General features: G+C 70.9%; 59 protein-coding genes (2 of these 59 only partly in view). 32 read left to right on the top strand and 27 right to left on the bottom strand.

Annotated elements, in window-relative coordinates:
• The 12 genes from ACPXCB_RS10245 to ACPXCB_RS10300 form a co-directional block, all read left to right on the top strand.
• Positions 1–393 carry the 3' portion of a hypothetical protein gene (locus tag ACPXCB_RS10245; protein WP_425874296.1) on the top strand. Its footprint begins 201 nt before the window's first position, so 393 of the gene's 594 nt are visible here — the last part of the coding sequence; the start codon falls outside the window, past its left edge; the stop codon is at positions 391–393.
• On the top strand, positions 393–806 hold the full coding sequence (locus tag ACPXCB_RS10250; protein ID WP_425874298.1) for a hypothetical protein: 414 nt from the start codon (positions 393–395) through the stop codon (positions 804–806). Before ACPXCB_RS10245 ends, ACPXCB_RS10250 begins: the two co-directional genes overlap by 1 nt.
• A 2-nt stretch (positions 807–808) precedes the next feature.
• Positions 809–979 (top strand): hypothetical protein, encoded by a 171-nt coding sequence (locus ACPXCB_RS10255; protein ID WP_425874300.1) that lies wholly within the window; start codon positions 809–811, stop codon positions 977–979.
• Positions 963–1670, top strand: coding sequence for a hypothetical protein (locus ACPXCB_RS10260; protein WP_425874302.1), 708 nt, complete (start codon positions 963–965; stop codon positions 1668–1670). Before ACPXCB_RS10255 ends, ACPXCB_RS10260 begins: the two co-directional genes overlap by 17 nt.
• A 66-nt stretch (positions 1671–1736) precedes the next feature.
• The gene (locus tag ACPXCB_RS10265; RefSeq protein ID WP_425874304.1) at positions 1737–2165 is read left to right on the top strand and encodes a hypothetical protein; all 429 of its coding nucleotides are present in this window, start codon (positions 1737–1739) and stop codon (positions 2163–2165) included.
• A 3-nt stretch (positions 2166–2168) separates the two neighbouring features.
• The gene (locus tag ACPXCB_RS10270) at positions 2169–2636 is read left to right on the top strand and encodes a hypothetical protein (protein WP_425874306.1); all 468 of its coding nucleotides are present in this window, start codon (positions 2169–2171) and stop codon (positions 2634–2636) included.
• Between the two features lie 2 nt (positions 2637–2638).
• Positions 2639–2971 carry a hypothetical protein gene (locus ACPXCB_RS10275; RefSeq protein ID WP_425874308.1) on the top strand — a complete coding sequence of 111 codons (333 nt, stop codon included), beginning with the start codon at positions 2639–2641 and terminating at the stop codon, positions 2969–2971.
• Positions 2972–3095: 124 nt separating this feature from the next.
• The gene (locus ACPXCB_RS10280; protein ID WP_425874310.1) at positions 3096–4970 is read left to right on the top strand and encodes a hypothetical protein; all 1875 of its coding nucleotides are present in this window, start codon (positions 3096–3098) and stop codon (positions 4968–4970) included.
• Between the two features lie 251 nt (positions 4971–5221).
• On the top strand, positions 5222–7684 hold the full coding sequence (locus ACPXCB_RS10285; protein WP_425874312.1) for a hypothetical protein: 2463 nt from the start codon (positions 5222–5224) through the stop codon (positions 7682–7684).
• Positions 7685–7784: 100 nt separating this feature from the next.
• Positions 7785–8132: a hypothetical protein gene (locus tag ACPXCB_RS10290; protein WP_425874314.1), complete on the top strand. Its 348-nt coding sequence runs from the start codon at positions 7785–7787 to the stop codon at positions 8130–8132.
• 4 nt (positions 8133–8136) lie between these two features.
• Complete coding sequence (locus ACPXCB_RS10295; protein ID WP_425874316.1) at positions 8137–8478, top strand: hypothetical protein; 342 nt, start codon at positions 8137–8139, stop codon at positions 8476–8478.
• Positions 8479–8659: 181 nt separating this feature from the next.
• Complete coding sequence (locus ACPXCB_RS10300; RefSeq protein ID WP_425874318.1) at positions 8660–9298, top strand: hypothetical protein; 639 nt, start codon at positions 8660–8662, stop codon at positions 9296–9298.
• Positions 9299–9339: 41 nt separating this feature from the next.
• On the opposite strand, the gene ACPXCB_RS10305 is transcribed toward ACPXCB_RS10300, so the two are convergent.
• On the bottom strand, positions 9340–9600 hold the full coding sequence (locus ACPXCB_RS10305; RefSeq protein WP_425874320.1) for a hypothetical protein: 261 nt from the start codon (positions 9598–9600) through the stop codon (positions 9340–9342).
• Positions 9601–10012: 412 nt separating this feature from the next.
• Here ACPXCB_RS10305 and ACPXCB_RS10310 point away from each other — a divergent pair, with 412 nt between their 5' ends.
• Positions 10013–10222 (top strand): hypothetical protein, encoded by a 210-nt coding sequence (locus ACPXCB_RS10310; RefSeq protein WP_425874322.1) that lies wholly within the window; start codon positions 10013–10015, stop codon positions 10220–10222.
• 145 nt (positions 10223–10367) lie between these two features.
• Here the strand turns inward: ACPXCB_RS10310 and ACPXCB_RS10315 are convergent, their stop codons facing one another.
• The 3 genes from ACPXCB_RS10315 to ACPXCB_RS10325 all read right to left on the bottom strand — a co-directional run bounded on the left by ACPXCB_RS10315 (position 10368) and on the right by ACPXCB_RS10325 (position 11545).
• The gene (locus tag ACPXCB_RS10315) at positions 10368–10541 is read right to left on the bottom strand and encodes a hypothetical protein (RefSeq protein ID WP_425874324.1); all 174 of its coding nucleotides are present in this window, start codon (positions 10539–10541) and stop codon (positions 10368–10370) included.
• A gap of 199 nt (positions 10542–10740) precedes the next feature.
• A complete protein-coding gene (locus tag ACPXCB_RS10320) occupies positions 10741–11127 on the bottom strand; it encodes a hypothetical protein (protein WP_425874326.1) in 387 nt (128 codons plus the stop codon).
• Positions 11128–11311: 184 nt separating this feature from the next.
• Complete coding sequence (locus ACPXCB_RS10325) at positions 11312–11545, bottom strand: hypothetical protein (protein WP_425874328.1); 234 nt, start codon at positions 11543–11545, stop codon at positions 11312–11314.
• Positions 11546–11569: 24 nt separating this feature from the next.
• Between ACPXCB_RS10325 and ACPXCB_RS10330 the strand changes: the two genes are divergently transcribed.
• Complete coding sequence (locus tag ACPXCB_RS10330; RefSeq protein WP_425874330.1) at positions 11570–12895, top strand: helix-turn-helix domain-containing protein; 1326 nt, start codon at positions 11570–11572, stop codon at positions 12893–12895.
• Positions 12896–12904: 9 nt separating this feature from the next.
• On the top strand, positions 12905–13987 hold the full coding sequence (locus ACPXCB_RS10335; protein ID WP_425874332.1) for a polyprenyl synthetase family protein: 1083 nt from the start codon (positions 12905–12907) through the stop codon (positions 13985–13987).
• A 75-nt stretch (positions 13988–14062) separates the two neighbouring features.
• On the opposite strand, the gene ACPXCB_RS10340 is transcribed toward ACPXCB_RS10335, so the two are convergent.
• Positions 14063–14455, bottom strand: coding sequence for an Rv2175c family DNA-binding protein (locus ACPXCB_RS10340; RefSeq protein ID WP_425874334.1), 393 nt, complete (start codon positions 14453–14455; stop codon positions 14063–14065).
• Between the two features lie 164 nt (positions 14456–14619).
• On the opposite strand from ACPXCB_RS10340, the gene pknB reads away from it, so the two are divergent.
• Both pknB and ACPXCB_RS10350 read left to right on the top strand, forming a co-directional pair.
• Positions 14620–16605 carry a Stk1 family PASTA domain-containing Ser/Thr kinase gene (pknB, locus tag ACPXCB_RS10345; RefSeq protein ID WP_425874335.1) on the top strand — a complete coding sequence of 662 codons (1986 nt, stop codon included), beginning with the start codon at positions 14620–14622 and terminating at the stop codon, positions 16603–16605.
• 2 nt (positions 16606–16607) lie between these two features.
• Positions 16608–17471 carry a deoxyribonuclease IV gene (locus ACPXCB_RS10350; protein ID WP_425874337.1) on the top strand — a complete coding sequence of 288 codons (864 nt, stop codon included), beginning with the start codon at positions 16608–16610 and terminating at the stop codon, positions 17469–17471.
• Positions 17472–17490: 19 nt separating this feature from the next.
• On the opposite strand, the gene ACPXCB_RS10355 is transcribed toward ACPXCB_RS10350, so the two are convergent.
• The 4 genes from ACPXCB_RS10355 to ACPXCB_RS10370 all read right to left on the bottom strand — a co-directional run bounded on the left by ACPXCB_RS10355 (position 17491) and on the right by ACPXCB_RS10370 (position 22472).
• Positions 17491–18528, bottom strand: coding sequence for a threonine aldolase family protein (locus ACPXCB_RS10355; protein WP_425874339.1), 1038 nt, complete (start codon positions 18526–18528; stop codon positions 17491–17493).
• 102 nt (positions 18529–18630) lie between these two features.
• Entirely contained in the window at positions 18631–20037 is a 1407-nt protein-coding gene (locus ACPXCB_RS10360) for a class II 3-deoxy-7-phosphoheptulonate synthase (protein ID WP_151456989.1), read from the bottom strand.
• An 88-nt stretch (positions 20038–20125) separates the two neighbouring features.
• Positions 20126–20608, bottom strand: coding sequence for a hypothetical protein (locus ACPXCB_RS10365; protein ID WP_327029149.1), 483 nt, complete (start codon positions 20606–20608; stop codon positions 20126–20128).
• 238 nt (positions 20609–20846) lie between these two features.
• A complete protein-coding gene (locus ACPXCB_RS10370; RefSeq protein ID WP_425874341.1) occupies positions 20847–22472 on the bottom strand; it encodes a glycosyl hydrolase family 18 protein in 1626 nt (541 codons plus the stop codon).
• Positions 22473–22641: 169 nt separating this feature from the next.
• Here ACPXCB_RS10370 and ACPXCB_RS10375 point away from each other — a divergent pair, with 169 nt between their 5' ends.
• Together ACPXCB_RS10375 and ACPXCB_RS10380 are read left to right on the top strand one after the other, a co-directional pair.
• Positions 22642–23136, top strand: a complete 495-nt coding sequence (locus ACPXCB_RS10375) for a glutathione peroxidase (RefSeq protein WP_425874343.1) — start codon at positions 22642–22644, stop codon at positions 23134–23136.
• Positions 23137–23214: 78 nt separating this feature from the next.
• Positions 23215–23646, top strand: a complete 432-nt coding sequence (locus tag ACPXCB_RS10380) for a hypothetical protein (protein ID WP_425874345.1) — start codon at positions 23215–23217, stop codon at positions 23644–23646.
• Positions 23647–23656: 10 nt separating this feature from the next.
• Here ACPXCB_RS10380 and ACPXCB_RS10385 read toward each other — a convergent pair whose 3' ends face one another.
• A complete protein-coding gene (locus ACPXCB_RS10385; protein WP_425874347.1) occupies positions 23657–24097 on the bottom strand; it encodes a DUF4259 domain-containing protein in 441 nt (146 codons plus the stop codon).
• A gap of 95 nt (positions 24098–24192) precedes the next feature.
• Between ACPXCB_RS10385 and ACPXCB_RS10390 the strand changes: the two genes are divergently transcribed.
• A complete protein-coding gene (locus tag ACPXCB_RS10390; protein ID WP_425874504.1) occupies positions 24193–24996 on the top strand; it encodes an NAD(P)-binding domain-containing protein in 804 nt (267 codons plus the stop codon).
• 74 nt (positions 24997–25070) lie between these two features.
• Here the strand turns inward: ACPXCB_RS10390 and ACPXCB_RS10395 are convergent, their stop codons facing one another.
• On the bottom strand, positions 25071–25421 hold the full coding sequence (locus ACPXCB_RS10395) for a DUF2203 domain-containing protein (RefSeq protein ID WP_151454549.1): 351 nt from the start codon (positions 25419–25421) through the stop codon (positions 25071–25073).
• Between the two features lie 171 nt (positions 25422–25592).
• Between ACPXCB_RS10395 and ACPXCB_RS10400 the strand changes: the two genes are divergently transcribed.
• Entirely contained in the window at positions 25593–26885 is a 1293-nt protein-coding gene (locus tag ACPXCB_RS10400) for an exo-beta-N-acetylmuramidase NamZ family protein (protein ID WP_425874349.1), read from the top strand.
• A gap of 91 nt (positions 26886–26976) precedes the next feature.
• On the opposite strand, the gene ACPXCB_RS10405 is transcribed toward ACPXCB_RS10400, so the two are convergent.
• The 6 genes from ACPXCB_RS10405 to ACPXCB_RS10430 form a co-directional block, all read right to left on the bottom strand.
• Entirely contained in the window at positions 26977–27876 is a 900-nt protein-coding gene (locus ACPXCB_RS10405; protein WP_425874351.1) for a nucleotidyl transferase AbiEii/AbiGii toxin family protein, read from the bottom strand.
• Entirely contained in the window at positions 27873–28481 is a 609-nt protein-coding gene (locus ACPXCB_RS10410) for a type IV toxin-antitoxin system AbiEi family antitoxin domain-containing protein (protein WP_425874353.1), read from the bottom strand. The genes ACPXCB_RS10405 and ACPXCB_RS10410 overlap by 4 nt, the downstream gene beginning before the upstream one ends.
• A gap of 179 nt (positions 28482–28660) precedes the next feature.
• Entirely contained in the window at positions 28661–29479 is an 819-nt protein-coding gene (gene proC / locus ACPXCB_RS10415; RefSeq protein ID WP_151454544.1) for a pyrroline-5-carboxylate reductase, read from the bottom strand.
• 72 nt (positions 29480–29551) lie between these two features.
• Entirely contained in the window at positions 29552–30580 is a 1029-nt protein-coding gene (locus ACPXCB_RS10420) for a 6-phosphofructokinase (protein WP_425874355.1), read from the bottom strand.
• Between the two features lie 178 nt (positions 30581–30758).
• Positions 30759–31262, bottom strand: a complete 504-nt coding sequence (locus ACPXCB_RS10425; RefSeq protein ID WP_425874357.1) for a pyridoxamine 5'-phosphate oxidase family protein — start codon at positions 31260–31262, stop codon at positions 30759–30761.
• A gap of 61 nt (positions 31263–31323) precedes the next feature.
• The gene (locus ACPXCB_RS10430; protein WP_089003323.1) at positions 31324–31821 is read right to left on the bottom strand and encodes a polyadenylate-specific 3'-exoribonuclease AS; all 498 of its coding nucleotides are present in this window, start codon (positions 31819–31821) and stop codon (positions 31324–31326) included.
• Positions 31822–32071: 250 nt separating this feature from the next.
• Here ACPXCB_RS10430 and ACPXCB_RS10435 point away from each other — a divergent pair, with 250 nt between their 5' ends.
• Positions 32072–32764 (top strand): Crp/Fnr family transcriptional regulator, encoded by a 693-nt coding sequence (locus ACPXCB_RS10435; RefSeq protein ID WP_121400498.1) that lies wholly within the window; start codon positions 32072–32074, stop codon positions 32762–32764.
• A 53-nt stretch (positions 32765–32817) separates the two neighbouring features.
• On the opposite strand, the gene ACPXCB_RS10440 is transcribed toward ACPXCB_RS10435, so the two are convergent.
• Positions 32818–33027: a hypothetical protein gene (locus tag ACPXCB_RS10440; RefSeq protein ID WP_091629607.1), complete on the bottom strand. Its 210-nt coding sequence runs from the start codon at positions 33025–33027 to the stop codon at positions 32818–32820.
• Between the two features lie 163 nt (positions 33028–33190).
• On the opposite strand from ACPXCB_RS10440, the gene ACPXCB_RS10445 reads away from it, so the two are divergent.
• Positions 33191–36754 (top strand): ATP-binding protein, encoded by a 3564-nt coding sequence (locus ACPXCB_RS10445; protein WP_425874359.1) that lies wholly within the window; start codon positions 33191–33193, stop codon positions 36752–36754.
• 24 nt (positions 36755–36778) lie between these two features.
• On the opposite strand, the gene ACPXCB_RS10450 is transcribed toward ACPXCB_RS10445, so the two are convergent.
• On the bottom strand, positions 36779–37486 hold the full coding sequence (locus ACPXCB_RS10450) for a lysophospholipid acyltransferase family protein (protein WP_357579103.1): 708 nt from the start codon (positions 37484–37486) through the stop codon (positions 36779–36781).
• 265 nt (positions 37487–37751) lie between these two features.
• Here ACPXCB_RS10450 and ACPXCB_RS10455 point away from each other — a divergent pair, with 265 nt between their 5' ends.
• The 4 genes from ACPXCB_RS10455 to ACPXCB_RS10470 all read left to right on the top strand — a co-directional run bounded on the left by ACPXCB_RS10455 (position 37752) and on the right by ACPXCB_RS10470 (position 42311).
• On the top strand, positions 37752–38936 hold the full coding sequence (locus tag ACPXCB_RS10455) for a sensor histidine kinase (protein WP_425874361.1): 1185 nt from the start codon (positions 37752–37754) through the stop codon (positions 38934–38936).
• A complete protein-coding gene (locus tag ACPXCB_RS10460) occupies positions 38933–39604 on the top strand; it encodes a response regulator transcription factor (RefSeq protein WP_311411569.1) in 672 nt (223 codons plus the stop codon). Before ACPXCB_RS10455 ends, ACPXCB_RS10460 begins: the two co-directional genes overlap by 4 nt.
• Positions 39605–39859: 255 nt before the next feature.
• Positions 39860–40711, top strand: a complete 852-nt coding sequence (locus ACPXCB_RS10465) for a DUF308 domain-containing protein (RefSeq protein ID WP_425874364.1) — start codon at positions 39860–39862, stop codon at positions 40709–40711.
• A gap of 181 nt (positions 40712–40892) precedes the next feature.
• Positions 40893–42311 carry an alpha,alpha-trehalose-phosphate synthase (UDP-forming) gene (locus ACPXCB_RS10470; RefSeq protein WP_425874366.1) on the top strand — a complete coding sequence of 473 codons (1419 nt, stop codon included), beginning with the start codon at positions 40893–40895 and terminating at the stop codon, positions 42309–42311.
• Between the two features lie 55 nt (positions 42312–42366).
• Here ACPXCB_RS10470 and ACPXCB_RS10475 read toward each other — a convergent pair whose 3' ends face one another.
• The 6 genes from ACPXCB_RS10475 to ACPXCB_RS10500 form a co-directional block, all read right to left on the bottom strand.
• Entirely contained in the window at positions 42367–43170 is an 804-nt protein-coding gene (locus ACPXCB_RS10475) for an alpha/beta hydrolase (protein ID WP_393165319.1), read from the bottom strand.
• A 14-nt stretch (positions 43171–43184) separates the two neighbouring features.
• Complete coding sequence (locus ACPXCB_RS10480; RefSeq protein WP_151454536.1) at positions 43185–44591, bottom strand: flavin-containing monooxygenase; 1407 nt, start codon at positions 44589–44591, stop codon at positions 43185–43187.
• A 91-nt stretch (positions 44592–44682) separates the two neighbouring features.
• Positions 44683–45390 carry an endonuclease/exonuclease/phosphatase family protein gene (locus ACPXCB_RS10485; protein ID WP_425874368.1) on the bottom strand — a complete coding sequence of 236 codons (708 nt, stop codon included), beginning with the start codon at positions 45388–45390 and terminating at the stop codon, positions 44683–44685.
• 10 nt (positions 45391–45400) lie between these two features.
• Positions 45401–46348, bottom strand: coding sequence for an ROK family glucokinase (locus ACPXCB_RS10490; RefSeq protein ID WP_425874370.1), 948 nt, complete (start codon positions 46346–46348; stop codon positions 45401–45403).
• Positions 46349–46424: 76 nt separating this feature from the next.
• Positions 46425–47069, bottom strand: a complete 645-nt coding sequence (locus ACPXCB_RS10495) for a hypothetical protein (RefSeq protein WP_425874372.1) — start codon at positions 47067–47069, stop codon at positions 46425–46427.
• Between the two features lie 31 nt (positions 47070–47100).
• Entirely contained in the window at positions 47101–47556 is a 456-nt protein-coding gene (locus ACPXCB_RS10500) for an SRPBCC family protein (RefSeq protein ID WP_425874374.1), read from the bottom strand.
• 192 nt (positions 47557–47748) lie between these two features.
• Between ACPXCB_RS10500 and ACPXCB_RS10505 the strand changes: the two genes are divergently transcribed.
• The 5 genes from ACPXCB_RS10505 (at position 47749) to ACPXCB_RS10525 (ending at position 54708) form a co-directional block, all read left to right on the top strand.
• The gene (locus ACPXCB_RS10505; protein ID WP_425874376.1) at positions 47749–49551 is read left to right on the top strand and encodes an AMP-dependent synthetase/ligase; all 1803 of its coding nucleotides are present in this window, start codon (positions 47749–47751) and stop codon (positions 49549–49551) included.
• A gap of 14 nt (positions 49552–49565) precedes the next feature.
• The gene (locus ACPXCB_RS10510) at positions 49566–51257 is read left to right on the top strand and encodes a GAF domain-containing sensor histidine kinase (RefSeq protein WP_425874378.1); all 1692 of its coding nucleotides are present in this window, start codon (positions 49566–49568) and stop codon (positions 51255–51257) included.
• Positions 51258–51264: 7 nt separating this feature from the next.
• The gene (locus ACPXCB_RS10515; protein WP_007072219.1) at positions 51265–51933 is read left to right on the top strand and encodes a response regulator transcription factor; all 669 of its coding nucleotides are present in this window, start codon (positions 51265–51267) and stop codon (positions 51931–51933) included.
• 194 nt (positions 51934–52127) lie between these two features.
• The gene (locus ACPXCB_RS10520; protein ID WP_425874379.1) at positions 52128–52937 is read left to right on the top strand and encodes an SAM-dependent methyltransferase; all 810 of its coding nucleotides are present in this window, start codon (positions 52128–52130) and stop codon (positions 52935–52937) included.
• A gap of 115 nt (positions 52938–53052) precedes the next feature.
• Positions 53053–54708 (top strand): putative bifunctional diguanylate cyclase/phosphodiesterase, encoded by a 1656-nt coding sequence (locus tag ACPXCB_RS10525; RefSeq protein WP_425874506.1) that lies wholly within the window; start codon positions 53053–53055, stop codon positions 54706–54708.
• Between the two features lie 103 nt (positions 54709–54811).
• Here the strand turns inward: ACPXCB_RS10525 and ACPXCB_RS10530 are convergent, their stop codons facing one another.
• Together ACPXCB_RS10530 and ACPXCB_RS10535 are read right to left on the bottom strand one after the other, a co-directional pair.
• Positions 54812–55936, bottom strand: coding sequence for a glycosyltransferase family 4 protein (locus ACPXCB_RS10530; protein WP_132236171.1), 1125 nt, complete (start codon positions 55934–55936; stop codon positions 54812–54814).
• Positions 55933–55961, bottom strand: the 3' end of a protein-coding gene (locus tag ACPXCB_RS10535) for a M48 family metallopeptidase (RefSeq protein ID WP_425874380.1). 1231 nt of this gene lie beyond the right edge of the window; the window shows 29 of its 1260 coding nt (coding positions 1232–1260); its start codon lies beyond the right edge, outside the window; it ends in the stop codon at positions 55933–55935. Before ACPXCB_RS10535 ends, ACPXCB_RS10530 begins: the two co-directional genes overlap by 4 nt.

The raw sequence follows: 55961 nt of genomic DNA on the forward strand, positions 1-55961 counted from the left end.
GTGGATGACTTCCACACGCTAGAAGGTCTGGTCATCAAGACCGATGACAACCAGACGTTGACCACATCCGACTATCGGCTAGAGCCCCTTAACGGTGTGGTCGATGGTCAGCCAGGCTGGCCGTATTACAGGATCTCGGCCAGTCAGGGCTACAGGTTCCCTCGCTACGGCTCTACCACCGTTGAAGTTACCGCTCAGTGGGGTTGGGCGACCGTCCCGGTTGCGGTCAAGCAGGCGTGTATCGCTCTCGCGAACGAAAATCTGAAGGTCATCCGGGAAGCGCCCTTCGGCGTAGCCGGCACTGACGCCTTCGGCTTAGTTCGTGTGCGAGATAACCAGCGCATCCGGACGATGCTTCAGCCGTACCGCCGATACGACAAGGCGGTGGCGTAATGGCAACCATCGAGCAGATCATGGATGGCATCGAGGCCAGGCTAGCGACTATCCCGGGGCTGAATGTCAACGACGTTACTCCGGGACAGATCACCGTTCCTGCGGCAGTGGTCGGTCTACCAACCGAAGTCGACTACCTCAGGACGTTCACTGACGACAACGTTGACTTGTCCTTCAACGTCATGGTGCTGGTTTCAACGGCCATCGAATTTGCCGGCCAAAAGGCTCTTGCGGGCTACCTGGACAAGGCTGGCCCTAGCTCCATCCTGGCTGCGTTGAGTGCAGACAAGACCCTTGGTGACCTAGTCGATTACTGCCAGCTTGTGAGCTGTTCTCCGCAGTGGATCGAGTTCAACGGCAACGCCTACTACGGCGCTGTCTTCATAGTGGACGTCTGTTCGTCAGGAGGCTGAGTGTGGCAGTCAAGAAGTACCGAGTCCTTGTCGGGCTCAACTACCCGACGAAGGGCAACAAAGAGAAGCGTGCCGAGCCTGGGCAGTCGGTGAGTGATCTTCCCGAGAAGTCCATTCCTGAGCTGATCGACCTCGGTTACATCGAGGAGGTAGGCAATGGCAATTCACAGTAAGCAGTCTCGGGTACTGGTCAACGACGGACACGTCTCCGGTCGGGTGACCGGCTGGGGAACTTCTCAGTCACGCAGCTACGGCAGCGTCACCAGCCTCCTGGACGACGGAGAGAGGTTCGTGCCCGGTCTGCTCTCTGGCTCCATGACCGTGAACGGGACCTTCGACGCCGACCCAGGCACTCTGTACGACAAGCTTGCGGCTGCTGCCGACATCGACAACGGGGCTCTGATCACGGTTCTCCCCGAGGGGTTCACCGTAGGGAAGCCGGCCCTGATGGCTGCTGCCGACCTCTCTGGCTTCGAGGCTCCTGCCTCGGTGACGGAGACCGTGAGCCTCAGCGTCATCGCTACTGCGGACGAAGCCGTAGACCTCGGGGCCGTGCTTCACGGCCTGGTGGCTGAGACTGCCGGTGGCAACGTCGCGTCTGTCGACGGTCTCACCAGTACCGCCAACGGTGGTGTTGGCAGTCTGCATGTCACGGCGTACTCCGGTCTGACGAACCTCTCAGTGAAGGTCCAGCACTCCACGAACAACTCCGTGTGGGCAGACCTCCTGACCTTCGATCTGGTGACCGGGAAGACCTCGGGGCGCACGGCCGCCACCGGCACGGTCAACAGGTACGTCCGCTGCCTATGGACGGTCACCGGCACTGGTTCGGCAACCTTCGTGGTCGCGTTCGCACGCCACTAATCCCCTAGCCCAATCCGCTGGCCCGCCTATGTGCGGGCTTTTTGCTGTGCTCTTCAAGGAGTCAATATGGCTGCAAGCCACGGTAAGGATGCTGTCTTCCAGCTCGATAACGCCTCGGGTTCCACCCCGGGCTCTCTTCAGAACCTCACCCCGTATGTCGATAGCGTCTCGGGTCTTCCTGGCTCTCGGAACCTCTCCGAGGTGACTGCCTTCGGGGATCAGGGCACCAAGAGCATTCCGGGTCTGTTCAATGCCACGTTCACTATCTCGGGGTCCCTTGACCCCACGGTGGTTACGGTCATCGGTGGTGCCCATCGAGCCTCGGTTACCGCCACCTTCGAATACGGCCCCCAGGGTTCCGGCACGGGCAAGGTCAAGTACTCCGGCGAGGCGTGGATTACTGACTTCACTGTTGATGCCTCGGTGAGCGACAAGGTTTCCTACAGCGCTTCCCTTCAGGTCGATGGTGTCGTCACTGTCGGGGTTTACGCCTAAGTCATGGGCTTCTCCGTACAGGTGTCTGGTGGAGCCGAGCTGTACCGCCTGAGAGGGCAACTGAAGCAGCTTGGCGACACCGGACTAGGCAAGCACATGGACAGGGCTTTCAAGGCCGCTGTGAAGCCCCTGGGGCCTGCTATCCGGGAAGAGGCAGGACAAGCTTTGCCTTCGGGCTATGCGCCTGTTCTAAGTAAGTCTTTGAGGTTCCGCTTGGCGAGCAAGACCAAGCGTCAGTCCACGGAAGTCAGCTATCGCGTCTTCGGTGATGGCAAGCGGGAACGCCGAGACGTTCCCTCTCTCAACCGGGGCAAGCTACGCCACCCCGTATATGGCAAACGCCGGAAGGCATGGGTTGAGCAGAAGGTTCGCCCTGGGTTCGTAGACCGACCGGCAGACCGGTTAATGCCTGACATCTCCCGGGAGATGAGATCCGTAATCAAGTACGTCTCCAACGAACTTAAGGGGTGAGGATGGCAGCCATCCGAATTCAGTTCACGCCAGAGGACGCCGAGCGTTTCGACGTTCCTGAGGTCACCTTTGATCCAAGGGCACTCCGCTTCCCGGAGATCCGCCTGCTGAAGAACGAAGCCGGTATGAGCCTCGTGGAGTTCGGCGAACTGTGCACCGATCAGGATAACTACATCTACCTGGTTGGTGTGCTCGCCTGGCTGGGGCTCTATCGGGCAGGCAAGTACGTCCGCTTCGAGGAATTCGACGTGGACGCTCGTGGGATCGAACTCCTCGGGGATGAGGCTGACGAAGACCCAAACTCTTCAGCCCCGGATGGGGCGAACGAGAGCTAGCGGAGATTAAACCCCTGTTCACCTATCACTTCGGGCTCAAGCCTGACGAGGTAGAGCAGATGGACATTCCGACCTTCAACAACTACATGGCGTTCCTTGATGGGCTGCTGAAGAGGGGTGAATGATGCGAGATAAGCGTGAACTTCTCTTCAGCTTCCTGGGAAAGGAAACCATCTCGCCTGCTGCTAACAAGGCAGGCGGCAGTGTCAAGAAGCTTGGTGACAACCTCCAAGACACCGAGGATGCTGCCAAGAAGCTTGACCGGGAAATGGATCTGGTCAAGGGCAGCCTTGCTGATCTGGCGGTGCAGTTCGCTCGCACTGATGACGCGGCACAGCGAGTAGACCTCGTCAAGGGGATGCGCGACCAGCAGCGAGAGTTGTCCAAGCTGGTCAAGGCTAAGAAGTTCCTTCCGGACCTGTCGGATGCCGGTGACTCTGCCGCTAAGGGCTTCGCTGCCTCGTTCGTAGGTCGGCTAGGCCCTCTGGTTGCCAGTGCCCCTCTGGGGCCTGCTGGTGCTGCTGCTGGTGGGGTGCTCGCCGCTAGCGCTGCTCCTGTCATCGGTGGAGCTGTAGCGGCTGCCCTGGTTGGTGGAGCTGCTACCGGTGGTGTCATCGGGGGCTTGACGCTCGCTGCCAAGGACCCTCGGGTGAAGGCCGCTGGGTCGAGTCTTGGTCAAGCCGTCATGGACGACCTTGAGGACTTCTCAGAGGTCTTCGTCTCCCCGGCCGTTGAAGGCATCGGCATCATCCGCCAGGAGTGGAAGGCAGCCTCCGGAGACGTCAAGGGCATCCTCGATGCCTCAGCCCGGTACGTCGTCCCCCTGACCCGTGGCCTGACTGGACTTGCTCGGGAAGCTCTCCCGGGAATCCGTGAGGCTGTCGTCAAGGCCGCTCCGGTTATCCGAGAGATCAGCACTGGCCTCCCTCGCCTCGGTCGTGCCATCGGAGATGTCTTCTCGGACTCTGCCGATAACGCCGATGATGCGGCGGCTGCCATTCATGGCGTCTTCCTGGCACTTGAGCAAGTCGTCCGTATCGGTGGAACTGCCGTCAACACTCTGACGAGCATGGTTGAGCCGGTCGCCAAGGTGGGACAAGCGACGTCCCGTGTCCAGGACTTCCTTCTTGGCTGGATTCCTGGCCTCGGCGAGGTCACGAATTCCTGGGTCGAAAACTGGGATTCGATGGCTAACGCCCACAACGAGGCGACTGCCGAAATGGCAAGGCAGCAAGATTTCCTCAGGAAGAACCTCGGCGCGTCTGCGGACGCTGCCAGAGGCCAGGCTTCAGCCCTGGACGAACTAGCCGATGAGCTTCGTGCTCAGACCGATCCTGCGTTCGCTCTCATCGAGGCTCAGAACGACCTCAAGGAAGCCCAGCAGGGCTACAACGAAGCCGTCAGTGAGCATGGCCGGAAGTCCCCTGAGGCTCAAGAAGCCCTCCGGAAGATGGCTCTTGCCGCTATCGCTGTGCAGTCTGCTACTGGTGCCGCTGCTGGCACGATGAACGGAAGTTTGTCTCCTGCCCTTCTGGCGACCCTTCGATCCGCTGGGTTCACCGAGGCCGAACTTCGGGACCTTGAGAAGCAGTTCAAGACGGCTAAGGCTGCCGGTGAGAAGTTCGCTAAGAACTACCAGGCGACAGTCACGACGGTTTACCGCGAGGTCGGCCGCGCCGTTCCGATCACCAACGAATACCAGTCTGGGATTGGTGGACGAGCCAAGGGTGGACCGGTTAAGGCCGGGACGCCGTACATCGTCGGTGAAGAAGGACCTGAGCTAATTACTCCGAGCCGTGATGGCTACGTGCACACTGCCAAGGAAACCGCTCGGATGATGGCCGGTAGCCGTAGTGCTGGCTCCCCTATGGCGTTCACTGGCGGACATCCCTCTGAACAGACCGTACGCCTGATCATCGAAGGTACCGGCGTTCTTGATGGGCTGCGTAAGGAAATCAAAATTCAGGGCGGCGACGTCCAAACGGTACTGGGGGTGTGACTATGGCTTTCCCTCTCATAGGTGAGCTGTACGCAGGCTCCCTAGGCTGGGTGGATATCACCTCCGATATTCGTCAGGGTTCTGCTAGCTCCGGTGGAGCAATCACGATCACCCGTGGTCGATCCTCCGAGGGCCAGCAGACCGCCCCTGGTCGATGCTCGTTCGTCCTCAACAACCGTCATGGCCGTTACAGCCCACGTAATCCACGAAGTGACTACTACGGGCTCATCGGCCGGAATACTCCTGTCCGCTTGAGTCTCAAGCTCTATGAGGACACCTTCACCCGGACCGTCACGGGTGGTCTTGGAACCGCTGACAGCGGTCAACTCTGGACGGTAGGAGTTCCCTCCGGATGGAACGTCACCACCGGTGAGGCTTCATACACGTTCCCTGGTGACAACACCGTTGAGAACATCATTCTGAATAACACCATCTGCGTTGACTCTGATCAGGTTATCGACGTCACTCCGTCTGCGCTGATGGCCGGTTCTTCCTGCGTCATCGGATTCCTTGCCCGTACTGACTTGACGGCAGCGAACGGCTATTGGCTACGCGCGGAGTTCGACCCAGACGGGTTCATGACCGCGAAGATTGCCAAGCGGGAAGCGATGTTCAGCACGACGCTTGTAGCTTCGAGTGTGGGTGTGCCGTACACCGGAGGAACGACAGTTCGTGTCAGGGCCTCTGTGGTGGGATCTCGGCTTGCCATCAAGATATGGCCTGCTTCCGATCCCGAACCTCGGGAATGGAACTTGACCACCACTGACCGGAGCTTTACTGGGGCGGGGTTGGTCGGAATGAGGTTTTGGCTCGTTGGTGGAAACACCACTAGCCCTCTTCCTACGGTCTCCTTCGATAACTACCAAGCCGTTGAGCCTCGGTTCCATGGGGAGATTTCGTCTTGGCCTGCACGATGGGACGTCACTGGAAATGACGTCTGGGTGCCCGTCGAGGCGTCAGGGCTTCTACGTCGGCTGAACCAGGGGCAGAAGCCGTTGAGTTCGCCGATCTTCCGCAACCTCAGCCAGCATAGACCCACTGGATATCTGCCCCTGGAAGATGGATTCGATAGCACCGCCCCGGCTAGTGGCATTTCGGCTGGCCACCCCGGGCAAGCGATCGATGTGAGTTTCGCTGCCGACGACTCCCTACCTGGAGCAGTTACAGCAGCGAAGTTGACTTCAGGCACGTCCAGCATCGTCCTGACGAACAAGCCAACGATCAGCAATGACGCTTGGTCTGTGCTGTTTTATTTCAAGATGGATCCTCTACCGGCTTCACCTCAGGTGCTAGCGAGAATCAAATCAACGGGCACTGTGACTGAATGGGTATTGACAGTAGGCAGCACAAACTTCCGGTGGGTTGGTACTGACGCATCAGGTAGTACTCGATTCGATGAGTCAACCACCTTTGGTACAGGCGCTGAGCCTACCGACTGGGTTGCTATGCAACTGAACGTCAGCCGCACAGGCGGAAACATCGACGCTTACGCTTTTTGGTACGGCCTTGGGATGACGTCATTCTACACCGCCGGTCACGGCGTCACCGACTACTCTGGAATTCTCGGAAAAGTGGCGTCGGTAACCATCGGGTCTGCCGGCCTGCCGGCCACCTCAGTTGCTCATGTCGCTGCCTTCGATAAGATCATTCCCTTCATTGACTGGGAATTCATCAACTCGACCAACGGCTACATCGGTGAGACTGCGGGGCGCAGAATCCTTCGGCTGAGCGCCGAGAACGGAACTCCTGTTGACGTCGTGGGAGACCCCGACGACACGGAGCCTATGGGGCGACAGAAGGTCGGCACCTTCAAGGATCTCATCAACACCTGCGTTGCCGTTGATGGCGGAATCCTGACCGAGGTCAGGAACGACTTGGCGCTGTCCTACCGAACGAGATCCAGCATGTACAACCAATCGTCGGTAGGGCTGTCTTACGCGGCTGGTCACATCTCTGAGCCCTTCGAACCTGTCGAGGATGACGACTTCCTGAGGAACGACGTCACAGTCAGTCGTGACGGTGGATCGTCTGCCAGGGTGGCCCTTGAGTCAGGGCCGTTGTCGATCCTTCCGGCCCCTGACGGTGTAGGCGTCTACGACGAAGCCCTGAGTCTCAACCTTGCCTACGACGACCAAGCGGAGCAGCATGCCGCCTGGCGGATGCACCTCGGGACTGTCGATGAGGCTCGCTACCCGAGGGCGAGGGTCAACCTCGCCTCTGAGGCGTTCACCACCGATCCTGTGCTCACCAGGCAGGCAGCAGCGCTGGACTGTGGCGACCTTCTGTCGATCGATGACCTCCCGGACTGGCTGCCACCTGGCCCTGTGCCGTTGATGATCCAGGGCTACACAGAACGCCTGGATGCGTTCTCTCGGGACATCACCTGGAACGCCACTCCCGGGTCAGTGTGGTCGGTGGCGACCGTTGAGGGTGAGCAGAGGGTTGATTCTGATTCCTCTGTCCTGGCTGCTGGCATTGGCAGCAGCGACACGAGCTTCGCTGTTTCGTCTGATTCTGACGAACTCTGGACCACTGACCCTGCCCAGTTCCCGCTAGACATCCTGGTTGGCGGTGAACAAATGACTGTCTCCGCTATCAGCAGCACATCGAGCCCCCAGACCTTCGCGGTTACTCGTGCGGTCAATGGTGTCGTCAAGGCACACAGTGCGGGTGCGTCGGTCCATGTAGCTAATCCAGCAATCTTAGGTTTGTGAGGCAGATATGCCATTTCTAGCGGGAGAAAGACTATCAGCGGCGCGGCTCAACAGGGTTCAGCCGGCAGTTCACGAGGCAAGCGCTACAGGCATGCTGGGTGTGACCAGCACGGTAACTGACGTCCCGGGTGCCAGTATCACGCTAAGCACCACAACTGCTGGTGCGAGATACATCGTTGACGGCTCGTTCGATATCAGTCAGCTTGCCACCACGAACAACGACATCACTGGGTGGCTTGACGTTGACGGCGCTTTGGCCGGTCGGGCTGTGTCGATTGGTGGTCAGGTGTTCGGTGACCGAGCGACAGGCGCTCAGACATGGGTAGGGACGCTGCCTGCGGCTGGAAGCCATACCTTCAAGCTGCGTGCGTCAACCACCACGGCAGGCCAGTACCAGGTCAACCAGACAAACACTTCACTGGTCATCATGATTTTCGAAGTGGTGTGATCGGTTGGACGCAAACACTGTCGCCATAGTCGTCGGGGTTCTTGGATTCCTCGGGGGCGGCTGGGGCTATTTAGCCCAGCGTAAGACCGCCAAAGAAAACCGAGAGCTACAGAAGCAACAGGTTGAGGCCCAGTCGTACGAGCGAGCCAGGAAGCACTACGACGAGATCATTGATGATCTGACCGCTCATATCACCTGGCTCAAGCAGGAGCTTGCTGAGCGAACCACTGAGAACGAAAAGCTCAAGGCTCGCATCGAGGCTCTTGAGAAGACTATTGAGGCGCTGAGGAATGCCAGCGTCATTGTGATCGAGCCCCCGGAGGGCTCGGATGGGATTAAGCGATGAAGATTAGCCCGTACGCTAAGGCGTGGGTAACTGCCGTCAGTTCGGTTGTCACTGCAACCTCTGCCGCTTTCGCGGATGATGTCCTGGGCAACAACGAGGTTGCCGGGCTTGCATCAACCCTGGTCCTGGCTGCCTTGGGCGTGTACGCCGTCTACAAAGTTCCGAACACGCCGGAGGCGTAATGGCTTGGTACCTCAACCGGGCCTTGAGCAATTTCCGGAATGAGGTCAACAGCCGGTGGCCCAACCGGGATAAGACCTCTGACGGGACCATCGGTGACAAGGCTCACCAGAACACCAACTCGGATCACAACCCTGACTCAGACGGCTCTGTGGACGCCTGGGATATGGATGTCGACGGAGTTGACGTCTGGGCTTGCATTAGTGCGGCTATCGCCCATGAGGCGACGCAGTACATCATCTATAACCGCCGGATCACTTCGCGCAACAAGCCTGGGGGGCTTGGTGCTTGGCACCCGTACACGGGTGCGAACCCCCACGATAAGCACGTTCACTTCAACACTCGGTCGAGTCATGAGAATTCGACCAAGGGATGGTTTCCGGAGGAAGACATGCCCCTCGATAACACCGACGTCCAGAAGATGTGGACGTGGGATCTTGTTAATGGTCCCGCCAAGGAGGAGGCGTACAAGGTGGTTCTTCGAGCTGCCAACAGCGCCACTGCCGCAGTCACCGAGGTTCGTGCCCTCGGTGCGAAGGTGGATCAGATCTTTGCTACGCCTCCAGGCTCGGTGACCATCACCGATGAACAGCTTGAGCGGGTGCTGCGGAAGGTCATTGGCTCGGTAGACGAGGTGTAAAGCAGAAACCCCCTGCCATTTCGGCAGGGGGTTTCTTCCGTTTATGGGTGTCGCTGTGGAGGTCTTATCCTCCCATCGCTTACGGCTGCCGTAAGCACTCGCAGCCCTGTTCGCTGGACGAAGATCCTTCTCTTCGCGGTAGCCGTTCCCTTCGCGTCAAGCTGGTATCCGTCCAACCACAGCCACCCGTCGTAGGTGATCCAGTCCGTCACTACCTTGATCAGTCTGAAACTCATGGGCTCCGTGAACTGGACGCTTGCCTCCTTGGTCACGAGCAGAACGTCACCCGGGTTGAGCTTCACTGGGTCTTCCTGTCTCGCCAGGCCCTCAGGGTCTCCCCCGCCTCCACGAGGCGGCTACACGAGCCGTCTGGCTGACACCTCGTGCAGACGTTTCGATGGTGGAAGTCGATGACGAACCCTGCCATCTGAACCAAGAAGGGCGGCTCAGGCCGCCGTTCGAGGGTGGGGCCGTAGCTCCTCTGGTTCGGCCTGGCAGGCCGGGGGTTGCCGTCTCGCTGGCCGTAGCGGGTTGCAGGCTGCACTACGTCAGTCGGCTCTGAGGAGCGCTGAAACCACTTCCACCTAGTCACGTCGCCTCCTGCGCCCTGTCCGGGGTCCCTCATGCGTCCATCCTGCCCCGCCTGTTTACTCACGTCAACGCATCGAGCCGTTGTAGCGGTGCAACGGCAAGGCGCTGCCTACCGTCTGGGACGTGGAGCAGGTGGAGCTTGTGGGTGCGGCGGAGATCCGCGTGATGTTGGGGAACGTGTCCCGACAGCGCGTGAACGTCGTCATCAACTCGAAAACGTTCCCCGATCCGTATCAGGTCCTCGTGATGGGGAAGGTGTGGAACAAGCGGGACGTAGAGCGTTGGATCGCCGAGAACCGGCCCCACTTGCTTGCGAGCGACGAAGAGCCCTAAGCTGTCTGCACTTCAGCGCTGAGGACTCCTAACCGGGTGCCCTGCAAACGACAGCCCTGAAAGCCACTGAGAGCCCCACCCTTACCCAGGGTGGGGCTCTCAGTGCTATGCGCTCAGATTGGATCTCAGGGGGCTACAGAGCCCTTCAGGAGGGCGTGACGTAGTAGATGACGTTCGCTCCTGAGTCCAAGTAGATAGTCATGACCTCATTGCCGAAGAGCGGCTTCAGGGCCGAGGTAGGGAAATCGCCGTATCGCTCGGTGAACTCTTCATCGGTGAGCCAGACAAAGAAGGGCTTTGCGGTGGTGGCAGTGCTCATAACGTCCACTCCTTGATGATTCGATTGAGCGAGCGCCGTCCGCGCTCAATTAGCTCTTCTGGGGTTGGGGGATTGACTGAGTGCTCGTGGCCGCCTTCCGGCCAGTAGCCAGGCATGTAAACCGGTCTGGGATCGCCATAGGCGGTAACGTCAATGACGGACTCTGGCTCTACGCCGCACTGCCAGCAGCGGAGTTCTGTCATGCCGACGCCCGCCGGGCCGCCCACCCTCGAATGACGTTCTCCCGCTGCGTCACTGGTTCCAAGTGCTCTGGGTTGACGCACAGGCCGAGACCAGTGCAACCACGGCTAATGACGTGGTCCACAACTTGATCGGGGCTCAGGCCGTGGTAGACCTCAGCCACCAGGCGGTGAACGAGGATGTTCTTGCTGCCCATACGGATGACGCCGTAGATGTTGTTGGGGGTCGCGTTCGCCGCTCCCTGCCAGAAGAGGCATCCGGTGTCAGGGTCTTCGATGGTGCGCTCAAGCACCCATGCCGCAAGTTCAGTGCGACTCAGGCCAAAGGGCCGGTAGGTGCGACCTCCGTAGTACGGGTTCGGGTTGTGTCGAGTATCAGTGTTCATGGGCTCTCCTATTTAGTTGTGGGAACACAAAGGGGGCCGCTGCCGAAGCAGCGACCCCCTCACTTGGGGCTATTGAGTTGTCAGAACAAGAGGTAGTTCACAGGGCCGTAGCCGCAGAACACCACGACAGCGAACAGCCCGGCGAACGCCATCTGCCGAGAGGTAGGGATGTGGTCTCGGAGGTTCATGCCTGCTGCCTCAGGGCAAGCATCCGGCTCGTGTCTTCAGTGAAGGCCACAGAGTGACGTTCCAGCCTGCGGAACAGCTCGATGATGGCGGCGAACCGTAGGAAGACGTCGCCGGCCTGGTCAAGGTCACGGATCGCCTCGTGAGGCCCGTCGTAGTCGTACACGTCCGGGAAGGGGTCGTAGTTGTCGATAAAGTCGTCGTAGTCGTCGTGGCCCATGAAGCTGCTCACCTCGTCACCCTCACGTCCTGAGCGGTGCGCGAGTCGCACCAGGCGTACGACTCGGGTTCCCTGGGGGATGCGCTGCTGGTCACAAGCTCTCCTCACGAGGTCAGCCGATCGTATGAATCCGACCGGCACGAGGTTTCCCGGTGGGAGCGGCAACTGCGCGTCCCCGGCGAGTTCTGGCTGGGCTGGCTCGCCGTCGTCCTCGCGGTGCCGGCCGACCTGCTGGCCACCGCCGCGGCCCGCACCCGCAGCCTCGGTCCGCCGCCGGCCTTCGGCGGGTCCCGGCCCCGGGCGGCGCTGCTCGCCCTGGCCCAGCGCTGGCTCGCCGACCCGCGCGCCGTGCTGCTGCCCGGCACACCCACCCGGCCCGCCGTCCGGGGCGACGGCGCCGGGCCGGTACGGCTGGCGGAGCTGCGCCGGCTCGACGACCTCGTCGGCGGGGCCGACCTGGCCGGGCTCGGGGCGTACCGGCTGGGACGGGCGGTGCGGGCGCTGTCCGGGTGCGCCCCCGCCGCACGCCCGCGGCTGCTGCCCGAGCTGGCCGAGTCCGCCCAGCTCGCCGGCTGGCTCGCCGCGGACGCGGGGGACGCCGCCGGCGCCCTGCACGCGTACCGGCTGGCACTGCGCGCCGCCGCGACGGCCGGCGACCCGTCGCTCGCCGGGCACGTGCTCGGCTCGGCCAGCCACCTGCTCACCGGCGTCGGCGACCCGGAGGGCGCGCTGGTGCTGGCCCGCACCGCGTACGCCGGGGCACGGCGGTCGGCCAGCCCCGGCCTGCGTGCCCTGCTGCTGCACCGGGTGGCCCTGGCCGCGGCGCTCGGTGGCCGGGCGGGGGCGGCCCGGCAGGCGCTCGACGCGGCCCGCCGGGTGACCGACGCGCCGGAGCCGGGCCGGGAGCCGCCGTGGCTCTACTGGCTCGACGGGCCGGAGTTGGCGGCGATGACCGGCCGCGCGCTGGTCGCTCTGGGCCGACCGCTCCCGGCCGAGGCGCCGCTGCACGCCGTCCGGCGGCGCGGCCCCCGCACCTCCGCGATCTACGGCGGCTGGCTGGCCCGGGGCTACCTGCAACTCGGCGAGGTGGAGCGGGCCTGCGCGGTGGCCGGCGAGGCGCTGCTCGACGCGGTCCGCGCCGGGTCGCCCCGCGCACTGGGCCAACTGGCCGACGTACGCCGGCGGCTGGCCGGGCACGGCGACGAGCCGGCCGTCCGGCGGTACCGGGCGCTCGCCGCCGCGGCGGCTCCGTACCTGCCCCGGCCGGGGCCGCCACCTGGGCCGGCCGGCAGGCAGGCTCCCACGTGGCGTGCGGCGCGTCGGCCCCCCGGTGCCGCGACGGGGTCGACCCCGACCGGCTAGCGTCGTGGCGTGACCCACGCTGCTCCTGTTTCCCCCGTCGACCGCGCCGGGCTGCGTCAACGGATCGACAAGGCCCTGACCGAGTTCCTGGCGAGCCAGCGCGCCTGGATGGCCGGGGTCGACGACGCCCTGGCTCCGCTCGCCGAGGCGATCGAGGCGTTCGTCCTCGGCGGCGGCAAGCGACTGCGCCCGGCGTTCGCCTACTGGGGGTTCCGGGGAGCCGGCGGGGTGGACACCGACCAGGTGGTCACCGCCCTGGCCGCGTTGGAGTTCGTGCAGGCCAGCGCGCTCATCCACGACGACCTGATGGACCGGTCCGACACCCGGCGCGGCGAGCCGGCGGTGCACCGGCGGTTCGCGGCCCGGCACCGGGCGTCCGGCTGGGGCGGCGACGCGGACGGCTTCGGCGACGCGGCGGCGATCCTGCTGGGCGACCTGTCCCTGGTCTGGTCCGACGCCCTGCTGCACTCCGCCGGGCTGGACCCGCGCACGGTGGCCCGGGCCCGGCCGGTCTTCGACGCCATGCGCACCGAGGTCACCGTCGGCCAGTACCTCGACGTGCTGACCCAGGTCACCGGGGACACCTCGGTAGAGCGGGCCGGCAAGGTCGCCCGCTACAAGTCGGCGAAGTACACGGTCGAACGGCCGCTGCTGCTCGGCGCCGCGCTGGCCGACGCGCCGGCGGAGGTCCGGACGGCGTACTCCGCGTACGGGCTGCCGCTGGGCGAGGCGTTCCAGCTCCGCGACGACGTGCTGGGGGTCTTCGGCGATCCCGCCCAGACGGGCAAGCCGGCCGGTGACGACCTACGTGAGGGCAAGCGGACCTACCTGGTGGCGGCGGCCCTGGAGACGACCGACGGGGCGGGCCGGGAACTGCTGCTCGGCGGGCTCGGCGACCCCGGGCTGGACGAGGCCGGGGTCACCCGGCTGCGCGAGCTGATCGACGGCAGCGGGGCGCTGGCGCGTACGGAGCAGCGGATCGGTGTGCTGACCGACACCGCGCTGGCGGCGCTGGCCGCCGTCGACCTGGACACCGAGGCCCGGCAGGCCCTGGTCGACCTGGCCATCGCCGCCACCCGCCGCGCCGACTGACCGCCCCACCCGCGCCGCGCCGACTGACCCGCTGACCGGCCCACCCGCGCGAAGGCGAGTGGTGGGGGGCCGGGGTCAGAAGCCCAGGGCCTGGGCCCGGCGCTTCACCTCGCGGGCCTGGTCGCCGGCGAGCGCCTTCGCGGGGGCGCCGCCCGGCAGGGTGTCGTCCGGCTCGTAGAGCCAGCGCAGCGCGCCCTCGTCGTCGTAGCCCCCGTCGGCCAGGAGGTTGAGCACGCCGGGCAGGTGCTTCAGCACCGTCTGGTTGGCCACCAGGTCGGCCGGTATCCGGCGGACGCCGTCGCGGCGTACCGCGATCAGCTCCCGGTCCCGGATCATCTGGTGGACCTTGCTGATCGACACGTCGAGGCGCTCGGCCACGTCCGGCAGGGTCAGCCAGTCGGCGGCGTCGGCGGGGCCGGCGAGTTCGGGGCCGGGCACGGCCCGGTCGGCGGGTACTGAGTCGGTCACCGGACCACCCTGCCATGTCCCGCCCGGTCGGCGTCAACGGCACCCCCGCGAGCCGGCTGAGCAGGGCCGGCAGGGGAAGCGAGTGCGGCGGGGCAATCCTGGTCGCACCCCATCTGTAGCATCCTGTTCAACCTTCACCCCCTGGACACATAGACTCCCTGCCGATGGACACACAGGTCGCCGACACGTTGCTGGGCTCGCTGATCGACGGGCGCTACCGCATCCGCGGTCGCGTGGCCCGTGGCGGCATGGCGACCGTGTACACCGCCACCGACGAACGCCTCGAGCGCACCGTCGCACTCAAGATCATTCATCCGTCTCAGGCCCCGGAACCACGGGCGCGGACGGCGGGCTTCGTGGAGCGGTTCACCGACGAGGCGAAGACCATCGCCCGGCTGACCCACCCCAACGTCGTCGCGGTCTACGACCAGGGCACCCACTCGGGCCTGCCCTACCTCGTGATGGAGTACGTCCGCGGTCGCACCCTGCGCGACGTGCTCGCCGAGCGGCGCCGACTCAACCCCGACGAGGCGCTGGCCATCGCCGAGCAGATGCTCGCCGCGATCGCCGCCGCGCACCGGGCGGGGCTGGTGCACCGCGACGTGAAGCCGGAGAACGTGCTGGTCGCCGAGGCCCCCACCGGCGGCGCGGCCAACCTGGTCGACAGCGTCGTCAAGGTCGCCGACTTCGGGCTGGCCCAGGCGGTCGAGGCGAGCGCCGACGAGGAGAACGGCAACCAGTTGATGGCCACGGTCGCGTACGTGGCCCCGGAGCTGGTCACCGACGGGCACGCCGACCCCCGCACCGACGTCTACTCCGCCGGCATCGTGCTGTTCGAGATGCTCACCGGTCGGGTGCCCTACGACGGGGACCGTCCGGTCGACGTCGCCTGGCAGCACGTCGACAACGACGTCCCGACGCCGTCGACCCTGGTGCCCGGCCTGCCCAAGGCGCTCGACGAACTGGTCGCCCGGGCCACCCGGCGTGATCCGGGCGCCCGGCCGACCGACGCCGGCGCGTTGCTGGCCGAGGTGCAGGCGGTCCGGGACGACCTGGGCGACGCGAACACGCGTACCGCCGTGTTGCGCCGGGTGTCCGACGAGCCGATGGCCGGGCCGACCATGATGGTCGCGGCGGTCCAGCCGGCCCAGCGGCCCGCCTGGGCCCGGCTGCCCGAGGGCGCCGCCCCCCGGGCGGGCCGTCGCCGGGCCGAGCCCGACGAGGACGAGAGCCTGTGGTCGCGGCTGTCCGCGCTGCGCACCCGGGTGATGGGCGACCCGCGCGGCCGCCGGGCCGTCATCGCCGCCGCGGTGGTGCTGGTCCTGCTGGTCGCCGGCGGCGGCTGGTGGCTGGCGGCCGGACGCTACACGGAGGCCCCGCAGCTGGTGGCGATGACCAAGGCCGACGCGGAGGCGCAGGCCGCCCGCGTCGGGGTCGTCCTCAGCTACGCCGATCCGCGCTACGACGAGAAGGTCCCGAAGGACGCCGTCCTGGCGCAGGACCCGGCCTCGGCCACCCGGATCGTCAAGGGCGGCACGATCACGCTGACCCTCTCGCTGGGGCCGGAGCGTTTCCCGGTGCCCGACGTGGTGGGCAAGGAGTTCGAGCTCGCCGAGGCGGACCTGCTCGACGCGAAGCTGGTGGTGGCGAAGGGCACGGCCCGCTACGACGACAACCTGCCCGCGGGCGTCGTGCTGGAGACCAACCCGAAGGTCGGCGCCGAGGTGAAGCCGGGCGACAAGGTCACGGTCGTCCTCAGCAAGGGCAAGGCCCCGATCTCCGTGCCCAACCTGGTCGGCAAGAGCCTGGGTGAGGCCAAGACGATCCTCGCCCAGCTGGGCCTGGAGCTGGTGGAGCCCACCTACAAGGACTCCGACAAGCCCAAGGACGAGATCCTCGGGCAGAGCCCGGCCGACGGCACCGGGGTGGAGCGGGGAGCGAAGGTCAAGCTGGAACTCAGCAAGGGCCCGCCGCTGGTCGCCGTGCCCCGGGTCATCGACCTGCCCTGCCAGCAGGCCAAGCAGCTCCTGGAGAGCCAGGGCTTCCCGGTGGCGATCCAGTTCAACCCGAACGGCATCACCCGGTTCCAGAACCCGCCGGAGAACACGCAGGTGCCGCCGGCCACCCCGGTCACCCTCGGATGCATGTAGCGATGCCGGCACCACAGCGGCTGGTCGGCTCGCACACGCCCACCTCCGGCGGCCTGGCGAGGGCCGCCCTGCCGTACGCCGACGCGGCCGGCTCGCGGGTCGTGCAGGTCTACGTGTCCAACTCGCGGGGCTGGGCGCTGCCGCCCGGCGACCCGGCCCAGGACGTGGCGTTCCGCGACGGCTGCGGCGAGCGGGGCGTGCCCGTCTTCATCCACGCGTCCCTGCTGGTCAACCTCGGCTCCCCCACCGCCAACACGGTCGAGCGGTCGGCCGAGACGCTCGCCCACGCGCTGCGCCGGGGCCGGGCGATCGGCGCCGAGGGCGTGGTCTTCCACGCCGGCAGCGCGGTCGACGAGGGGTACGCCGAGGCCGCCATGCGGCAGGTACGCGAGACGCTGCTGCCGCTGCTCGACGAGGCGGCGGCAGCGGACGGCCCGCGGCTGCTGGTCGAGCCGAGCGCGGGTGGCGGTCGCTCGCTCGCCTCGCGCGTGGAGCAGCTCGGGCCCTACCTCGACGCGGTGGAACGGCACCCCTGGCTCGGGGTCTGCTTCGACACGTGCCACGCCTGGGCCGCGGGGCACGACCTGGCGGTCGAGGGCGGCATGACCGCGACGCTGGACACGCTCGTGGCGACGGTCGGGGCCGACCGGCTTCGACTGGTGCACGCGAACGACTCGAAGGACCTCTGCGGCTCCACCCGGGACCGGCACGAGAACATCGGCAAGGGCACCATCGGCGAGCCGGCGTTCGCCGAGCTGATGGCGCATCCGGCCACCGCCGGCGTCCCGGTCGTGGTGGAGACGCCGACGGAGAAGCACGTCGGCCACGCCGCCGACATCGCCACCCTCAGGCGCCTGCACCCCTGACGCGGGGCCGGCGAGGCGGTCAGCCCCGCAGGACGCGGGTGAGGACCTCGACGGCGCGATCGATGCCGGCGTCGTCGACGTCCAGGTGGGTGACCAGGCGGGCGGTGCGGGGGCCGAGCACCGAGACCAGGACGCCCTCGGCGCGGGCGGCGGCGGCCAGGGCGTGCGCGTCCAGCGGCGCCTTGGTCAGGTCCAGCGGCACCAGGTTGGTCCGGACGGTCGTGGCCAGCACCCCGAACGGGGCGATCGCCTCGGCGAGCCGGGCCGCCTTCGCGTGGTCGGCGGCGAGCCGGTCGACGTGGTGGGCCAGCGCGTACCGGCCGGCGGCGGCCAGGATGCCCGCCTGCCGCATCCCGCCGCCCATCCGCTTGCGGATCACCCGGGCTCGCGCGATCTTGTCGGCGCTGCCGACGACCAGCGAGCCGACCGGCGCGCCGAGCCCCTTGGAGAGGCAGACCGACAGGGTGTCGAAGAGGGCGCCGTACCCGGCCAGCGGCACGCCGTCGGCGACGTGCGCGTGCCAGATCCGGGCCCCGTCGCAGTGCAGGGCCACGCCCGCGTCGTCGGCGATCCGGCGCAGCTCGCGCAGGGTGGCCAGCGGGATCACCCCGCCGCCGCCCCGGTTGTGGGTCTGCTCGACGGCGATCGCCCGGGTGGGGACCGCGTGGTAGCCCTCGGGACGGACCATCGCGGCGACGACGTCCGGGTCGATGTCCGCGCCCACCGGTGACCAGGTCCGCGAGGAGATGCCGCCGTACGCCGCAGCGGCCCCGATCTCGTACGTCACCACGTGCGCGTCGGCGTCGCAGAGCAGTTCGTCGCCCGGCGGCACCACCAGTTGCAGGGCGATCTGGTTGGCCATCGACCCGCTCGGGGCGAACAGCGCCGCCTCGTGCCCGAACAGCGCGGCGACCTCGGCCTCCAGCGCGTTGACGGTCGGGTCCTCGCCGTAGACGTCGTCGCCGACGTCGGCGGTGGCCATCGCCTCCCGCATCCCCGGCGTGGGCCGGGTCACGGTGTCCGAACGAAGATCGACGAATACGTCAGCCACTGTCATCCCTTCGGCTGCCGACTGCGGGGCTCGCAAGCTCACTCCTCGCGTCAGCCACAGCAATCCCTCCGGCCAACGACTGCGGGGCTCGCAAGCTCACTCCTCGCGTCAGCCACGGAGCATCTCCGCCACGAGGAAGGCCAGCTCCAGCGACTGCTGGGTGTTCAGTCGCGGGTCGCAGGCGGTCTCGTAGCGGCCGGGCAGGTCGAGGTCCTCGATGCCCTGGGCGCCGCCGAGGCACTCGGTGACGTCCTCACCGGTCAGCTCGACGTGCAGGCCGCCCGGGTGGGTCTCCAGGCCCCGGTGCACCTCGAAGTAGCCGAGCACCTCGTCGACGATGCGGTCGAAGTGCCGGGTCTTGTAGCCGTTGGACGACTCGTGCGTGTTGCCGTGCATCGGGTCGCACTGCCAGACCACCTTGGCGCCGGCGGCGGTCACCTTCGCCACGATCGGCGGCAGGGCGTCGCGGACCCGGTGGTTGCCCATCCGGCTGATCAGGGTGAGCCGGCCGGGGACGTTCTCCGGATTGAGCTTCTCGCAGAGCTCGATGGCCTCGTCCGGGGTCGTCGTCGGGCCGAGCTTCACGCCGATCGGGTTGGCGATGCGGGAGATGAAGTCGATGTGCGCCCCGTCGATCTGCCGGGTGCGCTCGCCGATCCACAGGAAGTGCCCGGACAGGCCGTACGCCCGGCGGTCGGAGACCCGGGTCAGCGCCCGGTCGTACTCCAGGGCGAGGGCCTCGTGCGAGCAGTAGAGGGTGACGGTGCGCAGCGCCTCGTCGTCGGTCATCCCGCAGGCCCGGATGAAGGCCAGCGCCCGGTCGATCTCGCGAGCGATCGCCTCGTAGCGCTCGCCGGCCGGGGAGTTCTTGACGAAGCCCTTGTTCCAGTCGTGCACGGCGTGCAGGTCGGCAAGCCCGCCGGCCAGGTACGCGCGGAGCATGTTCATCGCGGCGGCCGAGTTCGCGTACGCCCGGATCATGCGCTGCGGGTCGGCGGCCCGCGCCTCCGGCGTCGCCTCCAGCGAGTTGATCATGTCGCCGCGGTAGGCCGGCAGCCCGCGCGCGTCGGTCGGCAACGACCGGGGCTTGGTGTACTGCCCGGCGACCCGGGCCACCTTGACCACCGGCAGCGAGGCGCCGTAGGTGAGCACGATCGCCATCTGGAGCAGGGTGCGGGCGTTGGCCAGCAGGTGGCTCTCGGTGTTGTCGACGAAGGTCTCCGCGCAGTCGCCGCCCTGGAGCAGGAAGGCCTTGCCCTCGCACACCAGCGCCAGCCGCTGCCGCAGTTGGTCGACCTCGTAGGGCGCCACCACCGAGGGCACGGTGTCGAGCACCTTGCAGACCTCGGCGACCTCCGCCGGATCCGGCCACGGCGGGATCTGTGTGCGCGGCAGCTCCCGCCAGCGGTCGAGGCCGAGGGCCGCGTCCTCGGCGGAGTCGACGGTCGGACGGCTGGTCTGCAGCCCAGGGCTGCCCACCGCGGGATGGCTCAGCTGATGCCACTCATGGCGCATGACAGAAAGCGTACGGCGGGCGGCCCGGCGACCGACCGGCGAGGGGGATGGTTCCGGCAGGTGAGAGCGGGCTCACCCGGAAGGCGGGTCAGGGGGTGGCGGCGGGGGCCGGGGTGTTGCCGCCCGGCGCCTCGGCGGCGATGCACCAGTCGGCGCCGTCGCGGGTGACCGTGAACAGCAGCGGCCGGGTGAGCGTGCGGGAGCCGGCGGCGACCGAGATCGACGTGCTCACCTCCTGGCCCCGGGGACCGGAGCGGATGTCGGTGATCTCGGCCTGCGGCACCGTGAAGTGGTCGGCGAAGTCGCCGTTGGGGCCGGTCGCGGCGGCGTCGAAGCTCTCCTGGAGGGCGGCGCAGAGCTGGCTGCGCCCGGCCGCGACGTCCTTGGCGGTCATCGCGTCGAGGTAGGCCTGCACCCGCTCGCGCGACTTCGTGGTGGCCTCCTCGGCCGGGGCCCGCCCGGGCTTGGTCGCCGGGTCCTCCTCCTCGCCGATGCCGCAGCCGAGCAGGACGAGGGGAAGGGTCCCGAGCAGCACGGCGCCCGCCGCGAGCCTCCCGCGCGTCGCGCGCATCGCCACCTCCGTCGCCGTGGACATCGAGCCCGTTGAGCGGCGAGTCTGTCACATCGACGCACGTGCCCGGACGCCGCCGCGCCCGGACCGCCCGGTCACCGGCACGCGACGGGCCCGTGACCGGACGCCCGGCCGGGCCGACGCGGGACACTCCCCCACCTCGGCCCGGACACAGCGGGCGGGGAGGGACCGGTGCGTGGTCCCTCCCCGCCGTGTGGGTGGTGCGTCGGCCCTCGGCTCAGCCGAGACCGCCCTTGATGGCGCCGATCAGCTCGCCGTTGCCGGTGTCACCGGAGAGCTCCCAGAAGAACGCGCCACCGAGGCCCTGGTTCTTCGCGTACGTCATCTTGCCGTTGATCGTGGAGGGGGTGTCGTAGCTCCACCAGTTGCTGCCGCACTTGGCGTACGCCGTGCCGGCGACGGTGCCGTTGGCCGGGCAGGTGTTCTTGAGGACCTTGTAGTCCTCGATGCCCTGCTCGTACGTGCCCGGGGCGGGGCCGGTGGCGGTGCCACCCGGGGCGGCCTGGGTCACCCCGGTCCAGCCCCGGCCGTAGAAGCCGATGCCGAGCAGCAGCTTGTCCGACGGGATGCCCTTGCTCTTGAGCTTCTGGATCGCCGCGTCGGACCAGAAGCCCTGCTGCGGGATGCCGGCGTACGAGGTGAGCGGGGAGTGCGGGGCGGTGGGGCCCTGCGCGTTGAAGGCGCCGAAGTAGTCGTACGTCATCGGCATGATCCAGTTGAGGTGCGTCGCGGCGCCGGCGTAGTCGGTGGCGTCGATCTTGCCGCCGTTGCTGCCGTCCGCCGTGATCGCGGCGGTGACCAGCGCGGAAGAGCCGAACTTCGACCGCAGCGCGCTGACCACGTTCTTGAAGGCGTTCGGGCCGCTGCTGTCGCAGGTGAGCCCGCAGGCGTTCGGGTACTCCCAGTCGACGTCGATGCCGTCGAAGACGTCCGCCCAGCGCGGGTCCTCGACCAGGTTGTGGCAGCTCTCGGCGAACGCGGCCGGGTTCTGCGCGGCCTGGGTGAAGCCGCCCGACCAGGTCCAACCGCCGAAGGACCAGATCACCTTCAGGTTCGGGTACATCTTCTTGAGCTTGCGCAGCTGGTTGAAGCTGCCGCGCAGCGGCTGGTCCCAGGTGTCGGCGACGCCGTCGACGCTGTCCGCCGCCGTGTAGGCCTTCTCGTAGTCGGCGTAGCTGTCACCGATGGTGCAGCGGCCACCGGTGGTGTTGCCGAAGGCGTACAGGATGTGGGTCAGCTTGGCGGCCGAGCCGCTCGTGTGGATGTTCTTCACGTGGTAGTTGCGGGCGTAGACGCCCCACTGCGCGAAGTAGCCGACGACCTTCTTGCCGCCCGGGCCCGGCGGCGGGGTGGTCGGCGGGGGCGTGGTCGGCGGCGCGGTGGTGGGCGGCGCCGTGGTCGGCGGGGTGGTGGTCGGCGGCGCGGTGGTGGGGGGCGGGGTGCCGCCGCCGCACGGCGCGCCGTTGATCGTGCAGTTCAGCGGCGCCCTGTACGCGCCGGTGCCGTTGTAGCCCCAGCTGAACGAGGCACCCGCCGCGATCGGGCCGGCCCAGCTCTTCTTGACGGCGACGTAGTGGTCGCCGGTGCGCGTGACGTCGGCGTCCCAGGAACTGCTGATGCTGGTGCCCGACGGCAGGTCGAACTCGATGCGCCAGGTGCTCACCGGGGCGCTCGTCCCGTTGGTGACGGTCACCCGCGTCTCGTGACCGGTCCCCCAGTCCTGTGCCTTGGCGAAGCCGGCGGTCACGCTGCCGGCGCCGAACGCACTGGCCATCGGGACCGTGGCGGCGGTCACCGCCATCACGGCGCCGACCCAGAGGGCCCGGCGGAGCGATCTCTTCATGCGGCGTCTCCCTAAACAGTTAGGAAACTTTCCAGATTGTTGGTGAGACGCTACTCACGCCGTCATCCATTCGTCAAGATGTCGATGTATCGATTTACCTTGGGAGCGCGACCAGCCCTCCGGCCGCTCCCCCGGGCGACGGCCCCGCGACGGCGCGTAGCCTCGACCCATGACCGTCTTCGACACCCGGATCGACGCCCTGGCCGGAGGTCCGGCCGACCTCGCGCGGTACCGCGGACGCGCCCTGCTGGTGGTCAACGTCGCCTCGCGCTGCGGCCTCACCCCGCAGTACGCCGGCCTCCAGGCGCTGCACGACGAGTACGCCGACCGCGGCCTGGTGGTGCTCGGCGTGCCCTGCAACCAGTTCGCCGGCCAGGAGCCGGGCACCGCCGCCGAGATCAGCGACTTCTGCCAGGTCAACTACGGGGTGACCTTCCCGCTCACCGAGAAGGTCGACGTGAACGGCCCCGGCCGCCACCCGCTCTACGCGGCGCTGGTCGACACGGCCGACGCGGAGGGCCACGCCGGCGACGTGCGGTGGAACTTCGAGAAGTTCCTCGTCGCCCCGGACGGCACGGTGGCGGCCCGGTTCGCGCCCACCGTCGAGCCCGGCTCGGCGGACCTGCGCGCCGCGATCGAGAAGGTGCTGCCCGCGGCGGTCTGAGGGCACCCGCCTCGGCCGTGCCGCTGTGTGCCGAACGGACTACGATCGGCGACATCTGGTCCGAGTGGAGGGGGCGGGATGTTCTTCGCGGTGCAGCCGGCGCTCACACCGGGCCAGATCCCGCCCGAGCACCACGTCAGCATCCAGCGTCCGCTCGACGCCGGTCGGGTGGTGCTCGACGCCGCCGTGCCCGACGACGTGCTGCGCGACCACGGCCACCTGCGGCACCTCCCACCGGCTCCCGGACACCTCGACGCCTCGGGGCGGCACCGCTTCACGCTGGAACACCTGCGCGGCCGGTTCGAGGACGCGACGTCCTACATCCGGATGTCGCCTGAGGACCTGCCGCCGTTCGCCCGGGAGCTCCTCGCGGCGGCCGGGCCGGTGGTGCTCGTCTGGACCGACCCGACCACCGGCGAGCGCGTCGAGCGGGTGGTCGTGGCGGTCCGGCGCGACGGCGATCCGGGCGGCCGGACGGGGCGCACCCCGCCCGGCCCCCGCCAGCCGTGACCCTCGCGCCTCAACCCCCGACGACGACGGCCCCGGTCGGATTGGCCAGCGCGGCCCGGATCGGGGCGAGCGCGGCGGCGAACTCGTCGAGCTCCCCGGCCTCCTCCCAGAGCTCGGCCAGCTCGGACCCGTCGGCGAGCACCCGGTCCAGCGCCCGCAGGGCCAGCGCCGGCAGCTCCGCGGAAAGCGTCAGACGCCCGCCGGCGGTGAGGAAGTCCGGCGCGTACGCCGAATCGACCGGCGGGCCGCCGGGAAGGTGCGCGGCGACCACCGCCGACGCCGCGACCGCCTTGGCGCCGGGCCACGAGTCCAGGAAGTCGCCCTCCCGCACCGCCTCGCGCAGCGCCAGCTCCACCAGCCGGGGCCGCCGCTCCGGCGACGCCTCGTCGAGGTCGGCGCACCAGTCCGCCGCCGCGTCGTTGTCGAACGGTCCCGCCGCCCACGTGCCCATCGCACTCCCCGTTCCGTGTTCGCAAGTGGAGGCAGGCTAGCCGCCGGGGCCGACATCGTTTCCGCCGTGACGCGTTGCGGGCCGCCCGGCGGGCGTTGTCCCGAAGCCGGCCCCCCGCGCCCGGGCCGGCAGTACGTTGGGCGGGCGGCGCACCGGACACCAGACGGAATTGTCGACCACACCGGTGGGGAATACCGTCACCGCGAACGGGGTTAGGGACCGACATGACAACTGTGGGACTGATCGGCAGTGGACACATCGGCGGCACGGTGGCGCGGCTGGCGGTGGCCGCCGGCTACGACGTGGTGCTGAGCAACTCGCGCGGCCCGGAGACCCTGAAGGATCTCGTCGAGGAGCTGGGCCCACGCGCCCGGGCGGCCACGGCCAGCGAGGCCGCGGAGGCCGGCGACCTGGTGGTCGTCACCATCCCGTTGAAGGCGTACCGGGACGTGCCGGTCGAGCCGCTGGCCGGCAAGCTCGTGCTGGACACCAACAACTACTACCCGGAGCGGGACGGCCGGTTCCCCGAGCTCGACTCGGGCTCCACCACCAGCAGCGAACTGCTCCAGCGGCACCTGCCGCAGTCGCGCGTGGTCAAGGTGTTCAACAACATCTTCTTCAAGCACCTGCACGCGCTGGCCCGGCCGACCGGGGCCGACGACCGCAGCGCGCTGCCCGTCGCCGGCGACGACGCGGGCGCGAAGGCGGAGGCCACCGCCTTCCTCGACCGGATCGGCTACGACGCCGTGGACGCCGGTACCCTCGCCGAGAGCTGGCGCTACCAGCCGGACACCCCCGCCTACGGGACCATCTACTCGGCCGACCCGGCGGACTGGGAGCGCGAGGCGCCGGCCGACGCCACCAGGGTGCGGGCCGCCCTGACCCAGGCCACCCGCTGAGCCGCCGCCCCTCCGGCCGGCGCCGCCGCACGTCCCTGGCCTGACGCACCACGGGCGCGGCCGACCGGACCGGATCAGAGCGGGCGGCGACCGGCGAAGCCGCACTCCATCCGGTGGTACCAGCGCACGTCGGTGTCCCCCTCCAGCCAGCACCAGAGCACCGGCCGGCCGTCGCGCTCACCGGGAAAGTCGAGCAGGACCGGCGCGATTCCCTTGACCTGGATGTCGTGGGAGTGCAACTCCTCGACGAGGGCGTGCAGCCGCGCCTCCAGCCCCTTGACCTCGGCGAGCCCGCCGAGTGGGCTGGCACCCCGGTCGGCCAGGTCGACGCGCAGCTCGGCCAGGTCGGCCCGCAGCCGGATCAGCTCGTCGACGCGCGGGCGCAGGGTGGCGATCAGGTGGCGGGCCTGGGCGAGGGTGAACACCGGGCCAGTATGGAGCACCGCCCGACCGGTGGGCCCGCACCACGCGCCGCCCGGGTGGCAGGTCCGTCAGCGCCGCCGGCCGGGCCCGTTCACCTCCGCTTTGTAGCTAACCTTCCTTGACGGGGCATCAACGTGTAGCTAAGTTTCGACCAAACCGACGGGAGGGTCGACATGGAGCGAAGGAAGTTCCTGGCCGGAGCGGGTGCGGTGACCGCGGGCGCGGTCGCGGCGACGGCACCCGGCGCGGCCGGTCACGCCGCGCCCGGCATCCGCCACGTGGAGACCGGGCTCGACGTGCTCGTCCGGTCCGACTTCGCCGAACTCGCCGGCCAGCGGGTCGGGGTGATCTCGAACCCCACCGGCGTGGACTCGGCCTACCGGCACCTGGTCGACCTGATGCACGCCTCCGGCACGGTCCGGCTGGCCGCCGCCTTCGGCCCCGAGCACGGCTTCCGCGGCTCGGCGCAGGCCGGCGGCAGCGAGGGCACCGGCATCGACGCCCGCACCGGGGTCACCGTCTACGACGCGTACGGCGCCTCGCTGGCCAAGTGGGAGACCATGTTCACCCAGGCCGGCGTCGACACCGTCGTCTTCGACATCCAGGACGTCGGCGCCCGCTTCTACACGTACATCTGGACCATGTACACCTCGATGATGGCCGCGGCCCGCGTCGGCAAGCGGTACGTGGTCCTCGACCGGCCGAACCCGGTCGGTGGCCGGGCCTACGGGCCGATGATGACCGCCGGCTACACCTCGGGGGTGGGCCTGAAGGAGATCGTCCAGCAGCACGGCATGACCGTCGGCGAGCTGGCCCGGTTCTTCAACGCCGAGTTCCTGCCCGCCGAGGCCGGCCGCCAGGTCGACCTGCACGTCGTGAAGTGCCGGCACTGGAAGCGCGACAAGCTGGCCGCTGACACCGACCTGCCCTGGGTGCTGCCCAGCCCGAACATGCCCACCACGGACACCGCGCTGGTCTACCCCGGCACCGGCCTGTTCGAGGGCGTCGCCTCGCTCACCGAGGGCCGGGGCACCTGCAAGCCGTTCGAGCTGATCGGCGGGCTGGCCGAGGACTTCGACTACCACTGGTCCGACCGGCTCAACGCCCGCGAGCTGCCCGGCGTCGAGTTCCGCGAGGCGTACTTCACGCCGACGTCCGCCGGGCAGAAGCCCGCGCTGCTCAACAAGCTCTGCGCCGGCGTCGAGGTCAAGGTCGTCGACCGCGCGAAGTACGACCCGATCCGCACGGCGGTCGCGATGCTGGTGGAGGCGCACAAGTACGAGGCGTTCGCGTGGCGGCGCGACTCGTGGGACACCGTGCGTCCGTACTGGATCGACAAGCTCACCGGGTCGCCGCGGCTGCGCACGATGATCGACGCGGGCGCCGACGTGGACGACGTGGTCGGCGCCTGGGCCGACGAGCTGGCGGACTTCGACCGCCGCCGCAAGCCCCACCTGCTCTACTGAGGACGTCCGGCCGTCCGTCGCCCGGATCCCGGGCGGCGGACGCCGAACGGCACCTGCGGATCGGTGTCCGCATGCCGCACCTCGACTGTCGTCACGTGCCAGTCCACGTCGAGGCCGCCGCGATCCAGGTTTGCCCGCGACAGGTTCCGGCCAGCGCGGGGTCGGCGAGCCCCGACACCCGCTGCAACACCTCGCCGAAGTCCCGAGGAAGCCGATCGTCGAGGCGGTGCTTACGCCGCCAAGCCGCCCATCGTGGTTGCGCCAGCGCCGCATATCCATCGAGGGCGCGACTCAGCGGCTCAAGCGTCACCTGGCGGTACTCAGCGACCCGCTGCACCGCCGCCGCCAGGTCGTCGCCATCGACATCGTGCCGATTCGACAGCAGGTAGACGTCGGCGAAATCGCGCCAACGGGTGTTCGCCTCGCCACGCTGTAGTGCCGTCACCAGTTTCTCCGCGTGCACCATCGGAAGCGGATAGCCGGTGACGATGATTTCCCCGTCGAGCAGACGCGGCAGCTTGACCTGCTGCGGATCGGGCCAGATCGGGTCGCCCACGTTGACGTCGACGTGGAAGGTCAGACGCGCGGCGGCGAGAGTGCCGGCCAGGGTGACGCGGACTCCGGAGTACACGTCGTCGTCTCGAATCGTCTCGGCGCCTGCGCCCGCCGCGTCGAACACGAGACCGTCGTCGAGGTGCAGAGCCGCGATCTGGCGGACGATGCCGAGCACCTGGGCGGTGTCGTTGGAGATCCATCGGCCTTGGAGATCCACGTCGCGGGTGGGCCGCCGGGCAGCGTAGGCGGCGAGTAGCACACCGCCCTTGAGAACGAGTTTGTCCGCGTACGGGGAATGAGTCACCCGGGCGAGGAACCCCTCCAGGGCGTAGACCTGGTGCAGTTCATCCGTGGGACGACCCGTGCGGCGGGCGAGGTTCTGCAGGTCGAGATAGGCGCGACCAGCGACGGTGGATCGGGTCGGGCGTGCTGTCACAGCAGGATCTCCAGCGCCTCTCGAAGGGGTCGCTCGGCCTTGGGGAAGTGCCGAGCCATCGTCAGCAGTGCCGACGGCGATGCGCCGCCCCGCCGCAGCCAGCGCCTCAGCGAGGCGTACGCCAGTTCCGGCCCTTCCTGATGCCGCAGGCGGACGGCATCGAGGATGCTGCGCTCAGGGTTGTAGAGCCCGATCGAGGTCTCCGGATCCAGTCGCAGCTCGGTGCGACCGATCTGGAACGTGGCTGGGTCGAACCAGTGCCAGGCGACCGGCGAGGTGGTAACAGGCCGATGCTGCCCGCGAGGTAGCGCGACGTCGATGCGAGAGGGGATCTCATCGGTAAGACCGTGCCGGGCAAGGGCCGTGACCAGGCATAGTGTGGCTGACGGAGCGCGACTGGCGACTTCGATGAGATCGATGTCCGCCGCCTCGGCATCAGGTCGCCGGTAGAGACCTCTGCCGACACGTTCAACGAGCCCTCGATCGCGCAGCCGGTACAACTGCCACTCGGAAAGCCCGGCTTCGAGGGCTTGGGAATAGGTGAAGGTCGCTGGGAGCCCCTGCAGCGGCGTGTTCTCAGCCTCCGACCCGTCCGCCGACCCCACAAGGAAACTCTATACAGGTTGGGAGCATCTGTAGCGGATTTCCTTGCCAGTCGCCCAGCGCGTCGCGCTGCGAGGTCATCTTCCGAAGGGCCGGCAAGGGCATGGGTGGCGACCTGGGTCGGACGCTGGCCGGACCGCGACCTCCGTGGGGCACGGCAGACGCTGGTCGGCGGTGCGGCTCAGTCGGCCTGGGCTGCCAGTTCGCGGGCGCGGTCGCGGGCCGCCTCCAGCGCGGCGAGCAGCGCCGCGCGTACGCCGTGCTTCTCCAGCTCGCGCACGGCGGAGATGGTGGTGCCGGCCGGCGAGGTGACCGCCTCGCGCAGCTTCACCGGGTGCTCGCCGGAGTCGCGCAGCATCACGGCCGAGCCGATGGCGGTCTGCACGATCAGCTCGTGCGCGACCTGCCGGGGCAGGCCGAGCAGGATGCCGGCGTCGATCATCGCCTCGACCAGCAGGTAGAAGTACGCCGGCCCGGAGCCGGAGAGCGCGGTCACCGCGTCCTGCTGGGACTCGGGCACCCGGACGGTCGAACCCAGCGGCTTGAACATCTCCTCGGCCAGCGCCAGGTGCGTACCGGTGGCGTGGGCGCCGGCGGAGATCGCCGTCATCGCCTGGTCCACCAGGGCCGGGGTGTTGGTCATCACCCGCACCACGGGCGTGCCCTCGGGCAGCCGACGGTTGAAGAAGCTGGTCGGCAGGCCGGCGCAGAGGGAGATGACCAGCTTGTCGGCGGGCACCTTCGGCCCGATCTCGTCCAGCAGCGTCGCCGCGTCCTGCGGCTTGACGGAGACGGCGAGCACCTCCGCCTCGGCCACGGCGGTGAGGTTGTCGACCACCCGGATCCCGTAGCGGGCGGTCAGTTCCTCGGCGCGGGAGGGCCGGCGGGCGGTGGCGAGCAACCGGTCGACCGGCCAGCCCGACCGGAGCAGCCCGGAGAGCATCAGCTCGCCGATCTTGCCGGCCCCGATGACCGCGACCGTGTGCACCGAACCCGCCATCGCCGTCGTACCCCCTCGAAGTGGACCGGCGTCGCGACGGGCCGGACGGCCCGCCGCGACGCCGGGGATGGATCAGCTGCCGAAGAAGACCTCGGCCTCGGCGTACCGCTCCAGCGGCACGGTCTTCAGCTCGCGGGTGGCCTCGGCCAGCGGAACGCGGACGATGTCCGTGCTCTGCATCGCGACCATCTTGCCCCAGTCGCCCTCGTGGACCGCGTCGATCGCCTGGAGGCCGAGGCGGGTGGCGAGCACCCGGTCGAAGGCGCTCGGGGTGCCGCCGCGCTGGATGTGCCCGAGCACGACGGTGCGGGCCTCCTTGCCGGTCTTGGCCTCCAGCTGCTCGGCGAGCCACTGGCCGATGCCGCCGAGGCGGACGTGGCCGAACGCGTCGAGTTCCTGGTTGTGCAGGACCATCTGGCCGTCGAGCGGCTGGGCACCCTCGGCGACCACGACGATCGGGGCGTACTGGTGCTGGAAGCGCTTCTCGACGTAGCCGGCGACCTGCTCGACGTCGAACTGCCGCTCCGGCAGCAGGATCACGTTGGCGCCACCGGCCAGGCCGGCGTGCAGGGCGATCCAGCCGGCGTGCCGGCCCATCACCTCGACCACCAGGGTGCGGTGGTGGCTCTCGGCGGTGGTGTGCAGCCGGTCGATGGCCTCCATCGCGATGTTCACGGCGGTGTCGAAGCCGAAGGTGTAGTCGGTGGCGCCGAGGTCGTTGTCGATCGTCTTCGGCACGCCGATCACGTGGACCCCGAGCTCGTGCAGCTTGGTGGCCACACCGAGGGTGTCCTCGCCGCCGATCGCGATGAGCGCGTCCACGCCCTGCGCGGCGAGGTTCTCCTTGATCCGCTCGACACCCCTCTCGATCTTGAAGGGGTTCGTCCGGGACGAGCCGAGGATGGTGCCGCCGCGCGGCAGGATGCCGCGGACCTCCGCGATGCCCAGGGGGCGGGACAGGCCCTCCAACGGGCCCTTCCAGCCGTCCCGGAAACCCACGAACTCGTGGCCGTAGCTGGCGACGCCCTTGCGGACCACCGCCCGGATGACCGCGTTGAGACCTGGGCAGTCGCCGCCGCCGGTGAGCACGCCGATACGCATGATCGCTCATCCTCCTGGGAGCATCAGGTGAAGCCCGATTTGCCCCAGGATATGTGTCGAATCAAGACCATCGGCGCCGTTGCCGGCCCGGGGCGGGCCGTCAGTGCGCACTGTAGTCGCCGCGGGCGTACGCCGACACCGCGCCCCGGGCCGATCCCACCGGCGGGCGGTCTACCGGTCAGTAGCTGACCTCGTGGTTCTCCCCCACCTCCGGCGGCTTGCCGGTCACCGCCGCCTTCGCGTAGCCGAACAGGTTCACCACCGTGCTCGACGGAGAGTCCCAGTACTCCGCGGATCCGGCGTGCACCTTGAGCAGGGTGAGTCCGGAGGTCTCCAACCCGTCCGGGAACCAGGCCTTGAGCACCGGGTTCCACAGCTCCTCGGCCTTCGCCCGGTCGTACTCCTCCCGGGCCGTGCCCGCGACCGACACCCAGGAGTTGCGCCGGGAGTCGGAGAAGGAGACATTGACCTCGGGGTTCACGCGGATCTGCCGGACCTTGGCGGAGTCGGCGTACGCGAAGAACCACAGGTCGCCGTCGAACTCCGCCTCCTGCAACCCCATCGGACGGCTCACCATCCGGCCGTCCACGGCGATCGTGGTCAGCATGCAGATGCGGGCCTCGCGGACCAGCTCGGTCACCCGGCGCCGGGCCTCGGCGGCGTTGGTCGGTTCGTTGCTCATTGGGACTCTCCCTCACATCGGCTCGACGTCGCACCGGTGCCCGGGACAGAACCGACCAAACCTACGAACCGGTCATCGCCCGCCACCGGGCCAGATTGTGCCGGGCATCGACCAACGCGTCGTGCCGCGCCGCGTCGGCGTCCGGCAGCGGCGGCCGACCCCGGTCGTCCCAGAGTTGGCGCAGGTCCTTGGTGAACCGGGGGATCTCCCGGGGCAGCGCCGGCATGGCGCCCCACAGCTGGGCCAGGGCGACGTGGTCGTACGCGGCGTACCAGGCCCACAGCTCCAGCTGCTCGCCCGGGCGGTCGCGGACCGGCTCGACGAGGAAGTCGTACAGCTCGTCGCGGATGCGCTCGCGGGAACGCCAGGCGCGGTTCGCCGGGGAGGGCAGCTTGTCGAGCACGTTGCGGCGCACCCAGGGCACGGCCCGCGAGTCGTCGAACTCGGTCGAGACGGCGTAGAACTCACGGCCGTACTCGTCGACGACGCCGATCGACACGAGGTCGACGAGCCGGCCGTCCTCGATGAACTCGCAGTCGTAGAAATAGCGGTAGACCATCGCCCGTCATCCTCGCCCACGCCCTCGGCGGCGCGACGACCGGGGCGGTCGGATCGCCCCCACCACGCCGGTCGTCGCAGCTCGGGAGTGTCACGGAAGTGATTTGAGGGGTGTACAGCAAGCGACCGGACCGTCATGATCTGATGTGTACCGCTACCGGACGCCGAACCGGTGTCAGTTCACCTCGTCGAGGGCCTTCAGGTTCACCCGGTGAGCGAGTTGTGGTCCTTGACCGGGGAGGGGTTGGACCGTGGAGATGCGCCTGCCGGAGCCTGGTGACGCGCTCACGGGTGTGGAGATGTTCGCCGGGCTGGAGCCGGAGGTCCGGCAGCGGGTCATCGCCGCGGCGGTCCCCCGCACGTACCGCAAGGGCCAACTGCTCTTCGTCGAGAACGACCCCGGCGAGTCCCTCATCGTCCTGCGTCGGGGCGCGGTCGCGGTCTTCCGCACCGCGCCGACCGGCGAACGCGCCGTGCTGTCGGTCATCCGTCCGCCGGACGTGCTGGGCGAGGTCTCCCTGCTCGACGCCTCCACCCGGTCCGCCTCGGCCGAGGCGATCGAGGACTGCGCCGCGCTCGCGCTGTCCCGGGGCGCGTTCATGGAGCTGGTGCACTCCAACCCACGCATCCTCGACGCGGTGATGCGCTCGCTCGGCGGGCTGATCCGGCGGCTGACCGAGCAGAACGCCGACCACGTCTTCCTGGACCTGCCCGGCCGGGTGGCCAAGACCCTGGTGCGGCTGGCCGGCGAGAGCCAGGCCCCGATGATCACCATCGAGCTCAACCAGAGCCAGCTCGCGGAGATGGCCGGCGGCTCGCGGCAGAGCGTCAACCAGGCGATCGGGTCGTTCGCCAACCGGGGTTGGCTGCGCACCGAGGGCCGGCGCATCGTGGTCACCGACGTCGCGGCGCTGCGCCGCCGCGCCGGCATGAGCGAGCGCTGAGGCGTACGCGAAAAAGGGCCGGAGCGGCTGCTCCGGCCCTTTCGTGCGGGGTGTCAGGGAGTGTTGCTGCCCGGCCCGACCCAGTTGGTGCTGCCCGGCCCGACCCACTCCGTGCCGTCCTTGCCGCCACCGGACTGCTCGCTGACGATCCCCTGCGCCTGGAGCGCGGCCAGCGTGGCGGCGTCCACGTCGACGGAGTCGCCCGCGAGGTGGCTGACCCCGCTGCCGTCGGTCCAGTCGCTCTGCAACATCACGTACACCATCGGGAATCCCCCTGTGGTCAATGGTCGACAATCAGCCGCCTGACTGTAACCGCAGGGCCGCCCGGTGGACTGTCCACAAGCCAACAGCCCGGTACCCGACAGCTGGGCGGACGGCGATACTGACACCGGAACGGTGCCGATCACGGCGCCGGCGGGATCGCGAGTGGAGGGCGTCATCGCCACGCAGTGTGACCGCTGTGGACGTACGGCCGCCTCGGGCGACCGCTTCTGCGGCGGCTGCGGCAACGAGCTGGGCGCGGTCTGTCCGCACTGCCTGCGCCCGCTCGCCCAGGACGTGGCGTTCTGCACCTCCTGCGGCGCCGCCCGGCCGGGCAGCGAGCGACAGCCGGCTCCGCAGGAGGACCGCCGCCGGGTCAGCGTGCTCTTCGTCGACCTGATCGACTTCACCCCGTACGTCGAGCGGGCGGACCCGGAGCTGGTCCGCGGCATGCAGACCGGGTTCTTCTCGGCCGCCCGTCGCGTCGTGGGGCAGTACGGCGGGGTGGTGGAGAAGTACATCGGCGACGCGGTGATGGCCCTGTTCGGCGCGCCTGTGGCGACCGAGACCGACGCGCTGCGCTGCGTGCGGGCCGGGCTGGAGCTGCAACGCGTGCTGACCCGCTTCGCCCCCACTGGCGCCGACGCGCTGCGCTTCCGGGTCGGGGTGGCCACCGGCGAGGCGCTGGTCGACGTGGCCGCCGCCCGCGACGGCGGTCAGGCGATCGTGGCCGGCGACGTGGTCAACACGGCGTCGCGGATGCAGTCGGTCGCGCCGCCGGGCGGGGTGCTGGTCTGCGGCACGACGCACGCCCTCACCCGGGACGCGATCCGCTATTCGGAGCAGCCGCCGGTCACCCTGCGCGGGCGGTCGACGACGACCGAGGTGTGGCTGGCCCTGTCCCCGGTCCGCCGGCAGCCGACGGACCGGCAGCCGGACGTCACGCCGCTCATCGACCGCGAACACGAGCTGGGGATGCTGGTCAACGCCCTGCACCGGTCGTTGCGCGACCGCCGCCCGCAGGTGGTGACCGTCTTCGGCCGGGCCGGACTGGGCAAGAGCCGGCTGGTCCGGGAGCTGTACCGGCACGTGGACCAGCTGGTCGACGAGCCGCTGACCTGGCGGATCGGGCGGTGCCCGCCGTTCGGCGAGAACGTCACGTTCGCGGCGCTGGCCGACATCGTCAAGTCCGAGGCCGGCATCCTGGACACCGACCCGGCGTCGAGCGCCGCCCAGCGGCTCGCCTCGGCCGTCGGCGAGCTGGTCGGCCCGGGCGAGCGGCAGCGCCTCGTCGACGCCCTACGGCCCCTCGTCGGGCTGCCGGGGACCGCGCTGCCGGCCGAGGAGACCGGGTCGGCGTGGCGGCGTTTCCTGCTCGCCCTGGCCGCACGCCGGCCGACCGTGCTGGTCTTCGAGGACCTGCACTGGGCCGACGACGCGATGCTGCGCTTCGTGGAGCTGCTCGGCACCGCCGCCCGGGACGTGCCGCTGCTGCTGCTCTGCACCGCCCGCCCGGAACTCGTCGACCGGGACCCGAGCTGGGCGGGGACGATCACCGGCTCGGTGACCATCACCCTGCCCCCGCTGCGGGACACGGGCATCGCCGCGCTCTACGCCCACATGTTCGGCCGGGCGGCCTTCTCCGCCGACATGCTCAGCCCGCTGATCGAGGTGGCCGGCGGCAACCCGCTCTACGCCCACGAGTACGTCCGGATGCTGATCGAGCAGGGCGCGCTGCGCCAGTCCGTGCGGGGCTGGTCGCTGGAGAAGCACCTCGACCTGCCGATGCCGGAGAGCGTGCACGCCGTCATCGCCAACCGCATCGACCTGCTCGACGCCAAGGAGCGCACGGTGCTGCTGGCCGCCGCCGTGGTCGGCGTGCAGTTCTGGCCGGGGGCCGTGGCCGCCGCGCTCGGGCAGCCCGTCGAGTCGGTGGAGCGCGCGCTGCGCCGGTTGGAGCAGCGGGACTTCGTGCACGAGCAGGCCGCCTCCACGATGGCGGGTCAGCCCGAGTACCGGTTCCGGCACGTGCTGGTGCGCGACGTCTGCTACCAGCGGCTGCCCCGTACCGAGCGGGTGGCGCGGCACGAGCGGACGGCGCAGTGGCTGGACATGCTCTCGCAGAGCCGGGACACCGACCTGGCGGAGGTGCTGGCCCACCACCGGTGGGCGGCCCACGAGATCGCCCGGTCGCTGGGCATGGAGATCGCCCGGTTCGCCGGCCCCGCCCGGGCCGCGCTGCACCGGGCGGCCCGCCGGGCGTACGCGCTGCACAGTCTCGACGTCGCGGCGAGCCACGCGGGCCGGGCGCTCGGGCTGGCCGACGACTCCGACCCGCTCGACCGGCTCCAACTCGAGCTGCTCAGCACCGAGATCTCCTTCTACCGCGACGGCAACGTCTTCCTCTCCGGCGGCGGGCCCGAGCAGGTGCAGGCGCTCGCCGACCGGCTGCTGGCGCACGACGACGACGCCTGCGCGGCGCGCGCCTGGACGCTGCTCGGTCAGGCCGCGTGGCTGCGCGCCGACCGGGCCGCCGCGCTCGCCTGCCTGGACCGGGCCGTCGAGCTCTTCGACCCGCTGCCGGACAGCCCGCAGAAGGCGGACGCCTACGCCGAGCTGGGCCGGCTGCACATGCTCAACTACGAGCGTGATCCGGCGGTCGCCGCGGCCGACCGGGCGGCGGAGATCGGTGAGCGGCTGAGGCTGACCGAGACCCGCACCAACGCCCGGATCACCTCGGCGATCGCCCGCTACCAGGCGGGTGACCGGTCCGGCCTGGACGACCTGCACGCAATCGTCGAGCTCAGCCGCGCCAACCAGCTGATCGCCCTGCCCCGGGCCATGCAGAACCTCGCCTACGCCGTCTGCGAGGAGGGCGACTGGCTGCGCTCGGACGCCCTGCTCTCGTCGTCGCCGACCCGCAAGGCCAGCGGGCAGACGCTGACCACGAGTTACTCGGCCGAGGCGATGCGCGCCTGGTTCGAGGGCGACTTCGACCGGCTGCTGGCCGCCGCCGAGGCCTTCGTGGACACCCCGACCGGCAGCTGGGACATGCAGGTCCGCGGCCTGCGCTCCTGCCTGCTGGTACTGCGCGGCGAGCGGGTGCCGCAGGCGCGCTCCCACTCGGACGACGACGCCGCCGCCACGTTCAGCGACGACGTGGCGGCCGCGCTCGACGCCGCCCGGCGCAGCGGTTTCCACCGACCGCACTGGACGATGCTGGGGATGGGCGCGCTCTGCCGGGCCCTGCAGGGACGCCGGCAGGAGGCGACGGCGCTGATCGACGAGCTGGCCGACTCCTGGTCGGTGGTGCCCGCCATCGCCAGCGGCGAGTGGATCCCGGCGGCCGGATACGCGGCCAGCCTCGCCGGGCGGGAGGCGGCGGCACGGGTACGCGCGATGCTGGACCGGGTGGGTCACCGCACACCCTGGTCCGAGGCGGCGCGCCGAACGGTGGCCGGTGCCCTGGCCGCCGCGGACGGCGACCACCGGCGGGCCGCCGAGCTGCACCTGGCCGGCGCCGAGATCTACGCCGGCATCCCGGACGTGACGGACCGGATGCTGGCGCTGACCTTCGCGACGGTGGAGCTGGAGCGGGCCGGCGAGTCGACGGCGGGCCGCCCGGAGCTGGCCGAGCTGCGCGCCTTCGCGCTGCGCAACGACGCCCCCGTCCTGCTGGACCTGGCCCGCCCCCCGACGACCGCCGCCGACACCGCCCTCGCCTGCTGACCGGTCGACGCGGGCGGCGGCCCGTCAGGCGGGGACCGGCTCGCGGGGGACCGGGCCGGCGGGCGGGCTCTTGGCCTTCTGGGCGTACATGTCGACGTACTCGCGGCCGGAGAGCTCCATCAGCTCGTACATGATCTCGTCGGTCACCGCGCGCTCGACGTACCGGTCACCGGCCATCCCGGCGTAGCGCGAGAAGTCCAGCGGCGGGCCGAACCGGATCCGCACCCGGGCGATCTTGGGGATCAGCTTGCCGGGCGGCTGGATCTCGTCGGCGTTGAGCATCGCCGTCGGGATGACCAGGGCGCCGCTCTCCAGGGCCAGCCGGGCCACGCCGGTCTTGCCGCGGTAGAGCCGGCCGTCCGGCGAGCGGGTGCCCTCGGGATAGATGCCGGCGATGCCACCGGCGCGCAGTACCCGCAGCTGGGTGTCCAGGGCCGCCCTGGCCGCCCGGCCGCCCGAGCGGTCGACCGGGATGGTGCCGGAGCCGACGAAGAACATCTTCGTCAGCCAGCCCTTGACGCCCTTGCCGGTGAAGTACTCGGCCTTGGCGATGAACGTCACCCGCCGCTTCACGACCAGCGGCGTGAAGATCGAGTCGGAGAACGACAGGTGGTTGCTGGCGAGGATCACCGGCCCGGTGTCGGGCACGTGGTGCAGCCCCTCGACCTGCGGGCGGAAGACCAGCCTCAGCAGCGGGCCGAGGAGCACGTACTTCATCAGCCAGTACAGCACCGGCGTCCTTTCCAGAGGTGGTCGCGGCGCCGCCGCGTCGCCACGGTCGTCGTGGGCATGAGCCTACGAACCCGATGCGTGCCGCCACAACGTGATCCGGCCCGCGTGGCGCGGAGCGTCCAACCCGGACAGCCGCGGGCGGGCGACGGGCGGGCGGTGTCGCCTGTCGACGTACCGCCGTCCGTCGCGGATACGGCGGGGGGCGACGGTCGGTCGGGACACCCGTCGGCCCCGCGGCGGGGCCTGCGGCACCTACGCTCGTGGTGTGCGGGTGGCCGGGGCGCGGCGGGGAGCGGGCAGGCTGGTTCGGCTGCCCCGGGCCGCCGTGCTGGACCTGCTCATCGGCGTCGCCGTCGCGGCCGTCGTGGCGGCGGCGATCACCGCGAACCTGGGCGGCGACCGGGGCCGCGACGTCCCCGCCTACCTGTTCGCCGTCGGGCTCGGCGCGCTCGTGCTCCTGCGCCGCCGCGCGCCGACCACCGTGCTGGTGGTGAGCGCCGCCGGCCTGGTCGCCTACTACGTGGCCGGCTACCCGCCGGTCGGGCTGGCCCTCCCCCTCGCCGCGGCGCTCTACTCGGCGGCCGAGGCCGGGCAGCTGCGCTGGGCGGTGCTCGTGGGGCTCGGCCTGCTCGTCGTCTCCACCGCGTTCCGCACGGCGGACGGCGCGAGCGTCGCGTACCTCATCGGTTTCGAGCTGGCCTCCAGCGTCGCCATCATGGCCGCCGCGGTCGCCCTCGGCGACGGGGTCCGGTCCCGGCGGCTGCGGCGCCGGGAGCAACGGTGGCGGCTGCGGCAACTGGAACGCGACCACGCCCGGGAGGCGGCGCGCCGCGTCGAGGAGGAACGGCTCCGGATCGCCCGGGACCTGCACGACGTCATCGCCCACCACATCTCCGTCATCTCGCTGCACGCCGGCGTGGCCGACGAGGCCCTCGACGACGACCCGGCGGCCGCCCGTGCCGCCCTGGGGCACGTCCGCTCGGCCACCACCCAGGTCGCCCGGGAGTTGCGCACCACCCTCGGTCTCCTGCGCGACCCGGCCGTGGCCGAGCCCCGGCAACCGGTGGCGGGGCTGGCCGGGCTGGACGCCCTGGCCGTCGGCGCGCGGGCCACCGGGCTGCGGATCGCCGTCCACCGGCAGGGCGAGCTGACCGGGCTGCCCGCCGCGGTCGACTCGACCGCCCACCGGCTGATCCAGGAGGCGCTGACCAACACCCTGCGCCACGCCGGCGCGAGCACCGTCGAGATCGACGTCGTCCGTGGCCCCGGCACCCTCGCCGTCGCCGTCCGCGACGACGGCCGTGGGCAGCGCGAGGACACCCCGCGCGGGTACGGGCTCGGCGGCATGCGGGAGCGCACCGCCCTGCTCGGGGGCACCGTCACCGCCGGCAACCGACCCGGCGGCGGCTTCGAGGTACGCGCCGAACTACCCCTGGGAGGGACCACGTGATCCGGGTGGGACTCGTCGACGACCAGCACCTGGTACGCGCGGGGCTGCGTGCGCTGCTCAACCGGGCGCCGGACATCGAGGTCGTCGGCGAGGCGGGCGACGGCGACGCGGCGTACCGGCTGGCGGTCACCGAGCGGCCGGACGTCCTGCTGATGGACGTCCGGATGCCGGGCACGGACGGCATCGAGGCCACCCGCCGGATCGTCGCCGACGAGCGGCTGACCGGCGTACGGGTCGTCGTGCTCACCACGTTCGACACCGACGAGTACGTCTTCGAGGCGATCCGGGCCGGCGCGTCCGGCTTCCTGCTCAAGGACACCGGCCCCGACGAGCTGCGGGGGGCGGTGCGGATCGTCCGGGCCGGGGAGGCCCTGCTCTCCCCCGCGGTGACGCGGCGGGTCATGACGGCGGTACGCGCCGGGGGGCGGGAGCCGGACCCGGCCCGGTTGGCGTCGCTGACCGCCCGGGAGCGGGAGGTGCTGGCCGAGGTGGCCGCCGGCAGGTCGAACGACGAGATCGGCGCGGTCCTGCACATCAGCCCGGCGACGGCGCGCACGTACGTGAGCCGGCTGCTGGCCAAGCTGCACGCCCGGGACCGGTCGCAGCTCGTCGTGGCGGCGTACGAGAGCGGTCTGGTGCGGCCGGGATCACCGCCCGGCCCGGGCTGACCGGCGGTCGGCGCGCTCGCCGGCACCGGCGGCCCCTCGGGCGGCACCGCAGGCGGGCTCCGTTGAAAAACATTCAGCAAGAACGGACATAAATCCCCGGTCGCGACCTGCGACAGGGGCTCTGACTTCGTACGCCGCGCCACAAGGCACTCCCGGAACCGGGTCCTGACGTGTCACGATTCAAGGCGCGGCGTGCGGGTCGGCGCCGACGGGGCAAAGGCCGCGCCGCGGGCGCGTGATGAGGAGGATGTCCGGGTGTCAGCGGGTGGGGCCCGCCGGGGACGGCGGGACAACGGGCTCGACGCGAGCGAGTACGCCATCGCCGGCGACGTGGATCCGCGCGTCGGTGAGCACCTGCTCGACGTCCTGGCCGCCGGTGGGATCGCCGCCTACCTCCAGCCCTCGGCCGACCTGAACCCGGTCACCCGCACCACCACCGTGCCCGCCCGCCCCGTCGACCGGCTCTACGTCGACCGGTCGCACCTGACGACCGCGCGGGACTACCTGACCCAGCTCGCGGACGAGACGACCCCCGAGAAGCCCCGCGACGACGAGCCGGACATCGAGGCCGAGTGGGCCCGTATCGTCGCCGGCTTCCACACCACCGCCCCCCGTGGTGGCGACAACCCGTGGCCCGCCGCCGAGGACGTGGACGACCCGCCCGGTCCCGCCGCCGGCCCGGTGACCCTCGGCACGCCCGACGAGCCCGCCGGGCCGACCGCCACCGACGTACGACGGTTGCCGTACGCGGCCGACATCTCGGGCGTCTCCCTGTCGCGGGGCCGGCAGGACGAGCCGTCGCTGCTCGACGGGCTGGACACCTTCGGCGCGGACCTGCCCGACGACGAGGCGGAGGACGAGCGCTACACCCCGCCGCCGCCCCCGCCCCTGCCGCGCTTCTCGAAGTACACGGTGGTCGGGGTGCTGGCCATCGTGGTCGGCTTCGTGCTCTTCCTGTTCCCGTCGCTCTTCCCGGTGGCCGACCCGTCGGTGGTCAACCTGTTCGGCTTCACCGGCATCCTGGCCGGCTTCGTCTCGCTGATCTGGCGGCTGCGCCCCGGTGGCGACGACGACGAGCGCGACCCGGACGACGGCGCGGTGGTCTGACCGGCGATCCGTCCGACGGCTCTCCTGCCCGTATCCCGGGACGACGGACGCCCCGAGCCCGGGGCGCAACACTGGTGTAACTTACTGTCAGTAGGAATACCGCTGTCCGTCACATCCCTCGCCGACTGCCCGGTTGTTCCTCCGCTGCGGCGGTCACTCCCTGCTGATCGGAATGCCCGAGATGCGACAGAGTTCCCTCGTGGTGGTGGCCAACCGCCTGCCCATCGACGACAGTGTGGCGCCCGACGGTGCCTGCGAGTGGCGCCGCAGTCCCGGTGGCCTGGTAAGCGCCCTCCATCCCCTTTTGCGGCACACCCCGGCGACGTGGGTGGGGTGGGCCGGCGGCACCGGCCCGGCGCCGGCGCTGCCCGACGTGGACGGCGTCCACATGCACACCGTTGCGCTGACCGCCGACGACCTGCGCGACCACTACGAGGGCTTCGCCAACGCCACCCTCTGGCCGCTCTACCACGACTCGGTGGAACAACCGGAGTACCACCGCAGCTGGTGGGAGGCGTACCAGCGGGTCAACCAGCGGTTCGCCGAGGCCACGGCCGACGTGGCCGAGCCCGGCGCGGTCGTCTGGGTGCAGGACTACCACCTGCAACTGGTGCCCGGCCTGCTCCGGCAGCTGCGGCCGGACCTGCGGATCGGTTTCTTCCTGCACGTGCCGTTCCCACCGCCCGAGCTGTTCATGCAGCTCCCGCGCCGGGCCGAGTTGCTGCGCGGGATGCTCGGCGCCGACCTGATCGGCTTCCAGCGCTCCCAGGCCGCGCACAACTTCGCCCAGCTGGTGGCGAAGGTGCTGGACGTCCCCGCCACCGACCGGCGCATCGCCGTCGACGACCGGGTGGTCCGGATCGGCGCCTTCCCCGTCTCCATCGACACCGCAGAGATGGCCGCGCTGGCCGCCCGGCCCGACGTGGCCGAGCGGGCCGCCCGGCTGCGCCATGACCTCGGCAGTCCCGAGCAGGTGATCCTCAGCGTCGACCGGATGGACTACACCAAGGGCATCGAGCAGCGGCTCAAGGCGTACAGCGAGCTGATCGCCCACGGGCACGTCAAGGTGCGCGACACCGTGCTCGTACAGGTGGCGGTGCCCAGCCGGGAACGGGTCGGGCAGTACCAGATCCTCCGCGAACGGGTGGAGCGCGAGGTCGGGCGGATCAACGGGGAGTTCGGCCGGGTCGGCGAGCCGGCGATCCACTACCTGACCCAGCCGTTCGACCGCGCCGAACTGGCCGCGCTCTACCGCGTCGCCGACGTGATGGCGGTGACCCCGCTGCGCGACGGGATGAACCTCGTCGCCAAGGAGTACGTCGCCGCCCGGGTGGACGACACGGGCGCGCTGCTGCTCAGCGAGTTCGCCGGCGCCGCCGCCGAGCTGCCGCAGGCGTACCTGGTCAACCCGCACGACCTGGAGGGGCTCAAGCAGGGGCTGCTCGCGGCGCTGCGGGCGGGCCCGGACGACCTCGGCGCGCGGATGCGGGCCATGCGGGCGCACCTGCACCGGCACGACATCCGCGCGTGGGCCCGCTCCTACCTCTCCGCCCTCGACGACAGCGGCTCCCTGCTGACCCGGCTGGGCGCCGCCGGCTGAGGCCGCCGGCCCGGCCCGGGTCGTCAGGGTTGGCCGGCCGGTCGGGCCGCGGCGGTCAGGGCCGGCCGGTCGGCGCGGGATCCTTCTCCAGCCAGTCCAGGATCGCGTCGACCGGCTCCCGCCACCGGGCGTCGAGCATCATGTCGTGCCCCATGCCGGGGAAGAGCAGCGGGGCGGAGCCGTACCGCCGGGCCGCCCGGGTCAGCGCCGCCGACGGCACGACCCGGTCGTCGGGGCTGCCCAGCACCAGCACCGGCGGGTCGCCCACCGCCGGCTCGGCGGCCCGCCCGGTCAGCAGCTGCCACTGGGCGCGCCGGCCGGCCCGCCCCAGCCGGCCCGCGTAGCCCCGGGCCTCCGCCTCGGGCAGCTCCCGGCTGAACAGCTGCCGGCGGTGCAGCCGCAGCGGCCCGCCGAACACCGCCGGCAGCGTGCCGACCGGGTTGCGGCGCAGCGCCGCCCCGAACGTCGCCCAGCCGCCGAACACCGGCGCGACCAGCACCGCGGCCCGGGCCGGGTAGCGGGCCAGCGCGTGGGCCACCACGAGCGCCCCGGCGCCGTGCCCCACCAGTACCGCCTGGCGCGGCAGGCCCGCCGCCACCTGGGTCACGTCGTGGGCGTACGCCCGCAGCGTCGCCTCCGGCGCCGGCCCGCTGTCGCCGTGCCCGCGCAGGCTCAGCGCGTACGCCGGGAAGCCCCGGGACGCGGCGTGGCCGAGCCAGTGCTCGGCGAACGCCCAGGCGCCGTGCCCGAAGCCCGGTACGAAGAGCAGCGGAGGACGTCCCTGTTCCACCTCGGGGGTAGCGCCGAGCACCTCACGCCGGACCGGGCGAACCGGGCGGGCCCACTCCCGCCCGCGCATGATCCGCACCTGACTCACTGTTCCTCCAGGTCGTGCAGCGCGCGTTGGACGGCGCGCAGGTAGTCGGCGTGGCCCACCTCGAACCAGTGCCGGCTGCTGTCCTTGACGGGCCCGGCGTAGCGCTCCCCCGCCTTCGCCGACACCCGGGCGGCGAAGGCGGCCGCCCGGTCGGGGCGGGTCACGCGCAGCCGCAGCAGCCGGGCGAAGAGCACCGACTGCCAGTGCGACAGGGGGAAGATGCCCGAGTCCGGCTGCACCAGCCCGGCCACGGCCAGCGTGGGGCGACCGGGGACGAAGGCGTTCAGCCAGAGCTTCGGGCGGCCCTCCCCCGCGTCGTCGCCGAGCACCTTCGGGTCGAGGAACTCGAAACGCGGCAGGTACCCGGTGGCGAAGACGACCAGGTCCGGGTCGATCTCCCGGCCGTCGGAGAGCTCGACGGCGTACGGGTGGAAGCGGACGACGTCCGGCACCGGCGCGATCCCGCCGTGGCCCACGTAGTAGACGAGCTGGCTGTTGGCGATCGGGTGCGTCTCGTAGACCCGGTGGTCGGGCTTCGGCAGGCCGAACCGGGTCAGGTCGCCGACGGTCAGCCGCAGCGTCCAGTGGTAGAGCCACTGCCGCACCCGCAACGGCACGCGCAGCGCCAGCAGCGCGTCGTTGACCTGGTCGGCGGGGCGGCCGAGGACGTACTTCGGGGCGTACCAGTAGCCCCGGCGGGTCGAGTGCCAGCAGCGCGACGCCTGCTGGGCGGCCTCGACGGCGATGTCGCAGCCGGTGTTGCCGGCGCCCACCACCAGCACCCGCTTGCCGCGCAGTTGCGCCGGGTCCTTGTAGGACGAGGCGTGCATGACCTCGCCCCGGAACTCCTCCAGCCCCTCGTAGCGGGGCAGCTTCGGCGACCAGTTGTGGCCGTTGGCGATCACCACGGCCGCGTAGCGGGAGGTGCGTTCCGGGCCGTAGCCGCCGGTGCTGCGGGTGGTCACGTCCCAGCGGTCACCGGCCACGGGCTCCACCCGGACGACCTCGGTGCCGAACCAGATGTGCCCGCGCAGGTCGAAGTGGTCGGCGTACCGCTCGAAGTACGACAGCAGCCGGCTGTGGTGCGGGTAGTCCGGCCAGTCGTCCGGCATCGGGAAGTCGGGGAACTGGGTGAACGGCCGCGACGAGATCAGGTGCGTGCTCGCGTACACCGGACTGCGGTCGTGCCGCCAGTTCCAGGCGCCGCCGACGCCGGTCTCCCGCTCGTAGCAGTCGACGCCGAAGCCGTGTTCCTTCAGGTTCTTGATCGCCGTCAGACCGCTGGCCCCCGCGCCGACGACGCAGACGGTGTCGCCCCGGTCGGAGACCGGCCGGCCGTCGCGGGTCAGGGCGAGAGTGCTCGCCTCCGGGTCGGGCCGGCCGTGGTCGGTGGAGGTGGACACCGGGATCTCCTTTTGTGCGGCACAAGTGCCGGGTCGCGCAGCATCCTCTCCACAACGGAGCGGGTTGTCCAGCCCCGGCCGCGACGGACGGTCAGTCGGCGGCCGGCAGCAGCAGGTCGACCAGGACCGGGAAGTGGTCGCTGGCGCGGCGGGTCTGCGGGGTGTCCACCACGTCGTAGTCGACCACCGTGATCCGCGGATCGACGAAGAGGGCGTCGATGCGCCGCCGGGGTTCCGCGCAGGAGTAGGTGAGCCGGTCGGCCCGGTCCATCGCCACGGCGGCGTCGGCCAGCCCCCGCGCCACGGTGGCCCAGGCCGGCCCGTCCGGCCCCTCGTTCAGGTCGGCCGCGGCGACCACCGGGCTGGTGGCGGCGTCCAGCTCGCGCTTGAACAGCGCGGCCTGCGCGGGCCGCTCGGCCGGGTCGGTGGACAGGTGCGAGCCGGCCAGGGTGAACCGGGCCGCGCCGGCGACCACGCACTCGGCGTACGCGGCGCCGCGCAGGTGCCGGCCGGGGGTGAGCGGGAAGCGCTGGCAGCGGTCGGCCACCACCCGCACCCGCAGGCTGGTCAGCAGCAGGTTGCCCAGCGCGGGCAGCCCGCCGGCGGCCACCACCAGGCCGAAGGACTCCGCCAGCGCCGCCGACTTCTGCCGCCACCGGAACCGGCGCGGCCCCTCCTGCACGATCACCACGTCCGGCCTGGCGTCGCGGACCACCGCCGCCAGCGCGGCCGTGTCGTCGCGCTGGCTGTGAATGTTGTACGACACGACGCGCAGCGGCACGCCCGAACTCTGCGTCACGGTCACCGCCTCAGATCCGGCGGGCCAGGTCGGCGGCGCCGATGACGCCGGCGGTGTTGCCCAGCTCGGCCGGGCGGATCTCGGCGACGGGGAGGCGGCTGCGCTGGGCGAGCGCGTCGGCGAACGACCGGCGGGTCGGGCCGAGCAGCAGGTCCCCGGCCTCGATCACCCCGCCGCCGACGACGAGCACCTGCGGGTCGAGGATCTGCGCCATGTCGGCGAGGCTGGTGCCGAGCCACCGGCCGACCTGCGCGAACGCCTCGGTGGAGACCGGGTCGCCGGCCTGCGCGGCGGCGGTGACCATGGGCCCGGTGACCGCCTCGGCCTCGCCGCCGGCCAGTTCCAGCAGGCCGGTGGCGCGGTGCGGCTCCTGCCGGGCGGCGGCGCGGGCGAACCGCACCAGGGCGCTGCCGCTGGCGTACTGCTCGATGCAGCCGAGCCGGCCGCAGCCGCACTGGTGGCCGTCCGGCACCGTCAGCATGTGGCCCAGCTCGGCGGCGATGCCGTTGGCGCCCCGCAGCAGCTCCCCGCTGAGCACGATGCCGCCGCCGACGCCGGTGCCGATGGTGAACATGACCATCGAGTCGTCGGCCTCGCGGGCCGCGCCGTAGCGGAACTCCGCCCAGGCCGCCACGTTGCCGTCGTTCTCCACGATCACCGGCAGGGCGGTGGCGGCGCTGACGTAGTCGCGCAGCGGCTCGTCCCGCCACGCCAGGTTCGGGGCGAACAGCACGGTCGAGCGGCTGGCGTCGATCCAGCCGGCCGCGCCGATGCCGACCGCCTCGATCGCATGCCCCAAGGCCAGCTCGCGGACCAGTTCGATGATGACGTCGCGGGTCTTGGCGACGTCGTCGGCGGGGGTGTCCCGTCGGGCCTGCACGAGGACCGTGCCGGCGGCGTCCACGACACCACCGGCCACCTTCGTGCCACCGACGTCGACTCCGATGGTCAGCGTCACCGCCGCCACTCCCCTCTGCTGTGCTGCCCGCACCGGCGCCGGCGGACGACCGGCGCGTGGTCGGGATGTGCGTTGGTCAGGCCCCGTCGCCCGGAGGTTGCCCGCCCTCGTCCCCCGGTGCCCGGGACGTGGGGACCGCGGGCCCGTCGGTGGACGTCCGGACGGTCCCCGGGGCGGCCTGCCCGGCGACGTCGACGGGCGGTACGGCGGCCGGGGCGGCCTCGTCCTCCGCCCGCGTGGCGGCGGACCAGACGTCCCGTTCCGGTGCCGGCTGAGAATCATGCCCGCTACGGGTGGCCTCGCGCCACACGTGGTCGTCCCCGCCTGCCGGAGCCGGGGTGGCCGCCGGCCCGGCGGGGGCGTCGGCGGGGGGCTCGGGCGGGGTGAACGCGCGCAGCAGGCTGGCCACCCCGGCGGCCAGGTCGCCCGCGCCGGTGGCGAGGCGCTCGGCGAACTCGGGACTCGGATCGCGCAGGGCGGCGATGCCCCGGCAGACCGGGCAGAGGCAGCATTCGGCCGCGCCGGTGGCGAAACCACCCGCGGGCGGCCCCGCCGACGCACCCGGGCTGCCGCTGTGACCGAGGACACTCGACACGATCCCACCGAGCGGACCCCACTGGCCGCCCTTCGAGCCGGCCGCGGCCAGCCGGGCGGCGGCCAGCGCCGTGGCGACCAGACGTTCGGCCTCTTCCCGGGCCGAACCCGGATCCGTTGCACCCATGGTCGGCTCCCCTACCCTGCCGCCGGACGCGTCACTGCGCCGCACCGGATGCTTCTACCCGGCGCTTGAGCTGCTTCAACGCGGTATCCATGATCATTTTTTCGGCCTTGCGGCGGAACATGCCGAGCATCCCGACGGAGAGCTCGACCTCCAGGGTGTAGGTCACCGTCGTGCTGCCGTCCGGGTTGCCGTCCAGGTCGTACGAGCCGCGCTGGAACTTCTGCATCTTCGAGGGCGCCACCAGGTGCCACTCGATCCGGGAGAGGTCCTCGGCGTACTCGTAGGCCAGCACGTACTCGTCGGCCACCACACCGGCGTCGATGGTGAACCGGACCTGGCTGGCGTAGCCGTCCTCGTACTCCTCGATCACCTCGACCCGCCGCATCGCCTCGGTCCACTCCGGGTAGCTCGGGAAGTCGCAGATGACCGCCGCCACCCGCTCCGGTGACGCGCCGACGACGATCGACTGGGTGGAGGTGTCCGCCATGCAGGGAGGCTACCCGGCACCGGCGGCGCCCACGCCGCGCCGCCCCGGCACGCCGGATCGAAGCGTCCGGCGGCGACCGACGGGCAGCCTGGGCGACCTGCCTTTTCGCCCCGGCCACCGGGGCGGGTAGGTTTCGACGGAGCCGACCGTGGTGGCGGCCCGCCCGGCCAGTGTGAGCACGAGGGAGTGCAGGTGCGCGAGTTCTCCGTCCCGCCGATCGTCACCGTCGGCGACGCGGCCAACCTCACCGACCCGGTCTGGGACAACGCCGAGGTGGCCCCGGACGCGGTCCAGTTCGTCCGACCCACCGGCGCGGGGGGCACCTGGGCCGACGTCACCTGCCGGCAGTTCCGCGACGAGGTCGTCGCGGCGGCCCGGGGCCTGGTCGCCGCCGGCGTCCAGCCCGGCGACCGGGTCGGCCTGATGAGCCGCACCCGCTACGAGTGGACCCTGCTGGACTACGCGATCTGGGCGGCCGGCGCGGTCACCGTGCCGATCTACGAGACCTCCAGCGCCGACCAGACCGCCTGGATCCTGTCCGACTCCGGCGCGGTGGCCTGCGTGGTGGAGAGCAACGCGCACGCCACCCTGGTCGCCGGCGTCCAGGACCGGCTGCCCGAGCTGCGTCACGTCTGGCAGATCGGCCTCGACGCCGTGGCCGAACTGGTCCGGGCCGGCGAGGCGGTCGACCCGACGGAGATCGACCGGCGGCGGGCCGCGGTCCGCGCCGATGACCTCGCCACCGTCATCTACACCAGCGGCACCACCGGCCGCCCCAAGGGCTGCGTGCTGACCCACCGGAACATGTACGCCGACATCGCCAACGCGGTGCCGGTGCTGCCCAACCTGTTCCGGCCGGGCGCCTCGACCCTGCTCTTCCTCCCGCTGGCGCACGCCTTCGCCCGGCTCATCCAGATCGGCGTGGTGCAGGCGCGGGCCACGATGCGGCACTGCGCGGACACCAGCGACCTGGTCGGCGAGTTGCAGGAGTTCCGGCCCACCTTCGTGCTCTCGGTGCCCCGGGTGTTCGAGAAGGTCTACAACGGCGCCAAGCAGAAGGCCGAGGCCGACGGCAAGGGCAGGATCTTCGCCCGCGCGGAGCAGGTCGCCATCGCGTACAGCGAGGCGCTGGAGGCCCCCGGCGGCCCCGGCCTGGCGCTGCGCGCCCAGCACGCGCTCTTCGACAAGCTGGTCTACCGCAAGCTGCGGGCGGCGCTCGGCGGTCGGTGCCGCGACGCCATCTCCGGCGGCGCCCCGCTCGGCGCGCGGCTCGGCCACTTCTTCCGCGGCATCGGCGTGAACGTGTGCGAGGGCTACGGCCTGACCGAGACCTCCCCGGCCGCCGCCGCGAACCTGCCCGACGCCACCCGGATCGGCTCGGTCGGCCGGCCCCTGCCGGGCGTGACCATCCGGATCGACGACGACGGCGAGATCCTGATCGCCGGCGATCTGATCTTCAAGGGCTACTGGCGCAACGAGGCGGCCACCGCCGAGGCGCTCAGCGCGGACGGCTGGTTCCGCACCGGCGACCTGGGCCAGCTCGACGACGACGGCTTCCTGAGCATCACCGGCCGGAAGAAGGAGATCATCGTGACGGCCGGCGGCAAGAACGTCGCCCCGGCCGTGCTGGAGGACCAGGTCCGGGCCCACCCCCTGATCAGCCAGTGCGTGGTGGTCGGCGACCGGGCGCCGTTCATCGCCGCGCTGGTCACCGTCGACGAGGAGGCGCTGCCGCGCTGGCTCGCCTCGGCCGGCCTGCCCGAGGACACCCCCGTCGAGAAGCTGCGCGACCACGACGGGCTGCGCGCCGAGATCCAGGGCGCCGTCGACGCCGCGAACCAGGTGGTCTCCAAGGCCGAGGCGATCAAGGTGTTCCGGATCCTGCCCCGTGACTTCACCGAGGCGACGGGCGAGCTGACCCCGTCGCTGAAGGTCAAGCGGCAGGTGGTGCACAAGTCGTACGCGGCGGAGATCGCCGACATCTACCGCGGCTGACTACGATCCGTCACGTGCCCGCCTCCACGCCCCCTCAGCCGCATCCCCTCGCCGCCGCCGCGCGCGTGATCATGCTGGCGCTCGTCGCCGTCCTGACCCTCTTCGCCACGCACGACCCCGGCCAACTCTGGTGGATCGCGCTGCTGGCGGTCGCTGGCCTGCCCGCCCTGCTGGCGCCGGAGCACCGGCTGGTCGGCCCGCTCAGCCGGGTGGCCGAGGTGCTGGTGCTGGGGCTGGCCGCGAGTCAGGTCGCCGCCGTGGCCACCGTCGGCGGGGAGAGCGTCCTCGGGCTGGGCGCCTCGGCGGTGCTGCCCTACCTGGCGGTCCCGGTGACCGTCACCACGCTGCGCCGCCGGTTCCACGAGTGCGGCGCCCTGCTGGTGGTCGCGGCGGCCACCCTGCTGGTGGCCGGCGCGCTCACCGAGGTCGACGGGGGCCGGCAGCTCGCCCAGGCCGGCTACCTGGTGGTCTGCGCCCAGTGGCTGATCCTCGCCGGGCTCGGCCTCGCCGCCGCCACCGGACTGCACCGGGTGATACAGGTCCGCAACGAGGGCAAGCCCCAGCCGTACGCCGAGGCGACCCGGCTGCTCACCCAGCTGCGTACCGTGGCCCGCCAACTTCCCGGGGCCACCCTGGACCCGGGGGGCATCTCCGAGCACCTGCTGGAGGAGCTGCGCACCGTGGCCCGGGCGGACCGGGCGGCCGTGCTGTCGGCCAGCGGCGGCGGCCGGCTGGTGGTGCTCGCCCAGGTGGGCGTGGAACGGGTCGACTGGGAGACGACGCTGGACGCGGACTCGGCCATCGCCGACGCGTGGGCCAGCCAGCAGCCGCACACCGCCGCCCGCTCGCAGGCCCGGTCGCACCGCGGCGGCGACGTGTCCGCCCTGATCGTGCCGCTGGTGGCCGGGGTGCGCACCGTCGGGCTGGTGGTGCTGGAGGCGGACGCGGCGCAGGCGTACCCGCCCGGCGTGGTGTCCCGGGTGACCGGGCTGACCCGCCCGGCCGCGCTGCGGCTGGAGGCGGCGCTGCTCTTCGACGAGGTCCGCTCGCTGGCCACCAACGAGGAACGGCAGCGGCTGGCCCGGGAGATCCACGACGGGGTGGCGCAGGAACTGGTGATGGTCGGCTACGGCATCGACAACGCCCTGGCGTACGTCGACGAGGACCCGCAGGAGACCGCCGAGGCGCTGCGCACGCTGCGCGGCGAGGTGACCCGGGTGATCACCGAGCTGCGGCTGAGCCTCTTCGAGCTGCGCAGCGAGGTGGACCGGCACGGCGGCCTGGCCGCCGCGATCGCCGAGTACGCCCGCACGGTCGGCGCCTCCGGCGGGCTGCGGGTGCACCTGTCCCTGGACGAGTCCACCGCGCGGCTGCCCGCCGCTACCGAGGCCGAGTTGCTGCGCATCGCCCAGGAGGCGGTCACCAACGCGCGCAAGCACGCGGGCGCGTCGAATCTCTGGGTCACCTGCGAGGTCGACCCCCCGTACGCGCAAATTGAAGTGTCGGATGACGGTCAGGGGATCGCTGACCAGCGCTCCGACGGGCACTACGGTCTTGCGATCATGGCCGAGAGGGCGGAACGTATCCGGGGCCGGTTGGAGATCAGGCCGCGGCAACCGAGCGGCACGACCGTGGCGGTGGTGCTCGGCTCCTCGCCCCGGCGCGATAGCGTGCGCGGTAACGCAGCGGCAGTAGAAGGGGAGTAACCCGAGGATGACCACAAGTCCGACACCGGCCACCCGTACCAAGGTCCTCCTTGTCGACGATCACGACCTGATCCGCAAGGGCCTGCGGCACGCGTTCGAACGCGACCGCCAGTTCGAGGTCGTCGGGGAGGCCGCCACGGCGGCGGAAGGGGTGCGCCAGGCGGGTGCGCTGCAGCCGGACGTGGTGATCATGGACCTGCGGCTGCCCGACGGCAGCGGCCTGGAGGCCACCCGGGCGCTGCGCAAGTCGAGCGCCTCGATGGGCATCGTCGTGCTCACCATGTACGCCGGCGACGACCAGCTCTTCGGTGCCCTGGAGGCCGGGGCCAGCGCCTTCGTGCCCAAGACCGCGCCGGCGGACGAGGTGGTCGCCGCCGCCCGGCACGCCGCCTCCTCCCCCAGCGCCTTCACGGCCGCCGACCTGGCCGAGGCGATGAAGCGCCGACTGGCCCCGTCCGGGCCGCAGCTCTCCCCGCGCGAGGGGCAGGTGCTGCGGCTGCTCGCCGACGGGATGAGCGTGGCGGGCATCGCCAAGCAGCTCTTCGTCAGCGAGTCCACCGCCAAGACCCACATCTCGAAGCTCTACGAGAAGCTGGGCGCGGCGAACCGGGCCCAGGCGCTGATGACCGCGCTGCGGCTCGGTCTGCTCGAGGCGCCGGACGCCCCGAAGTTCTGACCCGCCTCCGCCGGGAGCCCGACGACGTACCACCGACGGGTCCGCGACCGCCCACGGGCGGCGCGGACCCGTCGTCGTCGCATCGAGCGGCGGCGTCGAAGGGTTCGCGGCGCGCTATGGTCTCCCCGGCGGTCAGCCGGCAGAATACCGGCGCGGGCAACGGTGTCCCGCACGCCGACAGGAGGGGTGAACGCATGCAGCGGCCGGACTGGGCACCCGACGAGATCGACATCGAACGCCCCAGCGTGGCCCGCATGTACGACTACTATCTCGGCGGCTCGCACAACTTCGCGGTCGACCGGGCGGCGGCCCAGGCGATGGTGGCGGCGGTGCCGGAGGCCCCGCTGATGGCACAGGCGAACCGGGCGTTCCTCCGCCGGGCGGTGCAGTTCCTCCTCGACGCCGGGGTCCGGCAGTTCCTGGACATCGGCTCGGGCATCCCGACCGTCGGCAACGTGCACGAGATCGCCCAGCGCGACGCCCCCGACGCCCGGGTGGTCTACGTCGACGTGGACCCGGTGGCGGTGGCCCACAGCCGGGAGATCCTGGAGGGCAACGACCGTGCCGTGGTGGTGCAGGAGGACCTGCGCCGTCCCGAGCGCATCGTCGCCCACCCCGACGTCCGCCGGTTGCTCGACTTCGACCAGCCGATCGCCGTGATGATCGTGGCGGTGCTGCACTTCGTGCCCGACGACGACCGGCCGGCCGAACTGCTGCGGACGCTGCGCGAGGCGCTGGCGCCGGGCAGCTACCTGGTGCTGTCGCAGGCCAGCGGCGACGGCCGTGGCGAGGACGAGCGGGCCGACGCCGAACGGGTCTACCGGCGGACCGACAATCCGCTGTGGATCCGCAGCCGCGGCGAACTGACCGCCCTCTTCGACGGCTTCGAGCTGGTCGACCCCGGCGTGGTCTGGGTGCCGCAGTGGCGCCCGGATTCCCCCGACAGCGCCGAGGACGCCGAGCGGGCGGCCTTCATCGGCGGCGTCGGGCGACTCGGTGGCTGAGCCGCCCGGGGCGACCACCGTCGCCCCGACCGGCACCACCGTGCGGCACCCGTCCCGCCCGGGGACCTTCGCCCGGGCGTGGGCCAAGGCCGTCTCCGGCACCAGTTACCTGCCGATGACCCAGGCGCAGCTGGAGGCGCTGCTGCAACGCCTCACCGAGGAACTCGCGGCGGCGCTGCTGGCCGAGCCGATCGACCTGCGGGTCGGCCACCGGGTGGGCACCGAACTGGTGGCCGCCCACATCGCCTCGGCCGAGGCGCTGGGTCGTACGGTCGAGGTCGTCCAGCTCCGGCTGGCCCGCGACCTGGGCCTGGTCGAGGAGGAGGTCGAGGACCGGCTGGCCCGGCTGCTGGCCGCCGTGACCACCGGCTACGCCCGCGCGATGCGGGACCGGACGCTGGACGAGCAGGAGACGATCCGCCGGGCCGCGATGACCGCCCGGGCGGAGGCCGAGCGGGCCCTGCGCAGCAGCGAGGCGCGCTTCCGCCACCAGGCCACCCACGACCCGCTGACCGACCTGCCCAACCGCACGCTGTTGACGGAGCGCCTCAGCGCGGCCATCGACTCGCCCGCGGGGGGCTCGGCGCGCCTCGGCGTCTGCTTCCTCGACCTCGACCGCTTCAAGGTGGTCAACGACTCGCACGGGCACCAGGTCGGCGACGGGCTGCTGGTGGCCGTGGCGGACCGGCTTCGCCTGGCCCTCGACGGGCACCTGGTCGCCCGGCTCGGCGGGGACGAGTTCGTCGTCCTGGTCGAGGGCACCACCGGCACCGACGACGCCGTCGCCGTCGCCGAGGCCGCCCTCGCGGCGGTACGCGAGCCGGTGCTGGTGGACGGGCACGAGCTGAGCGTCTCGGCGAGCATCGGCATCGTCGAGCGGGAGGTCGCCGGCACCTCCCCCGGTGACCTGATGCGGGCGGCCGACAGCACGCTGCACTGGGCGAAGGCTGCCGGTGGCGCCCGCTGGGCGCTCTACGACGCCGACCGGGACCGCCAGGACCTGGCCCGGTACGCGCTCTCCGCGGCCATCCCCGCGGCGCTGGAGCGGGGCGAGTTCTACCTCGACTTCCAGCCGCTGACCTCGCTGCGCGACGGCCGGGTCCTCGGCATGGAGGCCCTGGTCCGCTGGCGGCACCCGGAGCTGGGCGTCCTGCGGCCCGGCAGCTTCATCGGGCTGGCCGAGGAGACCGGGCTGATCGTCCCGCTCGGCGGCTGGGTGCTGGCCGAGGCGTGCCGGCAGGCCGAGAGCTGGGCCGTCGGCACCGGGCCCGCCCCGTTCGTCAGCGTCAACCTGGCGGTGCGGCAGGTACGCCGCGCCGGCCTGGTCCAGGAGGTACGCACGCTGCTGCGGCACACCGGGCTGTCGCCGGAGCGGCTCCAGTTGGAGATCACCGAGAGCACCATGATGAGCACCGCCGAGGAGCCGGTCCGGGCGCTGCGGGTGCTCGCCGACCTCGGCGTCCGGATCGCCATCGACGACTTCGGCACCGGCTACTGCAACCTGGCGTACCTGCGGGACCTGCCGGTGACCGAGCTGAAGGTGGCCGGGGAGTTCGTGGCCGGGCTGCGGGCGCCGGAGGCCCGGGCCGACGAGCGGATCCTCGCCTCGCTCGTCTCGCTGGCGCACGCGCTGGACCTGACCGTCACCGCCGAGGGCGTGGAGACGGCCGGGCAGGCGGAGCGGCTGCGGGCGATCGACTGCGACGCCGGCCAGGGCTGGCACTTCGGCCGCCCGGACTCCGCCGAGCGCGTCCTGGCCCGCCTGCGCTGACGGGTCCACCCGGCCGCCGCGCGGTCCAGGTCCGGACGCCGCCGCCCGGGCCAGGTCCGGACGCCGCCGCGCGGGCCAGGTGCGGACGCCCGTCGTGCGGCCGTCAGCCGGCCAGCAGGGCGGCCATCCGCTGCGCCTGCGCCTCCCAGCGCCACTCCCGCTCCACCCATGCGCGACCGGCCGCGCCGAACTGGCGGGCCAGGTCCCGGTCGGCGAGCAGCGTGGCCACCCGGTCGGCGAGCTGGGCGACGTCGCGGCCACGGACCACGAAACCCGTCTCGCCCTCGCGGACCGCGTCCGGCGCGCCACCGGAGTCGCCGGCGACCACCGGCAGGCCGGTCGCGGAGGCCTCCAGGTAGACGATCCCGAGCCCCTCGACGTCCAGACCCCGGTTGCGGGTGCGGCAGGGCATGGCGTAGACGTCGCCGGCCGCGTAGTGGGCCGGCAGCTCGGCCGACGGCACCGAACCGGTGAAGACCACGTCCCGATCGACGCCCGTCTGGCGGGCCAGCTTCTCCAACGTGGCCCGGTAGGGCCCGCCCCCGACCACGAGCAGCGCGGCGTCGGGCACCCGGCGGCGGATCTCGGGCATCGCCCGGATCAGCATGTCCTGCCCCTTGCGCGGCACCAGCCGGGACACGCAGACCACCACCGGGCGGTCGGCCAGCCCGAGCCGGAGCCGGACCGGTTCGCCGTCGACCGACGGGTGGTAGGCGTCCACGTCCACCCCGGGGGCGAGCCGGTGCAGCTCGGTCACCCCGTGCAGCGCCCGCTCCAGCCGCACCCGGGTGTACTCGCCCAGGTAGGTCGTCACGTCGACGCCACGCCCGATCCGCCGCAACGCGGCCCGGGCGGCCGGCAGCGCGGCCCAGCCGACCTCGTGCCCGTGGGTCAGCGCCACCGCCCGACGGATGCCCGTCCGGCGGCGCAGGCCCGCGGCGAGCAGCCCGAGGGGGGCCGCCGCGCCGAACCACACCGTGTCGCAGTCGTACGCGCGCGCCAGGCGGGCGGCCCGGCGGGCCACGAGCGGCGTGGGCAGCAGCACCCGGGTGCGGTCCCGGACCACCTCGAACGGCTGGTCGGCGTCGAACTTCTCCGCGCCCCGCCACGTCGAGGCGTAGACGACCACCGATCCGGCGGGCTGGCGCACCGCGAGGTTGTGTACGAAGGACTGGATCCCGCCGGGGCGCGGCGGGAAGTCGTTGGTGATCAGCAGCGTACGGCTCATCGGCCGGCCTCCCTGGCGTGGGCGC

Origin of the sequence: Micromonospora sp. DT62 (genome assembly GCF_049847285.1) — a bacterium.
In the GTDB taxonomy this organism is placed as follows: Bacteria; Actinomycetota; Actinomycetes; order Mycobacteriales; family Micromonosporaceae; genus Micromonospora; species Micromonospora reichwaldensis.

Coding starts and splice junctions, on each gene's coding strand:
- ACPXCB_RS10250 (WP_425874298.1), top strand. CDS start 393: ATGGCAACCATCGAGCAGATCATGGATGGCATCGAGGCCAGGCTAGCG.
- ACPXCB_RS10260 (WP_425874302.1), top strand. CDS start 963: ATGGCAATTCACAGTAAGCAGTCTCGGGTACTGGTCAACGACGGACAC.
- ACPXCB_RS10265 (WP_425874304.1), top strand. CDS start 1,737: ATGGCTGCAAGCCACGGTAAGGATGCTGTCTTCCAGCTCGATAACGCC.
- ACPXCB_RS10270 (WP_425874306.1), top strand. CDS start 2,169: ATGGGCTTCTCCGTACAGGTGTCTGGTGGAGCCGAGCTGTACCGCCTG.
- ACPXCB_RS10275 (WP_425874308.1), top strand. CDS start 2,639: ATGGCAGCCATCCGAATTCAGTTCACGCCAGAGGACGCCGAGCGTTTC.
- ACPXCB_RS10280 (WP_425874310.1), top strand. CDS start 3,096: ATGCGAGATAAGCGTGAACTTCTCTTCAGCTTCCTGGGAAAGGAAACC.
- ACPXCB_RS10300 (WP_425874318.1), top strand. CDS start 8,660: ATGGCTTGGTACCTCAACCGGGCCTTGAGCAATTTCCGGAATGAGGTC.
- ACPXCB_RS10315 (WP_425874324.1), bottom strand. CDS start 10,541: ATGAGCACTGCCACCACCGCAAAGCCCTTCTTTGTCTGGCTCACCGAT.
- ACPXCB_RS10320 (WP_425874326.1), bottom strand. CDS start 11,127: ATGAACACTGATACTCGACACAACCCGAACCCGTACTACGGAGGTCGC.
- pknB (WP_425874335.1), top strand. CDS start 14,620: ATGGACACACAGGTCGCCGACACGTTGCTGGGCTCGCTGATCGACGGG.
- ACPXCB_RS10350 (WP_425874337.1), top strand. CDS start 16,608: ATGCCGGCACCACAGCGGCTGGTCGGCTCGCACACGCCCACCTCCGGC.
- ACPXCB_RS10355 (WP_425874339.1), bottom strand. CDS start 18,528: ATGACAGTGGCTGACGTATTCGTCGATCTTCGTTCGGACACCGTGACC.
- ACPXCB_RS10360 (WP_151456989.1), bottom strand. CDS start 20,037: ATGCGCCATGAGTGGCATCAGCTGAGCCATCCCGCGGTGGGCAGCCCT.
- ACPXCB_RS10365 (WP_327029149.1), bottom strand. CDS start 20,608: ATGCGCGCGACGCGCGGGAGGCTCGCGGCGGGCGCCGTGCTGCTCGGG.
- ACPXCB_RS10370 (WP_425874341.1), bottom strand. CDS start 22,472: ATGAAGAGATCGCTCCGCCGGGCCCTCTGGGTCGGCGCCGTGATGGCG.
- ACPXCB_RS10375 (WP_425874343.1), top strand. CDS start 22,642: ATGACCGTCTTCGACACCCGGATCGACGCCCTGGCCGGAGGTCCGGCC.
- ACPXCB_RS10380 (WP_425874345.1), top strand. CDS start 23,215: ATGTTCTTCGCGGTGCAGCCGGCGCTCACACCGGGCCAGATCCCGCCC.
- ACPXCB_RS10385 (WP_425874347.1), bottom strand. CDS start 24,097: ATGGGCACGTGGGCGGCGGGACCGTTCGACAACGACGCGGCGGCGGAC.
- ACPXCB_RS10400 (WP_425874349.1), top strand. CDS start 25,593: ATGGAGCGAAGGAAGTTCCTGGCCGGAGCGGGTGCGGTGACCGCGGGC.
- proC (WP_151454544.1), bottom strand. CDS start 29,479: ATGGCGGGTTCGGTGCACACGGTCGCGGTCATCGGGGCCGGCAAGATC.
- ACPXCB_RS10420 (WP_425874355.1), bottom strand. CDS start 30,580: ATGCGTATCGGCGTGCTCACCGGCGGCGGCGACTGCCCAGGTCTCAAC.
- ACPXCB_RS10425 (WP_425874357.1), bottom strand. CDS start 31,262: ATGAGCAACGAACCGACCAACGCCGCCGAGGCCCGGCGCCGGGTGACC.
- ACPXCB_RS10430 (WP_089003323.1), bottom strand. CDS start 31,821: ATGGTCTACCGCTATTTCTACGACTGCGAGTTCATCGAGGACGGCCGG.
- ACPXCB_RS10440 (WP_091629607.1), bottom strand. CDS start 33,027: ATGGTGTACGTGATGTTGCAGAGCGACTGGACCGACGGCAGCGGGGTC.
- ACPXCB_RS10470 (WP_425874366.1), top strand. CDS start 40,893: ATGCGACAGAGTTCCCTCGTGGTGGTGGCCAACCGCCTGCCCATCGAC.
- ACPXCB_RS10475 (WP_393165319.1), bottom strand. CDS start 43,170: ATGCGCGGGCGGGAGTGGGCCCGCCCGGTTCGCCCGGTCCGGCGTGAG.
- ACPXCB_RS10495 (WP_425874372.1), bottom strand. CDS start 47,069: ATGGGTGCAACGGATCCGGGTTCGGCCCGGGAAGAGGCCGAACGTCTG.
- ACPXCB_RS10500 (WP_425874374.1), bottom strand. CDS start 47,556: ATGGCGGACACCTCCACCCAGTCGATCGTCGTCGGCGCGTCACCGGAG.
- ACPXCB_RS10515 (WP_007072219.1), top strand. CDS start 51,265: ATGACCACAAGTCCGACACCGGCCACCCGTACCAAGGTCCTCCTTGTC.
- ACPXCB_RS10520 (WP_425874379.1), top strand. CDS start 52,128: ATGCAGCGGCCGGACTGGGCACCCGACGAGATCGACATCGAACGCCCC.
- ACPXCB_RS10525 (WP_425874506.1), top strand. CDS start 53,053: ATGACCCAGGCGCAGCTGGAGGCGCTGCTGCAACGCCTCACCGAGGAA.
- ACPXCB_RS10530 (WP_132236171.1), bottom strand. CDS start 55,936: ATGAGCCGTACGCTGCTGATCACCAACGACTTCCCGCCGCGCCCCGGC.